Origin of the sequence: Bradyrhizobium sp. 63_E2_N1_3, from assembly GCF_052076005.1 — a bacterium.
Lineage (GTDB): Bacteria > Pseudomonadota > Alphaproteobacteria > Rhizobiales > Xanthobacteraceae > Bradyrhizobium > Bradyrhizobium barranii.
Genome location: NZ_CP197235.1, coordinates 6507066 through 6563131, shown reverse-complemented (window position 1 = coordinate 6563131; position 56066 = coordinate 6507066). Strand labels below are relative to the sequence as shown.

Below are 56066 nucleotides of genomic sequence, written 5' to 3'. Positions count from 1 at the left end.
GCGGCTGCTTCGCAGGATGAAGGCCGAAGCGGCGCTTCTCACTGCGCTGTGCGATATCGGCGGCGTCTGGCCGGTGATGCGGGTGACGGCGGCGCTGACCGATGTCGCGGTATCCTCGGTGCAGGCGGCGCTCCAGTACCAGCTGCGGCAGGAAGCCGCACGTGGGAAGATCCTGCCGCCGAATCCCGAAGCTCCGGAAGAGGGCTGCGGCCTGATCGTGCTCGCGATGGGCAAGATGGGGGCGGGCGAGCTGAACTATTCCAGCGACATCGACCTCATCGTGTTCTTCGATCCCGATGCCACGACGCTCGCACCCGACATCGAGCCGCAGCCGTTCTTCGTGCGGGTGACGCAGGGCGTGGCGCGCATTCTCCAGCAGCGTACCTATGACGGCTACGTCTTCCGCGTCGACCTGCGCCTGCGTCCCGATCCGTCCTCGACGCAAGTGGCGATTTCGCGAGACGCCGCGCTGAACTATTACGAGCGGGAAGGGCGCACCTGGGAGCGTGCTGCGATGATCAAGGCGCGTGCCTGCGCCGGCGATGCCAAAGCGGGCGAGGCGCTGCTCGCCGAAATCGCGCCGTTCGTCTGGCGCAAGCATCTCGACTTCGCCGCGCTTGCCGACGTCCACGACATGAAGCGTCAGATGCAGACCTATCGCGGCCAGAGCGAGATCGCGGTCGAGGGGCACAACGTCAAGGTCGGGCGTGGCGGCATTCGCGAGATCGAATTTTTCGCGCAGACGCAGCAGCTGATCGCCGGCGGTCGCCATCCGGAGTTGCGGGTGCGGCCGACGCTCGCTGCGCTCGATATTCTCGCCACCAGCAACTGGATCACCTTTGCCGCGCGTGACGAGCTGACCATTGCGTATGAATTCCTGCGCCGCGTCGAGCACCGCCTCCAGATGATCGCCGACGAGCAGACCCATGCGTTGCCCGACGACAAGGAGGCGGTCGAGCGCTTTGCGCGCTTCTTTGGCTATCCGGATCGCGAAGCCTTTGCGCGCGACCTGTTGCGGCAGCTCCAGATCGTGCAGGGACATTACGAAAAGCTGTTCGAGGGCGATGACCCGACCGGCACGGCAAAGCTGCCGGCGCTCGACTACAGCGCAGGTCCTGACGATCCGCGCCTGCTGCAATATTTGACGACGCTCGGCTTCAAGAAGCCGGCCGCGCTCGCGCAGACCATACGCGACTGGATCACAGGCGACTACCGCGTGTTCCGCAACGACCAGACGCGAAGCGCTTTCGTCGAATTCGTGCCGGCCCTGATCGACGGCCTCGCGCGGGCCGAGGAGCCGGATCGCGCCGTCGTGGCGTTCGATCAGTTCCTCCAGGCACTCCAGCTTGGCGGGCGGCTGATCACGCTGCTCGGCCAGAACCGCGATCTCGTCGCGCTCGTGGCGCTGGTGCTCGGCGCGGCGCCGCGGCTCGGCGAGATGCTGGCGCGGAAGCCGCAGCTCATGGACGGCCTGATCGATCCCAGATTCTTCGGCGCGATGCCGGACAAGCAGGAATTGTCGGCGCGATTGGCCGCGACGGTGCGCGACGCCGACTCCTATGAGGAATTTCTCGACCGTCTCCGCTTGTTCGGGCAGGAGAGCCTGTTCCTGATCGGCACGCGCATTCTCTCCGGTACTGTCTCGGCGCAGCAGGCCAGCACGGCTTTCGCCGATGTCGCCGAAGGCATCGTCCACACCGTGCACGATCTTGTCGCCGAACGCTTCGCCGCCCAACACGGACGTATCAAGGATCAGGAGACCGCGATCATCGCGATGGGCCGGCTCGGCAGCCGCGAGATGACGGCATCGTCCGATCTCGACCTGATCCTGCTGTACGATTTCGACAGCGACAATCCGGACTCCGACGGGGCCAAATCGCTTCAGGGCGCCCACTACTTCGCGCGCTTCACCCAGCGCCTGATCAGTGCCTTCACCACACGCACCAATTACGGTGTGCTGTACGAGATCGACATGCGGCTGCGCCCGTCGGGACGCGCCGGTCCGGTGGCGTCGAGCCTCGTCTCATTCGCGGACTACCAGGCCAACGAGGCCTGGACCTGGGAGCACATGGCCCTGACCCGCGCCCGCGTGGTATCGGCCTCGGATGAATTCCGTGAGCGGATCGAGCGTATCATCCGCGATGTCCTGACCCGCCGCCGCGATCGGGCGACCATTGCCAACGACGTCGCCGACATGCGGCGCGCCATCGCGCAGGAGAAGGGCGAGAGCGACCATTGGGATCTCAAATACGCTGCAGGCGGCATGGTCGATATCGACTTCATCGCGCAATATCTCCAGCTCGTGCACGCCCATGACAAGCCTGAAATTCTCGACGTCAGCACCCTTCAGGTTCTGGACAACGCCGCCAAGCTCAACGTGCTCCCGCAATCGGAGGCGGAGATCCTTCGCGCGGCGGCGCGGCTCTATCACGACCTGACGCAGATCCTGCGGCTCTGCGTCAGCGACGGCTTCAAGCCCGAGACCGCCGGCACCGACCTTCAGCGCGTGATGGCGCGCGCCGGCGATGCGCCCGACTTCTCGTCGCTGGAGGCGCGCGTGAAGGAAACGCAGAGCGAGGTGAGGCGCGTATTTACGGCGCTGCTGGAAGGGACGTCGTCTGCTTCAGCGAGGTGAGAGCCTCGCGCACGTTCGGCTCCAGGCCTGCGCCGCCCGCGTCGAGATGGGCGAAGATCGCGCGCTTCATCCGGGGATCCCAGAACTTCTTGATGTGGTCGGCGATCCCCGGCACGGCCTTGTCGTGGCCCTGGCTCTTGAAGAAGGTACCGATCTGGTTGGCCATGTAGACGAGGCGGTCAGGCGACGACATCGATAATCTCCTGAGCACGATGAGCCGTAACGCGACTCTGGTGCGTGAATACTTCAAACCCATCGCTGCGGGCAATCGCGATCAACGTGATGCCGGCGGCTTCCGCGGTGCGAACCGCGAGCGCGGTGGGCGCCGAGACGGCGACCAGCACCGGGGCGCCGATTGCGGCCGTCTTCTGCACCATCTCGACCGAGACACGGCTCGTCAGCAGCACCATGCCCACGCTAGCGTCCGTCCGGCTGCGCGCCAGCGAACCTGCGAGCTTGTCTAGCGCGTTATGGCGGCCGACGTCCTCGCGCAGGGCCACAATGCCATTCGATGGCGACCAGAAGGCCGCGGCGTGGACCGCGCGCGTCTGCATGTTGATCGATTGCAGGGGCGCGATCGCCTGTATCGCCGTCATGATCTGTTGCGGCGTGAAGCTGGACCCTGGTGGGACGACGGCCGCAGGCCGCACGGCCTCGGCGATTGAATCGATGCCGCAAATGCCGCAGCCGGTCGGGCCGGCAATGTGCCGCCGCCGCTCGCTGATGCGCGCGGCATCTTCCGACGCCAGCCACATGCGCAGCTCGATGCCGTCGTCGAGGCGGACCACTTCGAGCGACTTGATGTCGTCGACCGACCTGATGATGCCTTCGTCCAGGCTGAAGCCGACCGCAAAATCCTCGAGGTTCTGCGGCGTCCCCATCATGACGGCATAGCTGCCGCCGTTATAGGTCAGCGCCAGCGGCGTCTCCTCCGGGATCAGGCGCGTGCCTTCGGACGCGGCACCGTCGCGCCAGATCTCGCGGTCGATGGCCTGGACCGGCACGTGCATGCCGTTACTCCGCGGCCTCGGCCGGCGCGATGCGGCGGGAGTGCTGCGCCTGCGCGTCATAGGCCTTCTGCCAGTCGGACGGGCCGTTCGACGGCGAGATCTGCACCGCCGTGACCTTGTATTCGGGGCAGTTGGTGGCCCAATCCGAATAGTCGGTGGTGATGACGTTGGCCTGCGTGTCCGGGTGATGGAAGGTGGTGTAGACGACGCCCGGTGAGACGCGGTCGGTGATCTCCGCGCGCAGCGTGGTTTCGCCCGCACGGCTCGCGAGCCGCACCCAGTCGCCGTCGCGTACACCGCGCTGCTCGGCGTCGTGCGGATGAATCTCGAGCCGGTCCTCGGCATGCCAGACCACGTTCTCGGTGCGCCTTGTCTGCGCGCCGACATTGTACTGGCTGAGGATGCGGCCCGTGGTGAGCAGCAGCGGGAAGCGGGGGCCGGTACGCTCGTCGGTCGCGACATATTCCGTGACGATGAACTTGCCCTTGCCGCGGACGAAGCCGCCGATATGCATCACCGGGGTGCCCTCCGGCGCCTTCTCGTTGCAGGGCCATTGCACCGAGCCGAGTTCGTCGAGCTTGGCGTAGGAGACGCCGGTAAACGTCGGCGTCAGTGCCGCGATCTCGTCCATGATCTCGGACGGATGGCTGTAGTTCATCTCGAAGCCCATGGCTTTGGCGAGGGCGATGGTGACCTCCCAGTCGGCCATGCCGTTCTTCGGTGACATCACCTTCCGGACGCGCTGGATGCGGCGCTCGGCATTGGTGAAGGTGCCGTCCTTCTCGAGGAAGCTCGAGCCGGGCAGGAAGACATGGGCGTAGTTTGCGGTCTCGTTCAGGAAGAGGTCGTGAACGATGACGCATTCCATCGACGACAGCGCCGCCACCACGTGCTTGGTGTTGGGATCGGACTGGAGGATGTCCTCGCCCTGCACGTAGATGCCCATGAACGTGCCTTCGATTGCGGCATCGAACATGTTGGGAATGCGCAGGCCCGGCTCCGGGTTGAGCTTGACGTTCCAGAGTGCTTCGAACTGGTCGCGCACGGCGTCGCCCGAGATGTGGCGATAGCCGGGCAGCTCGTGCGGGAACGAGCCCATGTCGCAAGAGCCCTGCACGTTGTTCTGGCCGCGCAGCGGGTTCACGCCGACGCCGGGGCGGCCGATATTGCCGGTCGCCATCGCGAGGTTGGCGATCGCGATCACGGTGGTCGAGCCCTGGCTGTGCTCGGTGACGCCGAGGCCGTAATAGATCGCGCCATTGCCGCCAGTGGCGTAGATGCGCGCGGCTTCACGCAACACCTGCGGATCGACGCCGGTGAGGATCGCGGTGGCTTCCGGGCTGTGTTTCGGCTGGGCGACGAAGGCGGCCCATTCCTCGAACTCGGCCCAGTCGCAGCGCTCGCGCACGAAGGCTTCGTTGGCGAGGCCCTCCGTGACGATGACATGCGCCAGCGCGGTCACGACCGCAACGTTGGTGCCGGGCATCAGCGGCAGGTGCAGCGCCTTCACGTGCGGTGATTCCACCATTTCGGTCCGGCGCGGATCGATTACGATCAGCTTTGCGCCCTGGCGCAGCCGCTTCTTCAGGCGCGACGCGAACACCGGGTGAGCGGAGGCGGGATTTGCACCAATGATGACCGCGACGTCGGTGTCCTCGACCGAGTCGAAGTCCTGCGTGCCGGCCGACGTGCCGAAGGTCTGCGACAGGCCATAGCCGGTCGGCGAGTGGCAGACGCGGGCGCAGGTGTCGACATTGTTGTTGCCGAAGCCGCCGCGGATCAGCTTCTGCACCAGATAGGTTTCTTCGTTGGTGCAGCGGGACGAGGTGATGCCGCCGATGGCGTCACGGCCGTATTTCTTCTGGATGCCGCGCATCTTGGCAGCGGCAAACGAGAACGCCTCATCCCAGGACACTTCGCGCCAGGGATCCTCGATCCGCTCGCGGATCATCGGGTTGAGGATACGCTCCTTGTGGTTGGTGTAGCCCCAGGCGAAGCGGCCCTTGACGCAGGAATGGCCGCGATTGGCCTTGCCGTCCTTGTACGGCACCATGCGCACGACTTCCTCGCCGCGCATCTCGGCCTTGAAGGCGCAGCCGACGCCGCAATAAGCGCAGGTGGTGACGACGGAGTGCTCGGGCTGGCCGATCTCGATCACCGACTTTTCCGTCAGCGTCGCGGTCGGGCAAGCCTGCACGCAGGCGCCGCAGGAGACGCATTCGGAGCCGAGGAAGCTCTCGCTCATGCCGGGCGAAACGCGGCTGTCGAAGCCGCGGCCAGAGATGGTCAGTGCGAAGGTGCCTTGCACTTCCTCGCAGGCGCGGACGCAGCGCGAGCAGACGATGCACTTGGAGGGATCGTAGGTGAAGTAAGGATTGGACTCGTCCTTCGGCATCCAGGCGGCGTTGATCTCGCCATGGGATTTTGCGAAGACGTGGTTCTCGCCCTCGTAGCCGTAGCGCACGTCGCGGAGGCCCACGGCGCCGGCCATGTCCTGCAATTCGCAATCGCCGTTGGCGCCGCAGGTGAGACAGTCAAGCGGATGGTCGGAGATGTAGAGCTCCATCACGCCCTTGCGCAGCTTCTTCAGCCGTTCGCTCTGGGTGTGCACGACGAGGCCGTTCATCACGGGCGTGGTGCAGGAGGCCGGCGTGCCGGCGCGGCCCTCGATCTCGACGACGCAGAGACGGCAGGAGCCGAACGCGTCGACCATGTCGGTCGCGCAGAGCTTTGGGATCTGGTGGCCCGCGTCCATCGCGGCCCGCATGATCGAGGTGCCCTCGGGCACCGTGACCTGGTTCCCGTCGATGGTCAGCGTCACCATCGTCGTCGATTTGGAGCGCGGTGTGCCGTAGTCGATTTCTTCGATCAGAGACATCGTCGTTCTCCTATTCCGCGGCCTGAAGCGTGGTCGGGGCCGGGATGAAATCTTCCCGGAAATGCTTCAATGCACTGAGCACGGGGTAGGGCGTGAAGCCCCCGAGTGCGCAGAGCGAGCCGAATTTCATGGTGTTGCAGAGGTCTTCGACGAGCGCGAGATTTTCGCTCACGCGCTCGCCGCGGATGATCTTTTCGATGGTCTCGACGCCACGGGTCGAGCCGATCCGGCAGGGCGTGCACTTGCCGCAGGATTCGATGGCGCAGAATTCCATGGCGAAGCGCGCCTGCCTGCGCATGTCGACGCTGTCGTCGAACACGACGATGCCGCCATGGCCGATCAGGCCGTCGCGTGCGGCGAAGGCTTCGTAGTCGAACGGGGTGTCGAACAGCGCGCGCGGGAAATAGGCGCCGAGCGGGCCGCCGACTTGCACCGCGCGGACCGGGCGGCCCGTGAACGTGCCACCGCCGATGTCGTCGACGAGCTCGCCAAGCGTCACGCCGAACGCGGTCTCGAACAGCCCGCCATGGCGGATGTTGCCGGCGAGCTGGATCGGCATCGTGCCGCGCGAGCGGCCCATGCCGAAATCGGCATAGGCCTTGGCGCCCTCGGCGAGAATGAAGGGGATCGCGGCGAACGACAGCACGTTGTTGATGACGGTCGGCTTGCCGAACAGGCCGTGATGCGCGGGCAGCGGCGGCTTGGCGCGCACCAGGCCGCGGCGGCCTTCGAGACTTTCCAGCAGCGAGGTCTCTTCGCCGCAAACGTAAGCGCCGGCGCCGACCCGCACTTCGAGATCGAAGCTGTAGGTGGAGCCGCCGATCTTGTCGCCGAGATAGCCGCCGCGCTTTGCTGCCTTGATGGCCGCGTTCATCGCTTCGACTGCGTGCGGGTATTCGCTGCGGATGTAGATGTAGCCCTTGGTCGCGCCGACGGTGATGCCGGCGGTCGTCATGCCCTCGATCACCAGGAAGGGGTCGCCTTCCATGATCATGCGGTCGGCGAAGGTGCCGCTGTCGCCTTCGTCGGCGTTGCAGACGATGAATTTGCGGTCGGCCTTCGCTTGCGCGACGGTCTTCCACTTGATGCCGGTCGGGAAGCCCGCACCGCCGCGGCCACGCAGGCCGGATGCGGTGACCTCGGCGAGGATCGCATCCGAGCCGAGCGACAGCGCGCGCTCGAGGCCCTTATAGCCGTCATGGGCGCGGTAGTCGTCGAGCGAGCGCGGATCGATCACGCCGCAGCGGGCGAAGGTGAGGCGGGTCTGGCGCTTCAGCCAGGGGATCTCCTCGGTTGCGCCCAGCCGCAGCAGATGCGGCGTGTTGCTGGCGAGGGCATCGAGCAGGGAGGGCACATCGGCCTCGGTGACCGGGCCGAACGCGATCCGGCCCTGCGGCGTCGCGACCTCGACCAGCGGCTCCAGCCAGTACATGCCGCGCGAGCCAGTCCTGACGATCTCGACTGCAACGCCGCGCTTGGCCGCATCCTGCTCCAGCGCCAGCGCAACCTCGTCGGCGCCAACCGCAATCGCACCCGCGTCGCGGGAGACGAATAGACGCATGCTCATCGCTGTGCCTCCGCGACCAGTGCATCGAGGCGCTTCTCATCGAGCCGGCCAATGAGGCGGCCGTCGAGCATGGCGGACGGTGCGGTCGCGCACAGCCCGAGGCAGTAGATCGGCTCCAGCGTGACGCGATCATCGGCGGTGGTCTTGCCGAGGGGCACGCCAAGCTTCGCTTCGGCGCGCGCGGCGAGAGCATCGCCCCCCGCAGCCTGACAGGCTTCCGCGCGACAAAGCTTCAGCACATGGCGGCCGGCGGGTTTGTGCCTGAAATCATGGTAGAATGTGAACACGCCATGCACCTCGGCGCGCGACAGATTCAACGCCTGCGCCACCATGGGAATCGCCGCCTCCGGCACATAGCCGAACGCCTCCTGAAGGGCGTGCAGGATGACCAGCGTCGCGCCCTCTTGCTTCGCATGTTCGGCGATGATCTCGGCGCCGCGCGTCTCGTCCCAAGGCTCGTAAACCGCTGTCATTCTTTGTTCTCAGATTGAGCGTCCCTTGATCGCAAACTATTTGGAATCGTTCGAAGATCAATAAAGCTGTCTCATGCTGCGATTGCGAATTCCGATCGATTTGGAAGTGCAATCGGACGATACGGAAATGCAATTAATCGCGTTCCGCTTGCCGGTTTTTCCGTGTTGGTAATGACCCGCCGTGCTAGCTTGCATGCCACGATGGCATCCGAGGGGACGACCGGTTGATCGACAAGCTTGAACTGCTGCTGGCGCTGGCGAAGGAGCGGCATTTCGGACGCGCTGCAGAAGTCTGCGGCGTGACGCAACCGACGATGTCGACCGGGCTCAAGCAGCTCGAGGAGATCCTTGGCGTGATGCTGGTGCAGCGCGGCTCCCGCTTCCAGGGTTTTACCCCCGAGGGCGAGCGGGCGCTGGATTGGGCGCGGCGGATCGTGGGCGATGCCCGCGCCATGCGTGACGAGATCAACGGGCTGAAGCATCAGCTCTCCGGCGAAATCCGCATCGCGGCGATCCCGACCGTGCTCGGCATGGTCGCCCAGCTGACGACGCCGTTCCGCGCCAAGCATCCCGAGGTGCGCTTCCGCATCCAGTCCACCACCTCATCCGAGGTGCTGGGGCTGCTCGAAAATCTCGAGGTCGATGCGGGGCTGACCTATATCGAGAACGAGCCGATCGGCAAGGTGCGCACCATTCCGCTCTACAACGAGAGCTATCGTCTGCTGACCGCGCCGGACGGAATGTTCGGCGATCGCGAGACGGTGACGTGGAAGGAGGTCGGCCAGGTGCCGCTGTGCCTGCTGACGCCCGACATGCAGAACCGCCGCATCATCGATCGCGCGCTCCGCTCGGTCGGCGCGGAGGCGACGCCGACCCTGACCTCGAACTCGCTGCTCGTGCTGTTCACGCATGTGAAGACGGGGCGCTGGGCGAGCGTGATGCCGGCCAAGCTTGCCGAGACGCTCGGCCTGTCCGATACGGTGCGCTCGATCCCGATCACCGATCCTGATGTCAATTACAGCATCGGCATGGTGATCCCGCAGCGCGATCCGATGACGCCGCTGATCGCGGCGCTGGTCAACGTCGCGCGCGAAGTCGCGCCGTCGCTGCAGCTGTAGGGGCCAGAGCGGGAGGGCCCGAGCAAGCGCCTCGTCCTTCGAGATGCCCGCTTCGCGGGCTCCTCAGGATGAGGCTCCGTTGTATCGGCGTTCGTTGAAACAGCTGCCGCGTACTCCGCCCTCATCCTGAGGGCCCGCCGGAGGCGGGCGTCTCGAAGGATGGCCGCAGGCGAGCTTCCCGCCATGCTCTAGGCCGCAGCCGACATCCCGGACGCCGCCTTGATCGCATCGCGCGGCAGGGTCACGCGGACGACGGTGCCCACGTCGATCTTCGAGCGGAGCCGCATCGAGCCGCCGTGGAGCTGCGCCAGCGAGCGCGCGATCGCAAGTCCAAGTCCGGAGCCGTGATAGGTCTTGGTGAGCTGGCTTTCGACCTGCTCGAAGGGGCGGCCGAGCCGTGCCAGCGAATGCGGCGCGATCCCGATGCCGGTGTCGGCGATCAACAGCACGATCTTGTCGTCGAGCTGCCGGCTGCGCACCACGATGCGTCCGCCGTCGGGCGTGAACTTCACCGCATTGGAGAGCAGGTTGACGATGATCTGCTTGGTCGCGCGGCGGTCGGCAACGACCGAGATCGATTTCTCGATCCCGGCGTCGAGCGTCAGATGCTTGTCCTGCGCGCGGCCGGAGACGACACGGAGGGACTCCGCGAGCGTCTGTCCGAGGTCGAGCTCTTCCATGTCGAGCTTCATGCGGCCGGCTTCGATCTTGGACATGTCGAGGATGTCGTTGATGACTTCGAGCAGGTAATGGCCGCTGGTCAGGATGTCCTGGCAGTATTCCTGGTACTTCTCCGAGCCGAGCTCGCCGAACATGCCCGAGCCCATGATCTCGGAGAAGCCGATGATGGCGTTGAGCGGCGTGCGCAGCTCGTGGCTCATATTGGCGAGGAATTTCGACTTGGTCTGGTTGGCTTCCTCGGCGCGGGTCTTCTCGCGCTGATACTTCTCGGCGAGGTCGGCGAGCTCGTTGGTCTGGCGCTCCAGCGCGGCCTGGGAGCGCTTCAGGTCGATGACGGTGGCGCGCAGGCGCAGATCGTTGTCGACCAGCTTCTGCTCGTGCTCCTTGATGCGGGTGATGTCGGTGCCGACCGAGACGTAGCCGCCGTCCTTGGTGCGGCGCTCGCTGATGTGCAGCCAGCTGCCGTCGTCGAGCTGCGCCTCGAAGGTGCGTGCGCCCGGACCCTGGCTGGCCGTCTCGTTGTGGCGGGTGCGCACCTCCGGCATGCGGCCGACTTCGAGCACGGTCTCGTAGGAGGTGCCGGGGATGACGGCGCTGTCGGGCAGCTTGTGCAGGCGCTGGAAGTGCGAGTTGCAGAGCACGAGGCGGTCGCTCGCGTCCCACAGCACGAAGGCCTCCGGAATGGTCTCGATGGCGTCGCGCAGGCGGAGGTCGGCTTCGACGGTGCGTTCAGCGAGGCTCTTCTGCTCGGTGATGTCGACGGCGATCCCGATCAGGTGCACGCTGGAATCGGTCGCCCCGTGCGTCTTCTCGCAGCGGACGCGGAGCCAGATCCAGTGACCGTCGACGTGCTGCATGCGGAAGGTCTGGTCGATATGGTCGATCTTCCCGGAGATGAGCTGGTCGGCGATCTCGAACAGGTCGATGTCGTCGGACTTCACCAGCGCGTTGACCTCGCCGAAGGTGAGGAGCTCGTTGCGACCGTCGAGGCCGAGCATCGAAAACATCGACTGCGACCAGAAGATCCGGCCGCGCGACAGATCCCAGTCCCACAGGCCGCAGCGGCCGCGGTTGAGCGCGGTGTCGATGCGGCCGCGCACGGCGTCGTTGATGAGGTCGCCCTCGCGGGCGCGCGTCGACTGCCAGTGGAAGGCGAAGCCGAGGATCAGGACGACGAAGCCGGTGGTCGCCGACAGCGTCACCGAGAGCGCGGCGTCCGAGCCCCAGATCGGCTCGTTGCGCTCCTGGATCACGGTGACGAGGCCCGGCAGCGACTTGATCTGCCGCGAGGTCGCCATCGCGGCGTTGCCGTTCGGCAGCGTCATGTCGGAGACGTTGTTGTCGCGCGGCGGCGCCGCGACCAGTTGCGCCGTGGTGATCGCATCGAGCAGGCGGTCGTTGCCTGAGGGGTCGCGGTCGATCGGAATGCGGGCGAGGATGCGGCGATCGACGCCGGCCGAGGTGACGACGACGTGGCGGCCGGAGGCCGTGCCCCAGGACGGGATGAGATCGGGCAGCAGCGTCGGCAGGTTCTCGATGTTCTTGAGCCGCTCCTGCCGCGACGAGGTCAGGCGATCGATCCGCTCAGCGAGCAGGTCGGCCAGCGCCGAGATGTCGTGGCGGAGCACCTGCCGCTTCTGGCGCGTCTGATCGACGACCTGCACGAACGCGCCGAGACAGATCGTGACCAGGAAGGCGATGATCAGCGTCGGCACGGCGCGGCGCAGCGCCGGCTCCGCGATCAGGAGCCGATGATAGGCAGGTTTCGCGATCGATTGCGCCAATCCCTTGATTGAATCGGATTGGACGCGCACGTTCGCGGCGTCTGCACGCGACATGCCTTCTGCCCCCTGGAAAACCTGCTTGCAACTTGAGTTCGGAAGCAGCCCCACGTCGCTTCCGAATCATGACCGATTTGAATCCAGTTTTCGCAGGCTGTCGAGAGTCAACGAATCGTTAACGCGAATTTATTCTTATCCAACGCGCAGTTTGCGCATTTTGCGTCCGCAAACTTACGTGCGTGGCGAGTCCGAAACGAGAACGTGTGACTCCCCGCACATTTCGCGTCACGCCCGCGGTGGCTCGGCGTGGCTGATCACGCGCTTCACGCCCGGGAACGCGCGGCGCAGCGCGCGCTCGATCGCGTCGACATGCTCGTGCACCTTGATCACGCTCATCGAGGGCGTGGCACGGCAGTGGAAATTGACGATCTCGCCGGCGTCGGTGTTGCGGACACGCACATTGTGGATGTCGTAGATCTCGCCGCCGGCGGCATATTCCGTCAGGGCGGAGGCGATGGCCCGCACCCGTTCCGGCACGGCATCGACCCCGAACGGCAGTTCCGGTTCCAATGGTTCGATATGGACGTCCACCTCGACGTCGGCGCCGAACTCCTCCTGGATGCTGCGCTCCAGCGTGTTGGCGATGTCATGGGCGGCGTCGAGCTGCATCCCGGCGTCGACCTCGAGGTCGATGCCGACGATCAGCTTGGCGCCTAGGTCGTGCACCGTGACGTGGTGGATGGCGAGGCCGGAATTGTGTGCGATGACCATGATCCGGTCGCGCACGGTCTCGTTGTCGCGCGCGACGGGGACGGCGGTGAAGGTAAGGTCGGCGTCGCCGAATGCCTTGTCGACCGCCGCCTGCGCCTTGCGCTTGATCTCCTCGACGCGGTCGATCGGATAGGTTCGCGGCACCTTCGCGATGGTGTCGATGAACGTGGTCGCGCCCACCATGCGCAGCCGCAGCCGCTCGACGTCGATCACGCCGGGCACGCCAAGGATCGCGGCCGTGGCCTTCTCCTGCGCGCCCTCGGGGGCGCGATCGACCAGCGTCTGCACGGTCGAGCCGGCCATGCGCAGGCCGAGCAGGGCGATCATCACGGCGACGGCGGCGGCCGCCGCGGCGTCGCCCCACCAGAAGCCGAGGGCGGCCAGGATCAGGCCGATGATCACGGCGAACGAGCCGAGTACGTCGGAGGCGAAATGCAGCGCGTCCGCCGCGAGCGCCTGGCTGCGCGTTTCCCGTGCGGCGCGGTGCAGGGCGCGGGCACGCCACAAGTTCACGACGATGTCGATCACCAGCACCACGAACGGTACGGCCGAGATGGTCGGCGGCGGAGTTCCCTCGCGCAGGCGGCTGTAGGATTCGACCAGGATGCCCCCGGCCAGCACGTAGAGCAGGGCGGTGACACCGAGCGCGGAGATGCTCTCCAGCTTGCCGTGGCCGTAATGGTGCTCTTCGTCGGCCGGCTTGTCGGACACCCGCACCACCGCCCAGGTGATGATGGTCGCGACCAGGTCGATCGAGGAATGCAGGGCCTCGGAAATCAGCGCCAGCGAGCCGATCGCGATCCCGACCGCAAACTTGGCCGCTGCCATGCCGCCGCTGGCGAAGATCGAGATTGCGGCGACCGAGGTCTTGTTGTGCTGTGCGCTCATGGCCCGGGATTTAGCAGCCTAGGGCTGAACATCAAGCGACGATCCACAGCTATAGTCGCGAGTGAGTTGCAGGAGCGAAACTATTGCGAATGCTTCCGAATTGAATGCTCGCTTATGCCACCGGCTCAGTCTCGTAGGGTGGGCAAAGGCGCGTAGCGCCGTGCCCACCAACGAGTGTCTCCTGATCAACCGCTGTGGTGGGCACGCTTCGCTTTGCCCACCCTACGAGACCGCGCGCTCGTCGCCCGGCCAGGGATCACAGCGTCACGACGATCTTCCCCAGATGCTTGTTCGCCTCCATGTGCTCGAACGCCTTGTCGATGTCGGCGAAGGCATAGACCTTGTCGATCGGCAGCTGCAGCTTGCGTGACTCGACCGCGCCCCAGATGTCCTTGCGGACCTCGTCGAAGATCTCGCGGACCTCCTCGATGGTGCGGGTGCGGAAGGTGACGCCGACATAGTCGATCCGGCGCGCGGCATGCAGGTCGAAGTTGAAGTCGGCATGGGTGCCGCCGAGCCGGCCGACATTGACGATGCGGCCCTTGACCTTGGTGGCGGCGAGGTTCTGGCTCGCGACCTTGCCCGAGACCTGGTCGACGATGAGGTCGACGCCTTCGCCGTTCGTCGCCTTCAGCACCTCGTCCACCCATTTGGGGTCGGAGGAGTCGACGGCGAGGTCGGCGCCATACTCCCTGAGCCGGCCGCGGCGATAGGGATCGGTCGACGAGCCGATCACGAGCTTGGCACCCTTGAGCCGCGCGATCTGCATCGCCATCAGGCCGACGCCGGAGCTCGCCCCCTGGATCAGCACGGCTTGCCCGGGCTGAACGCCGCCAACGGTGACGACCGCGTTGTGCATGGTCGCGAGCGCGACGGGCAGGGTGGCGGCTTCCTCGAAGTTCATGTTCGAGGGCGCGCGGAACAGCCGGCCGTGATCGGCCAGGGTGTATTCGGCGAACGCCGCGCCGCCCGAGCCCATGATGCGGTCGCCGACCTTCACGCCCTTGGCATCCGGTCCGAGCTCGGCGACCTCGCCGGCCCATTCCATGCCGAGCACGGTGCCGGCACCGCCGGCGGCGCCGTGGGCGTGGCCCTTGCGCATGCCGGTGTCGGCGCGGTTCAGCCCGCAGGCGCGGACGCGGACCAGCACCTGCGTGCCCTTAGGCTTTGGTTGAGCGACGTCGGAAATCTGAGCGCCGTCAGGGCCGTAGACATAAGCCTTCATGAATTACTCTCGCTTCTTGCAGTGATTATTCAGCGGCTTGTGCGCTCGGATGAGCGATCATGCCTTCGAGCCGGCTGCGAATGATGGCTTCGGCCTCGCGCACGATGCGGGAGATCAGCTCGGCGCAGCTCGGGATGTCCTGGATCAGGCCCTGCACCTGGCCCGCCGACCAGATGCCTTCGTCCGAATTGCCGGTCGCATAGACCATCTTACCACGGGCGCCCGCAACCAGCTCGCGGATGTCCTCGAACTTCGCACCTTCCTTCTCCATGGCGACGACCTTGGTCGAGATGTCGTTTTTGGCAACGCGCGAGGTGTTGCGCATGGTGCGGAAGATCAGCTCGGTCTCGCGCTCGTCATTGGCGACGATCTTCTCCTTGATGAGCTGGTGGATCGGGCTTTCCTTGGTAGCCATGAAGCGGGTGCCCATGTTGATGCCCTCGGCGCCGAGCGCCAGGGCGGCGACGAGGCCGCGGGCATCGGCAAAGCCGCCCGAGGCGATCATCGGGATCTTGATCTTGTTGGCGGCGGCCGGGATCAGGATCAGGCCGGGGGTGTCGTCCTCGCCGGGGTGGCCGGCGCATTCGAACCCGTCGATCGAGATGGCGTCGACGCCCATGCGCTCGGCCGAGAGCGCGTGGCGGACGCTGGTGCATTTGTGCACGATCTTGACGCCATGCCTCCTGAACTCGTCGACATGCTCCTGCGGCTTGTTGCCGGCGGTCTCGACCACGGTGATGCCGGCCTCGATGATGGCGGCGCGGTATTCGGCGTAGGGCGGCGGCTTGATCGCGGGCAGGATGGTGAGGTTGACGCCAAAGGGCTTGTCGGTGAGGTCGCGGCAGCGCGCGATCTCCTTGGTCAGGTCTTCCGGGGTCGGCTGGGTCAGCGCCGTGATGAAGCCGAGCGCGCCGGCGTTCGCGACCGCGGCGACCAGCTCGGCGCGTCCGACCCATTGCATGCCGCCCTGGACGATCGGGTGCTCGACGCCGACGAGCTTTGTGAACCGTGTCTGCAGCATGATCTGTTTCCCCCGCCTCGCGTGGCGCTCTGTTATCGGTTGATGGCGGCAGGATGCCGCCGGGGTCGGGAAATGTCTATTGCGCCGCCGTGCGGTGGGGGCGGGGCGATCATGCGAGGCGTGAGGGGATTCCGTGGGGCGGATAATTTTGGTGCGGGGCGCTTGGCGTATTCTCCTGCCGTCGTCCTGACGAAAAGGGGCGACGGCGGAGAGGTAGCAAAGGTGCTGCTCCAAGGGTGCCCGGAAGGCCGAGCGCCAACTGGATCCCGCGTCAACCTTGGCCACGAAGCCGCAGGAGTCGCGATGGAATATACTCGACGTCGATGCTGATGCCGTCTCCGCTCAGAGGGTTCGCGGTGTAGACGACGGAGACAGACAGTTCGAATTGGCTGACAATCGTCAAGATAGCGATGGTGAGCGCGGTGTCTCCGCTCGGGGTCGCGCCCAGCAGCATCTCTGCGATACGGCAGCAATCATCCATCGTCGCCCCCAACGGAGGAAGCTTGATGACCTCTACCTGACGTGCAGCGAACGTGGTCGGATCGGCGACGTCGGGTTCACGCGCAACAACAGCGCCCGAGTTGATCAAGGGCACGACGAACTTCAGAACCGGTGCCGTCACCAGGTTGAGATTTTGAATGTTGACCTCGGTCGCATACACGCCCGGCCGGGCGCCGGCGACACAACAGCAGCTTGCCTCGGATTGCTTGCCGCATACGATCTTCGCGCTGTATGCGAAGAGGCCCTCGGCTGCGGCCGGTATCGCGCCGAGCTTTTCGAGAAATGGATGCTTCAACCGGTCAGCACTTGAGCCCGTCTGATTGTTAGCCATCTCGACCTCCGTGAAGGTTGTGGAACGGATGAGCGGCACCTGGGCGCGTTGCTTATAGTCCTCGGTCTTGCCTCGATTGAGTTTTGATTACGCTACGCCAGACGCTTTCCCGAAGCGCCTGCTCACCACCTACAATAGCACTGTCGAGGAATGCTCGCCAATCATGTCAAAGGCGAATAACGGCTACTCCGCCGACAGCCGCACCATCTGGCGGCCGCCGTTCATTTCCTTGAGGCTGTTGACGAATTTTTCCGGGCGCTGCCAGCGGTAGGGGACCTGCAGGCCCATGAACTCGGCGATGTCGCCGATGAAGCCGGTGCAGTTGGTGGTCTCAGCGTTCCAGACCGGCGAGCTCGCCTGCAATTTCTTGATATAGGCGAAGACGCGCTTGGCGTCGGCTTCGCTCAGATAGACGCGGTAGTTCGCGGTCAGATAGTCCGGATCGAGATCGCCGTAGCTCGCGCCGGTTTCGGCTGGCACCCAGGTGAGGTGACCGAGCACATAAGCCCAGGTGTCGCCGGCGGGCGTGAGGCCCGCGACTTCGACGGCGCGCTCGCTGGTCTTGCCATACCAGACGAACGCATGGCCCCAGCTCGCCGCCGTCCGCGCGCGGAAGTCGACGTAGTAGGGACCTTTCTCTGCGCGCGCGACGGGGCGCCGCGTCGATTGCGGCGCCGGTCGTGATGCGGAGTCGGTCGTAGCAAGCGCATTGGCGTCGGCAACGCGCTTGTTCGCTTCGTGGGCCGAGGCCGAGGGGGTGGTGCAGGCGAGCATCGCCGCGAGAGCGAATCCCGCGAGGATGCAGGATCCCGATCGATCAGATGTGTTCGTCACGTTGTGCCCCTCGACTACCGGCCGCTTACGCAGATTTCTTGCGCGTATTTCCGTTGCGCGTCAGTAGCGCGCAGCGACCGGGCCGGGCGCCTTGCCGATCGGGGCCTTTCCAATCGGGCTCTTGCCAATCGGCATCTTGCCGATCGGCGCCTGCTCCGCAGGATAGACGGGAACGGGCTGGCGACGCGGCAGATCCGCAGCGTTCGCAGCCGTCACCAGAGCAAGCGTCGCACCCAGAGCAATTACAATTTTCTTCACAGTCATACCCCTAGAAGGTTTGGTCCAAACACGGCACGGCCGTGCCCCCAGACACGCCTCATAGAAGGCGGCCGAATGCGTCCAAGTTGCGGCACCCGCGGGACATGTTGGCGGCATTGATCGGGTGTACAGGGATGTGATGTGTCTGGATGTTTCGGGCTGCGCGGCCTGGTCGGTAGGATGGGTAGAGCGCAGCGAAACCCATCGGCCATCTGCGCGGGGAGCGATGATGGGTTTCGCTGCGCTCTACCCATCCTACGCTGCTGCTACGCGTCTCTCACCCGATCCTGTTCAAGCTGTTCCGGATCGTCGAGAAGATGCCGCCGATGTCCTTGCGCAAGGCATCGAGCGCGTTGAAATTGTCAAAGATGCGGGCGAGGCGGTCTTCGACCTCGCGCTTGCTCCTGGCGAGGGCATCGACGCGTGAGGCGAGGGTGACGTCGCCGTTCGCCTCGATCTCGCCGACGGTTTTCGCAAGAAGATCGCGGGTGGTGCCGACCTCCGCGATCAGGGCCTCGATGCCGAACACCGGCGCCTTCAGCGGAACGAGGTCGGCCTGCGACTTCGACAGCTCCGTCTTGAACGCGTTCAGCGTCGCCAGCGTCTCCTGCAACACGCCGAGGCGCTGGCGCGACTGGAGGACGAAATCGTTCAGCGCGTTCTGGCGGTCGACGAGGGTCTTGCCGTCGGGGTCGGTTTCGACGTCGGCGAGCGAGCGTTCGAGCAGGGCCTGGCGCTGGCCGAGCTCCTCGAAATCGAGCCGGATCGCTTTCAGGATGTTGAAGCTGTCGTCGATGCGGGCGAGGCGCTGCGCGATCTCGATCTTGTTCTTCGAGAGCGTCTCGACGCGAGTGTCGAGCGGCGCCTCGCCGCCGGTCTCGAGTTCGTCGATGCTCTTGGCCAGGCGGTCATGGCTGAGGCCGAGCTCGCCGATCAGGGCATTGATGCCGGCGTCCGACGAGCGCAGCGGGACCAGCTCGGCATGGGATTTCGCCAGATCTTCCTTGTACTGGCTGAGGGTCACGAAAGTGTCCTGGACCGCGTTCACCCGTGACAGCAGCGCCGATACGTCGCGCGCAACATCTTTCAGGCGGTCGGCGAGGTTGTTCTTGCGGTCGTCGGTCTCGAGGTCGAGCAGGGAGCGTTCGAGCTGGTTCTGGCGGTCGCGGATCTCGGTGAAAACAGGCTCGACCGCGCGCCGCTGATCGGCGACCTTTCCCACCATCTCTCGCACCCCCTGCTGGCGCCGGCGGATCTCGGCGAGCTGGTCGTGCATGTCGGTGGATTCGTTGCGGCCCTGCTGGAGCAGGGCGCGCTGCTCAGTCTCGCCGAGCTTGTCATGGAGGGCGGAGACGGCCTCGCGGGGATCGCTTTCGATCAGGTGCTGGACGGTGGCGTCGAGGTGGTTTTGCAGGGCGTGGGCGACGACGACATCCTCGCGGGTCTTCTTGAGGCGGTCGCGCAGGGTATTGAGGCGCCGGTCCTGACGCGAGAGCCGCCAGGCGGGGGCGCCGATCAGCGCCAGCCCGAGCGTCACGATCGCGCCGGTTGCGAGACGCTGCGGCATAGGCAGGTCCGCAAACAGGGCGGGCAAGTGCGCGACGTCATAACCAAACGCCTGCTGGGCGAGGATCGCGATGGCGGCTAGCAGGACAAACCAGGCAACCACGAAAAACAGCCACATCGTGACTTCCCCACCCGGGACACATTCTCGCCATAGTTGCTATTGGAGAGCGGAACCGAGATCAAGGGGCGGGCGGGGTTGCCAGATGTTTCCGGTCGCGCGATCCACTGCTGGTTGCGTCAGTCGATTGGCGGAGAGCAGGGTGCCAGGTTTTCCCGGGGAGCGGGGCAAGGCCTGTAAGCCCGGATGGAGCAAAGCGCAATCCGCGGTCTGCGCGCGCAGAAACGCCCGTCCCGGATTAGGCTTCGCTCCATCCGGGCTACGGCACTGCGTGGGCCCCTTTCGGGGAGGCTAGCAGCAGGCGTCGGCGCGAGCCGGCGAGCCTCGGGCTATCATTTCCCGAGGAAGTTCGTGCGCATCTTGTCGGCGAACCAGACCACGAAGATCGCAGCGAACGAGAGAGCGAAGTACAGAGCCGCCCAGAGAAGTGCATTACTGGCATTCGACATGACATCCTCCCTTGCATCAGAAATCGATCTGTTGCCGGGAAGGATAGCGGCAGCCGCGACCGCCGATTTGCGCAGGATCAATTTTTGTCGGGCTGCGGCGCAAATGGCCGGCGAGCCTTCATTCCGGGCCCACGATGGATTTGCGGCCTAGGAATGACGCAGCGAGTTACAGCCGAAACTCGTTGGTGAGCTCGCCGATGCCGTCGATCGCGACGGTCACTGTATTCACCGGCTCCTTCATCACCCCGACGCCGACCGAGGTGCCGACGGCGATGAGGTCGCCGGGAAGCAGGGTCATGTCGTGGGAGATTTTGCTGACCAGCTCCTGCGCGGTGAAGATCATGTCCGAGATCGGATAATTCTGCCGCTCCGCCCCGTTGAGGATGGTGCGCACGGTGAGCTTGGCCGGATCGAGGCCGGTTGCGATGACGGGGCCGAACGGGCCGTAATCATCGATGCCCTTGGCACGGGCCCATTGCGGGAAAGTGGGATCGCTGGTCAGGATGTCGTTGGCGGTGATGTCGTTGACGCAGGTGTAGCCGAAGATGAAACTGTCCGCCTCGGCCGGCGAGACACGGGCGCAGGTCCTGCCGATGACGATGCCAAGCTCGCCCTCATAGGTGGTCTTGCCGTCGTAATAAGAGGGACGGCGGATCACGGCGCCCGGCGTCGTGATGGTGGTGGTCGCCTTCAACAGATAGAGCGGCTCCGGCGGCTCGGGCTGGTTCAGCTTGGCGGCGAGCGCGTGGAAATTATTCCAGAGCGCGACGATCTTGCTGGGTGTGCAAGGCGCGAGCAGCTCGACCTCCGACAGCGCCAGAGTCTTGCCCGTGGCTGCATGGCGGCCGAACATCTCGCCCTCATGCACGCTGATGCCTGATTGCGTCAGGGTGCCGAAACCGGTCGCACCGGCATGGCGGAAGCGCAGCCATTGTTTCATCTCGCCCGCCATCACGCCACCGCCAGTGCACGGGGATCGGCAGGCGCGGAGACGCCGTCATAGAGGCCGGCGATTCGGGCACGCTGGGTCACCATCGCCAGCACCGAGTCGAGCGCGGGCGTGGCGATGCCGGTGAGGCGGCCCATCTCCTGCACCACGGTGACGAGCGGGTCGATCTCCATCGGACGGCCGCGCTCGAGATCCTGCAGCATCGAGGTCTTGTGCGCGCCGACCTTGCGGGCGCCCTCGATGCGGCGCTCGACGTCGACGCGGAATTTGACGCCAAACGTCTCGGCGATGCCTTGCGTCTCCACCATGATCGCGCGCGACAGCGCACGCGTGGAGGGATCGGTGCAGATCACGTCGAGCGTTGCATGGGTCAGTGCGCTGATCGGGTTGAAGCAGACATTGCCCCAGAGTTTCAGCCAGATCTCGTCGCGGATGCGATCAAGCACCGGCGCTTTCAGCCCGGCGGCGACGAAGAGATCGGCGAGGCGCTGCACGTCCGAGGTGATTTCGCCGGAGGGCTCGCCGAGCGGGAAATTGTTGCCGTAGACGTGGCGGATCACGCCGGGCGCTTCGATCTCGGTGGCGGGATAGACGATGCAGCCGATGGCGCGCTCGGCGCCGATCTCGCGCCACTGCCGTCCGCCGGGGTCGATGCTCTCCAGCGTCGAATTCTCGTATTGGCCGCCGTGCTTGTAGAAATACCAATAGGGGATGCCGTTGACGGCGGTGACGATGCGGGTGTGCGGCCCGAGCAGCGGCTGCATCTTCTCGATCACGCCGGTGATCGAATGCGCCTTCAGCGTGATGATGATGTAGTCCTGCACGCCGAGCTCGGCGGGATCGTCGGTGCAGCGCGGATGCACGGTGTGCTTCTCCTCGCCCGCGAGCAGGGTCAGCCCGCGCTCGCGCATCGCGGCAAGGTGGGCGCCGCGCGCGACCAGGCTGACGTCGGCGCCAGCGCGTGCGAGCTGAACCCCGAGATATCCGCCGATCGCGCCGGCGCCGTAGATGCAGATCTTCATGAAATCCTCGCGGGTGTCCGGAATTTTGGGACGAAAGATCCGGTCCGGCTCGGAGAGGTCCGAGCCGGGGCCGGCAGTCGCAGGGGAAGTGTGACGCTTTAAGCTGCTGCTTGCGGCGAGCCGTTGATCGCTTCGTCAACGGCAGCAGCAATGTCGCGCATGCTGATGACGGAGACGAGGCTGTAATCGTCGATGACCGGCAGGTGACGGATGTGATTGCGGTTCATCAGATGCCGGACGTGCTCGATCGTGTCTGAGGAGCTGCAGGACACCAGCTGCTGCACCGACACGAGCTGCGAGACCTTGACGTTAATGGCGTTGGCACCATGCTCGGCGACGGCGCGCACCACGTCACGCTCGGTGAACATGCCGACCGCGGTGTTGCCTTCGGAGCGGACCACGTCCTTGACCACCAGCGCGCTGATATTGTTGGCGCGCATCAGCTTGGCGGCGATACCCACCGTTTCGTTCATTCGCACCGTGACAACGCGCGGTGTCTTCTTGCGCAGAATGTCTCCGACCAGCATTGCAACCTCCCTAGGTGAATGACAGGGGAAGTGTGGTATACATAATGCCAATCGTCAAGCATTCGATTTGGCTGATCCGAAAATTCTTGCGGCAGCAATACTGACGTTTGTCATCGTGCCAAAAAGGAAAAGGGGCGCATCGCTGCGCCCCTTTCGACCGATTGAAAGGCGTGTGGTCGCTACGCTGTCTCGGTCTTGGCGTTGCCGGTCTTGGCGGTGCCGGTCGCAGCGTTGGCGCTCTCGGCTTCCTTGCCGAGGATGAAGGAGCGGCGCAGCGGCTTGATCACGAACAGCGCCGTCAGCGCCGCCGTCGCGTTCAGCGCCACCGCGACCACGAACACGGCCTTCCAGCCGTACGTTGCCGAGATCACGCTGGCGAGCGGGACGAGCAGGGATGCCGTGCCTTTCGCGGTGTAGAGCATGCCGTTGTTGGTGGTTGCGTATTTCGAACCGAAGGTGTCGCCGCAGGTCGCAGGGAACAGCGAGTAGATTTCGCCGAACACGCCGAAGTACACCGCGGTCGCGAGCACGAACACGATCGGTATGTTTCCATAGGCCGACAGCGTCAGCAGCATTACCGCCGCGGTGCCGAACGCGATGAACATGGTGTGCTCGCGGCCGATCGTGTCGGAGACCCAGCCGAAGAAGGGACGTCCGAAACCGTCGAAGATGCGGTCGAGCGAGATCGCGAACGTCAATGCCGCCATCTGGAAGCCCGCGAGCGTCACCGGCGTGTCGGCGATCTTGAAGTCGTGCGCGATCGGGCCGATCTGCGCCGCGGTCATCAGGCCGCCGGAGGCGACCATGACGAAAACGAGATACATCACCCAGAAAATAGGGGTGCGCAGCACCTGCGGCGGGGTGAAGTCGATCTTGGTCTGCGGCAGATTGAGCTGCTTCTTCTTCGGCGGGATCGAGATCCGCGGCGGCTGGATGAAGAAGGCGAGCACGAACACGATCAGGCCCTGGCCGATGCCGAAGGTGAGGAACGCGTGCTGGTAGCCGCTCGTTACGATCATGGTCGCGATCGGCACAATGGTGAGCGCGGCGCCCGCGCCGAAGCCGGCAGCGGTCGCACCGGCGGCGAGACCGCGGCGATCGGGGAACCATTTCAGCGCGTTGCCGACGCAGGTGCCGTACACCGCGCCGGCGCCCATGCCGCCGACGACCGCGGCGGCGTAGAGCAGGGTGAGCGAGTCAGCGTAGGAGTTGAGCACCCAGGACAGCGCGATCATGACGCCGCCGAACATGACGACGATGCGCGGACCGTATTTGTCGACGAACCAGGCCTCGATCGGCACCAGCCAGGTCTCGGTGACGACGAAGATGGTGAAAGCGAGCTGGATCGCCGCGCGGCCCCAATGATACTTGGCGTCAATCGGATCGACGAACAACGTCCAGCCGTATTGCAGATTGGCGATCATCGCCATGCAGACGATGCCCATGGCGAGTTGGAACCAACGGAAACCGGTGCGAAGAGGCGCAGCTGTGACGGCGCCGTCCGTGCTGGAAATCATCAATAACCTCCCAACGCGCCTGATTGAATGCGACCTGGGATTGCAAGATGACCCAGTGTCGCAAATATTGTGGCTTATCGTCGCAAGCGCGGCGGGGACATTGGTATACCATATTCCAGAAGGCAAGCCCAATCTTGTGACGCAGCGCAAGAAAAGTGCACGGTTCCCTTCAGGTCAGCGGTAGCCAGGACGGGTTCTGAAAAAACGAAAACGCCCGGCCGTGAGGCCGGGCGTCGTGCTTGGTTTAGATGTGGTGGCGCGCGTCAGGCGGCGGCGGTCGATTTCGCGACCACGACCTTGCGCCAGGGCTTGAGCACCATGATCGCCAGCAGCGAAGCCAGGATGTTGGCGCCGGCCGCGATGATGAACACGCTGTCCCACGTGCCCGACGATTGCTGCATGTAGTTGGCGATCGGGACAAGCAGCGCGGCGGTACCCTTTGCGGTGTAGAGCAGGCCCGCATTGGTGGTCGCGAACTTGGCGCCGAACGTGTCGGTGCAGGTCGAGGGGAACAGCGAGTAGATCTCACCCCAGGCGAAGAACACGAAGCCCGACAGCAGCACGAACCAGAGCGGGTCGTGTCCCCAGAGATAGAGCATCCAGATGCCGAACCCTTCCATGCCGAAGGCGATGAACATCGTGTTCTCGCGGCCGATCATGTCGGAGATCCAGCCAAAGAACGGACGCGTCAGGCCGTTGAGCACGCGGTCAATCGTGGCTGCGAACGTCACCGCGGTCATCGTCACCGCCATCAGCGTCACCGGAACGCTGTCGACCTTCCAGTCGACTGCGATCGGCTTCAGGTTCGCCGTCACCATCAGGCCGCCGGCGCCGACGATCACGAACATGAAGTACATCAGCCAGAAGATCGGCTGGCGCAGCACTTCGGTCGGCTGATAGTTGCGGCGGGTCTGTTGCAACGCAGCGTTCTGCACAACGGGAGGCACCTGTCCGGCCTTCGGCGCGTAGAGGAAGAAGGCGAGGATGCAGATGATGATGCCCTGGCCGAGCCCGAAATACAGGAAGGTGGTCTGGAATCCGCTGTCCTTGATCATGGCCTGAATCGGCGCAACCGTGAGCGCGGAGCCCGCGCCGAAACCGGCCGCCGTGATGCCGGCAGCAAGACCGCGCTTGTCGGGAAACCATTTCAGCGCATTGCCGACGCAGGTGCCGTAGACGCCGCCGGCGCCGATGCCCGCGATGATCATGCCGAGATAGAAGCCGTTGAGCGTGGTGGCTTGCGCATTGATCGCCCAACCGATGGCGCAGAGCACGCCGCCGACGAGCACGACGATGCGCGGGCCGTATTTGTCGACGAACCATCCTTCGACCGGCACCAGCCATGTCTCGAACAGTACGAAGAGCGTAAAGGCCCATTGGATCGAGGCGCGATCCCAGCCGAACTTTTTCTGGATGTCGGGGACGAAGAACGTCCAGCCGTATTGATAATTGGCGATCATCACCATCGCCGCTACACCGACCGCCAATTGCGCCCAGCGATACGTGTCGCTAACCCGCGCGGCGGTTGGAACCGTTGCCTGCACCATGTCCGTCATAAAGCCTCCCGTGGCGCCTCTAATTTTTCTGCGAGCGCTGGAGAGGCATTCTTGTATTCATTATGCCAAGGTTCAAGCGCTGGTCCGGTCACCGTGCGCAAATGCCGCAGGACCTTCATCGGTTGCGGCTGTGACTCGGGACAACGCAAATAGAAATGGCCCCGTCCTGCGGGGCCATTCATCAAAAGTAGTATGTGGACGGTTCTGAAACCGGCGCGTCGCGCTTGCCGCGCGGGAGGCGCTGCTTACAGGCCGAAGCGGGGCAGGTCGCCGTTGTGATTCGAAATCTCGGCGCTCGCCATCAGGAAGCGATCGACCGCAGCCAGGAAGCGGGTGAACAGCGAGGCGGAGGGGGCGAGCGCGACGGAAGCGGTCTTGGACATCTGAATTCCCTTTCTCGAGACGGTCAGTGATGCTGTCTCATTTCGAAGGGCAATCTACGTATACCAGATGCCAGTGTCCATGCATGCCATTGCATAGCAGCATGCATGCTCCCGCATTGCAGCATAATGATCCGTTAAAGGGACCGAACCGAGCTCAAAATTGCCAGCCGGGCTGCTGGAGTTGCGAGATCGGCCCCAAAAGGCCCCCATTACGGAGGCAAAAGAGCGCGGACAGAGCGGCGCGCGGGTTCCAAATCCAACCGCACCGCAACATTCAAGGTCTTGGCAGGCCCAGCCAAAGCCGTTAGTGGTCTGCCCCCTTTTCCAATCAACTGTCAGAGTGGTTCATGTCGAGCGCCTCGCCCGCCGTCTCGATCGGCATCGATTTTGGGACCAGCAACACGGTCGTCGCGATCGCGGCGGACGATCGCCGGGTCGAGGCCATCCGCTTCGATCACGGCGGCCAGCGCCACAGCGTCTACGTCTCGGCGCTGTGCTTCTGGGAGGATCGGCCGGGCGCCGGCGCCCAGGCCGAAGGCGGTCCATGGGCCATCGAGACGTTCCTCGAAGGCCGCCACGTCTACCGCTTCCTGCAGTCGTTCAAGACGTTTGCGGCGAGCTCCAGCTTCAACACCACGCAAGTGTTTCGGCAGCGCTTCAAGTTCGAGGACATTCTGGCGGCGTTCCTGCGCACGCTGGCGCGCCATGGCGGCGAAAAGTTCGGCTTCGAGACGTCCAACATCACGGTCGGCCGCCCGGTGCGGTTCGCCGGCGGCAATCCCGACGAAGCGCTGGCGATGCAGCGCTATCGGGCCGCGTTCGAACGCCTCGGCGCCGGCCACGCGCGCTATGTCTACGAGCCCGTGGGCGCGGCGTTCTCCTTCGCCCGACGGCTGGAGCGCGATGCCACCGTCCTGGTTGCGGATTTCGGCGGCGGCACCAGCGATTTCTCCGTGATGCGTTTCTCGCGCGTGGGTGGTGCCTTGCGTGCGGAGCCGCTTGGACACGCCGGCATCGGGATTGCGGGCGACACGTTCGATTACCGCATCGTCGACCACGTCGTCTCGCCGCGGCTGGGCAAGGGGTCCAGCTTCCGCTCGTTCGACAAGGTGCTGCCGGTCCCCACCGGCCACTATACCAACCTCGCGCGCTGGCATCAGCTCGCGATGATGAAGAGCAATGGCGATCTGCGCGAGCTCCGGGAGCTTGCGCGCAGCGCGCTGAAGCCGAAGCTCCTTGAAGATTTCATCACCATCGTCGATCTCGACCTCGGCTTTTCGCTCTACCGCGCGGTATCCGACGCCAAGGTCGCGCTGTCGGCGCGGGACGAGGTGGACTTCCGCTTCAAGGGGGGCGGCGTCGACATCGGTGCGACCATCACACGGAAGAATTTTGAATCCTGGATTGCCGACGACATCGCCCGGCTGGCTGCCACCGTCGACAAGGTGCTAAGCGAAGCGGGCATCACCGCGCGCGAGGTGGAGAAGGTGTTCTTGACCGGCGGGACTTCCTTCGTTCCGGCCGTCAGAAAGCTGTTCGCCGACCGGTTCGGCAACGAACGGCTGATGTCGGGCGACCAGTTCGAGTCGATCGCCTACGGCCTCGCGCTGATTGGACACAGTCCCGATCCCGATCGCTGGACCGCAAGCGGTGGGATTACGCCGAAGGCGGGCGCGTAGCCCAGCAACAGCCGCCATTGCTTGGCTGCTCGCAATGACGACGGAGAGCTGTCATCAGTGCCGTAGGGTGGGCAAAGGCGCGGAGCGACGTGCCCACCATCTTTCCGAGGTTGAGAGAGCATCGGTGGGCACGCTGCGCTTTACCCACCCTACGATACTGATTTCGCCGCTACTGATTGATCTCCGGCTCCACGAGCCTTGCGAGGCTTCGCAGCGATTCCTGCCAGCCGAGATAGCAGGCCTCCGGCGGGATGACGTCAGGGATGCCGGCCTGGGTGATGTCGACCTCGGTGCCGACCGAGACCTTCTTCAGCGTCACGGTCACCTGGATTTCGCCGGGCAGATTGGGGTCGTCGAACTTGTCGGTGTAGCGGAGACGTTCGCCCGCGACGAGCTCGAGATATTCGCCGCCGAAGGCGTGGCTGTTGCCCGTCGTGAAATTTCGGAACGACATCTTGAACGTGCCCCCGACCTTGGGCTCGAGGTGATGGACGGTGCAGGTAAAGCCGTTCGGCGGAAGCCATTTCGCCAGCGCATCCGCCTCGAGGAAGGCGCGATAGACTTTCTCCGGACTGGTCGAGAGAACGCGGTGCAGACGTACAGTGCTGGGCATGTTCTTTCATCCTCTTGCATCGATGGGCCCGACCTTGGCGTCTACGGCCCATTCATGTCTCAAGGACGACCGGGACGCCGCCGATCCGACATGGCATTGCAGATAAACGGGGGCCGCCGAAACCGGCGGCCCTTGATGCTGTTTTTGTTCGTCTTGGAACTTATCTTGGACGTTGTTTTGGATCGGTTTGCCGCTCACCGCGTCCAGTCTTCACCCGCGCACAACGTTCCCATGCAGCCCCGGACGTTGAGACTGCCGGATGGCAGCAAGCTGACGGTGCTCGCATAGGTCTTTCCGTCGTCGGCATTATAGATCCTGCCCGACCATTTATTTTCGCCGGCAGCCTGCATGTCGATGAACAGGGAGATGCCGACGATCTTCCGGCCGCGCAATGCAGGATCGGCGTTATGGTCGTCGAGCTGCGCCTTGCCCGTCTTCTTATCGATCGGCTCCTTCAGCCAGACGACCCGGCCGCATAGCGCATTGCCGCAACGGCTCACCTTGATCCTCGCGTCGCCAGACTGTGTCAGCCAGACACCAGCGGGACCGCTGGCCGTTGCGGCTTCAGCGTTTCCAAGCGGGGAGATGGACAACAGCGCTGCGAGCAGGTGCCGGACGAGGGTGGAACGCATGGGGGCTCCATATTGGACCAATTGTCATGAAATATTTCATGATAAACGATCAATATATCGCGCTTAAGGTTGAGTCAATTGTGCGGAACATGCATATTGGGGGAGGGTGGTTGCCTGGAAATTGCGGAGTGCTTGGAGATGGGTGTGGTGGAGATATCGGTACGTGAGGCCCGGCAGAGCTGGTTCCGGCGTCTCGATCTTGCGTTCTGGGCGATCTGGGCGGCACTGCCGGTGGTGGTGTGGCTCGCCTATCTCCGGAGCACGACCGCCTCCGCCTCGATCGCGGCGAGCCTTGGTCCCGACCAGGTGAAATGCGCAGGCCTTGTCGCCAATCCGCTCGAGATGTCGCGCCCGGGACAGCTGTTGTTCTGGACGCTATTTGCGCTTCAGCTCTCGTTCTTCGCCGTGTTGATCGGCATCCTGCACCGTATGGTGCACCGATTCGCACGCGGCCGGATCTTCGCGTCCGAGACGCTTCAGGGTGTGTGGTGGATGGGGATCATTCTGGTGATCTGGCCGTTCATCGACCTGATCACCAGCAACGCGGTGGCTTATGCCTTGCACGAGATCGGCGACGTCAAGTTCTTCCTGCCGTCCTACAACGTCGACATCGGCACGATCGCGGGCGGGATGTTCCTGATGGCGCTGAAATTCGTCATCGAGCACGCCATCCTGCTGCAGTCCGAAAACGAGCTGACGATCTGAGGTGAATGCTTGTGCCGATCGTCGTGAACCTCGATGTCATGCTTGCGAAGCGGAAGCGCCGCCTCGGGGACCTCGCCGACGCAATCGGCATTTCCATCCAGAACCTGTCGGTCCTGAAAACGGGCAAGGCGAGGGCGATGCGCTTCTCGACCCTGGCCGCGATCTGCCGCGAGCTCGATTGTCAGCCCGGAGACATCCTCGAATATGTCGCAGGCGAGGAGGGCCGCGATGAGGATGCAGGCGAGGGGAGCTGAGCTTACACCTGGCGTGCCTTGTCCGCCTTCGTGCTGCACACGAGAACCTGAAACACGTCCTCCATGTGCAACGGTTGGCGCGTTTGCGCGCTCACTTGAATCGAGCTCGCCTGGTGCGAGCTCTACCTCGCGGCCGGCCGGACGACCGATCCGTCAGATCGTTGCCACATCCTGCGGCGTCATCGTGAAGGCGAGCCGGTAGCGGCCGATCGTCGGATTGTCCTGCGCGCCCAGAGCGCCAAGCGCCGCCGGCGAAAGTCGGTCGGCGGTCACCTGCTCGATCGCGTCGGCATCGTAACCCGACAGCAGCATGATCCAGTCGGCGGCGCCGTCCTTGCCGCGGATCTGCTGCTCGGTGGTGGGCGAGCTGGTCCGGGGCGTGTCGGTCAGGAGGAGGTGGGCGCCGGTCAGTCCCGGCATCTGCGCCAATGTGCCGAGCGTCTCCGAGAGATGTGTCTGCAACTCCGCCTCGCGCCCGGCCTCCGGCGAAAGCCGGATGGTGGCGAGCGAGGTCGCGACGCCGCCGCCAAAGCTGGCGGCGACGCGGCACTGGCTGCGGACCATGCCGAGATGGTGCGGCATCATCTTGGTCGACCACGGCGTCGGCGCGTTGAGCCGGTCGAGATATCCCTTCGACGTGAGCACCTCGTACCGCTCCAGCTCGTACAGCACGAAGAAGCCGTCGGTGTCCGTCGTGCTGGTCCAGCGCGATCCGCGCCGGAAGCCGGGAATGCTCATCCGCTCGGGAAAATGTTCGTGGGAATGCCAGTCGCCGAACTCCGCGCGCTGCTCGTGGCGGACGCTCCACCACATCGCGACGGCGGCCTTGCCAAGCAGTGACATGCTGACCTCCCTGTTTTCCAGCACTTTGCCTTGACGCCAACGGAGGAAGCAAGTCGTTCACGCTTCCAATCCGACCCCGTACTGTCAGGTGTGATCTGCTATCCCTTCGCGGCGGAGCCGGCACGTGTGGAGCTTGGCAGTCTTTCGGTGCACACAGTCGATTGGCTGGAGGGAGAGTGGTGCGGGTCTTCCGCGAGCAACTTGCCGGTGGCGTACGGTGTGCGCTCGATAGCGCGGCATCGCATCGACGCTCTCGGGCCAGCACAGTTAGCCGACACCAAATCGCGGCTGCGAACGCGCAACTCACCTTGCCTCAGGCGCCTTTCGGGCCTGAATTCGTAAAGTCCGAATTGTTCCGCCGGAGCCCATGAGGCATTAAATCCCGCCAAGCCTTGCAACTGGCGCCGATGAGGTATACGTTGGTGCTGTTCGTTCAGCCGCTGTGCCTTGTTGAATGCGCCCGCGGGCTCCTTTTCCAGAGACATCGACGAATTGAATCTGGTTCTGCGTGAGTGTCACGCGGAATGTGCGCGTATGCGCTTTGGAGAAGAATAATGACGACAGGTACCGTGAAGTGGTTCAACGGCCAAAAGGGCTTTGGATTCATTCAGCCCGACGACGGCGGCAACGATGTGTTCGTTCACATCAGCGCAGTCGAGCGGGCTGGTCTCTCAGGTCTCGCCGAGGGCCAGAAGGTCAACTTCGAGGCCAAGACCGACAAGATGCGAGGCAAGGTCAGCGCAGAGAATCTATCGCTGGCCTAAGATCCTGCGCCGTTTCACGGATGTACTGAAACGGCCACGCTGCCCGCTCGATCCCAGGGATTGAGCGGGTTTTGTCCGTTGCGGGAGTGGGTGAAGCATGAGCGGCAAGAAGTCGGCTGAACCGTCACCCCAAAGCATTGCGCGTACCAACCGTCAGCGTTTGGCTGCCGAGGAGGGAACGCGGGCAATGGCGGACGTCGAGAGACAGGCCGTCGATGTTCGCAAGAACATGGCGCGGCTTCGCGAACTGCGCGAAGCCAAGGAAGCGGCCGACGCAACTCTTCAAGCATCGCTGCCGGCACCAACCCTGACGAAGCGCAAGAGAAAGCTGACGCGATAGTCGAATTCAACTGCGTCGACGAAAATCTGGAGAGGGCCGGTCACATGCCAAAGAGTGCGGATCGTGCCTAGGATCAAGTCGGACAGCGGTGGTACAATCACCTTCTTTCTCGCGCTTGGCGCAGGCCGGCAGATGTGCCGCCTTGCGACCACGTTTCAGACGCAGAAGCAGGCCTTCAGCTATCTTCAGAAATACCGGACGGAATTCGAGCGCATCGCGCGGAGCCGATTGGCCTCCGGGGAGCTCGAAGACGGGATCGTCGTGCTTTCGATGCTCTAAAGCATGATCCGGACCCGAAGGGCCGCGTTTGCGCAAAGTGCGAAGCGGTTTTCCGAAAAGATCATGCTCAAACAATAACCTAAAGCGCGTTGACGATTCATTCCGATCTCATCGCGCTTTCGGTCAGGCGTCGATTTCGACGCGACGCGCTCAGCGCCAGCCTCCATCGCGCGGATGCAACATCGTGACCCGGCAGGGAACGCGTCCTATTCAGAGCGGTCCTTCGGCTCGGCCTCGCGGGCCAGTCGCTCCGCTTTCAGCCGCTCGCGATTCTCGTTGAAGGAGTGCTGGTCCTTCGCATAGTCATTGATCGGCTTCTGCGTTTTGACAGGCTTGAACGCCTTGTTGGCTTCACGCTTGGCCCGATCCGAGGATTGATCTCTCAACATTTCGACCTCGTTTTGATCAACAAGCTGTGACAGGACAGGTGCTGGCCGACGCCTCCCACCCGCAAACGCTGTGCGTAGGCTTGCTACCTTTCGGGGCGAGAAGAAGGCCAATTCTGCAGCGTTGCGCAGATGCTTTTGCGATGTGTTTCAGTCACTCGCCTTGGCGGCTGCGTTGCTCGTACGTCGGGATAGCACGCCGGCTTAGACAACAATGGCACGCCGCCGCTTTTGTTCCAAGGACCCTGCGGACTGGCGCCAGGTTTGCGATAGTGCGATTGTCCCGCCGCAATGTCAGGAGATGTGTAATGCTCGGTGTGAACGACGGGGAGACAATCCCCGCGAAGGAAAGGCCGCAAAGGCCTCAAAGATGGACCGGTGAAGATGCATGGGCGGCTTACCAGCTTCCCTTCAACGATCTGCTCTTCCGTTCACAATCCGTACATCGGGAGCATTTTGACCCAAATCGCGTGCAGTTGAGCCGGCTGCTGAACATCAAGACAGGTGGTTGTCCGGAAGACTGCGGTTACTGCAGCCAGTCGTCGCATCATGCGACCGCTCTTGCAGCCTCCAAGTTGATGGAGGTCGGGAAGATCGTTGCCGAGGCACGCAAGGCAAAAGACAGCGGCGCGACGCGTTATTGCATGGGGGCGGCCTGGCGCAATCCGAAGCCGCGCGACATGGATGCCATTGTCGAGGTCGTCGGAGCCGTGAAGGAGCTCGGGCTCGAGACCTGCATGACGCTCGGCATGCTCGACCGGGATCAGGCCGACCGGCTGAGTGCTGCCGGGCTTGATTACTACAATCACAATATCGATACCTCGGAGCGCTTCTATCCGAGTGTTACCTCCACCCGCACATTCGCCGATCGTCTCGATACGCTGGAGCATGTCCGCGATGCCGGCATGAAAGTGTGCTGCGGCGGAATTCTCGGCATGGGTGAGAGCGAACAGGACCGCGTCGACATGCTGGTCACGCTCGCCAACCTTCCGGAAGCGCCGGAGAGCGTGCCGATCAACATGCTGATCCCGATTCCGGGAACGCCGATGGCGAAGGCGACGCCGATAGGTCCGGTCGAGTTCGTGCGCATTGTCGCGCTGGCGCGTATCATGATGCCGGCCTCTTTCGTGCGACTCTCGGCGGGGCGGTCGGCGATGAGCGACGAGATGCAGGCGCTGTGCTTCTTTGCCGGCGCAAACTCGATCTTTGTCGGCGACACGCTGCTGACGGCGGGCAATCCCGCAGGACGAAGCCGATCGAAAGTTGTTCCGCCGGCTCGGACTGGAAGCGCTCTGACCTTTTTGCAAGCCGCTGAGCCTCTTTCCCGATCATGCCCTGGCCGTTAGGTCGTTTGTCCGACGAACAACCCCTCGGCCGCTCTTCGCAGGGCAGGATATTGGCTTTGTCGGATCATGGCATAATGCCTCTGTTTTGCCCGACGTGTCAAAAGGCATTTCGTGAAATACGAAATCGTTTATGACCAACAGGTTAGCTACTGTGCATGGGGTTGTTTTTCCATTTTTTAGTCACAGCCGCGACCGCACGGTCTTCTGAAGCAAAGGGCCGCCCCTTCGGGCGGCCCTTTCGTCTCGTTCAACGTGGTGCGGCTTACTCAGCGGCCTGCTTCTGCGGCGGCTCGAGCGCGCCGGACTTGTGGATGTCGGCGACCTGGTGATCGCTGAAGCCGAGCACGCTGCGCAGGATCTCGTCGGTGTGCTCGCCGAGCAGCGGGGAGCGCTCCACCTCGCTCGGGCTATCCGACAGCTTGATCGGATTGCCGACCGAGATGTACTTGCCGCGGGTCGGGTGATCGACCTCGACCACGGTGCCGGTCGCGCGCAGCGACTGGTCCTCGGCGATCTCCTTCATCGACAGGATCGGGCCGCAGGGGATGTCGTCCTTGTTGAGGATCTCCATCGCCTCGAATTTCGTCTTGGTCATCGTCCACTGTTCGATGCGGGCGAAGATCTCGTTGAGGCGCGGCAGGCGGACGGCCGGCTTGGCGTAGTTCGGATCGGTCTTCCAGGTGGGCTCGCCGATCACGTCGCAGATCTTCTCCCAGACCGGGGCCTGGGTGATGAAGTAGATGTAGGCGTTGGGATCGGTCTCCCAGCCCTTGCACTTCAGGATGCGGCCGGGCTGACCACCGCCGGAATCGTTGCCGGCGCGCGGCACGGCGTCGCCGAACGGAATGCCTTCGCCGAACTGGCTGTATTCCTTGAGCGGACCATGCGCGAGGCGCTGCTGGTCGCGCAGCTTGACGCGCGCGAGGTTGAGCACGCCGTCCTGCATCGCGGCGGTGACCTTCTGGCCCTTGCCCGAATGCGTGCGCTGATAGAGCGCGGTGACGATGCCGAGCGCCAGGTGCAGGCCGGTGCCGCTGTCGCCGATCTGCGCGCCGGTGACGAGCGGCAGGCCGTCGCGGAAGCCGGTGGTCGAGGCGGCGCCGCCGGTGCACTGCGCGACGTTCTCATAGACCTTGCAGTCTTCGTACGGTCCGGGGCCAAAGCCCTTGATCGAGGCGACGATCATCTTCGGGTTGATCGCCTGGATCTTCTCCCAGGGGAAGCCCATGCGGTCGAGCACGCCGGGGCCGAAGTTTTCGACCAGCACGTCGCACTTCTTGATCAGCTCGGTGAGGACTTCCTTGCCCTTGGGGTTCTTGGTGTCGAGCGTGATCGAGCGCTTGTTGTGGTTGAGCATGGTGAAATACAGGCTGTCCACGTTCGGGATGTCCTGCAGCTGGCCGCGGGTAATGTCGCCCACGCCCGGACGTTCCACCTTGATCACGTCGGCGCCGAACCATGCCAGCAGCTGCGTGCAGGTCGGTCCGGACTGGACGTGGGTGAAGTCGAGAATGCGAACGCCCTTGAGCGCTTTGGTCATCGTGTTGCTCCGTATACTCTGTCTGCCCCCGCAAACCGCAGGGAATTAAGGGTTGAAGGGGAGGACTTACTTTTTCTTCTGCAGAACGCTCTGCGGATTGAGGTTGCCGATGCGGCCGCTCTCCGAGCCCGCGGCCGGATCGATCACCGCGTTGATGAGCGTCGGCTTGCCCGAGGCCATCGCCTCGTTGACGGCGCGCTTGAGCTCGTCGGGCGAGGTGGCATTCACGCCGACGCCGCCGAAGGCTTCCATCATCTTGTCGTAGCGCGCGCCCTTGACGAACACCGTCGTCGCCGGATCGGCGTTGACGCTGTTGACGTCGGTGCCGCGATAGATGCCGTCATTGTTGAAGATGACGACGCAGATCGGAAGGTTGTAGCGGCAGATGGTCTCGACCTCCATGCCGGAGAAGCCGAAGGCCGAGTCGCCTTCCACCGCCAGCACGGGGTGGCCGGTCTCGAGCGCCGCCGCGATCGCCTGGCCCATGCCGATGCCCATCACGCCCCAGGTGCCGACGTCGAGGCGCTTGCGCGGCCTGTACATGTCGATGACGCCGCGGGCGAGGTCGAGCGTGTTGGCGCCCTCGTTGACGAGGATCGCCTCCGGGTGATCCTTGATCACGTTCTTCAGCACGCCGAGCGCGCCGTGATAATCCATCGGCGACTTGTTGTTCATGAGCTTCGGCGCCATCTTGGCGACGTTCTCGTCACGCTTGGACACGATGGCCTTGGTCCATTCGGCCGGCGGCGCGGTCCAACCCGTGCTGATCGCCTGATTGAAGGCCGATACGACCGAGCCGATGTCGCCGACGACGGGCGCGACGATCTCGACGTTGGAGTCCATCTCGCGCGGCTCGATGTCGACCTGGATGAACTTCTTGGGCGCTTCGCCCCAGCTCTTGCCCTTGCCGTGCGAGAGCAGCCAGTTCAGCCGGGCGCCGATCAGCAGCACGACGTCGGATTCTTTCAGCACCGTGGAGCGCGCGGCTCCAGCGCATTGCGGATGCGTGTCGGGGAGGAGGCCCTTGGCCATGCTCATCGGCAGGAACGGCACGCCGCTCTTCTCGACGAACGACTTGATCTCTTCATCGGCCTGCGCGTAGGCCGCGCCCTTGCCGAGGATGATGAGCGGACGTTTTGCGCTCTTGAGCACGTCGAGCGCGCGCTTGATTGACGCGGGCGAGGGGATCTGCGCGGGCGCGGCATCGATCACCTTGACCAGCGACTTCTGGCCGGCATCGGCGTTCATCACCTGGCCGAACAGCTTTGCCGGCAGGTCGAGATAGACGCCGCCCGGACGGCCCGAGACCGCGGCGCGGATGGCGCGGGCGAGACCGATGCCGATGTCCTGGGCGTGCAGCACGCGATAGGCCGCCTTGCACAGCGGCTTGGCGATCGCGAGCTGGTCCATCTCTTCGTAGTCGCCCTGCTGGAGGTCGACGATCTCGCGCTCGGAGGAGCCCGAGATCAGGATCATCGGGTAGCAGTTGGTGGTGGCGTGCGCGAGCGCGGTGAGACCGTTGAGGAAGCCGGGCGCCGACACCGTGAGGCAGACGCCGGGCTTCTTGGTGAGGTAGCCGGCAATGCCCGCGGCGTAGCCGGCGTTCTGCTCGTGGCGGAAGGAGATCACGCGAATACCTTCGGCCTGCGCCATGCGGCCCAAATCCGTGATCGGGATGCCCGGCACATTATAGATGGTGTTGATGCCGTTCAGCTTGAGCGCGTCGATGACGAGATGAAAGCCATCCGTCAATTCCTGCTCGGTGCCCGGTGCTTCGGACTTGGTCGCGGTATTCAGCATGGGCCTTGTCTCCCTGGTCTCATATGCCGTTTTAGGCTTTGTGGGCGAATGGCTCGCCCTTCTGGTGGACGTTGCTAGGTGAACAGTTCTTGACCGTGCGCTTCGACGTAAGCGGCAAGGCCAAGGGTGTGGTCGCGGGCGCGCTTCTCGGCGAGCTCGGTGTCGCGCGCTTCCAGTGCTTCGATCATGCTGAGATGCTCGGGCAGCGAAGTGGCGGTGCGATCCTTGCGTCCGATGGTGAGCTGGCGGTAGCCGCGCACGTGCAGCAGCAGGTCGTTGGTGAGATCGACCAGCACCGGCGATTCCGACAGCGAGATCAGCGCCTGGTGGAAGGCGATGTTGGCGCGCGAATATTCCTCGACGTGATCCTCGGGCAGGCGGTCCTTGCCGAAGTCCTTGAAGTAGTCGCGCAGCGCCGTGATGTCTTTCTTGCGTGCGGTGGTGGTGATCAGGCGGGCCGCCATGCTCTCCAGCGCCGCCCAGGCGCGGATCATGTCGACGATCTCGCTCTTGGTTCTGCGCACCACCATGATGCCGCGGCGCGGAACCGTCTTCACGAAGCCATCCTGCTCAAGCATCGCGATGGCTTCGCGGATCGGGGTGCGGCTCACACCCAGGCGTTCGGACAACGCGCGCTCGTCGAGCATCACCGGCTCGGGCGTCGAGTAGATGTCCATCTTGAGGATGGCTTCCTTCAAGGCGTCATACGCCTTGTTCTTGAAGCTGCTCTCCGGGGCAATACGAACGATTGCGATATCTGCCTCGGTCATGTTCGGCAACGCCTTGGTTGGTTTCCGCAGTGACACGACGAATCTCCTCCAGTGGGAGTCGTCTTTTACAGGATTATTAACGGGAAAGTTTTTGGCATACCACATGCCAGAATGTCAAGCTGGCTATTTTTTGCGGCGTTCTAAGTCATGCAGCAGCTTGACAAGTTGGCTTCTGGCATACCAAATGCCATCGCCAGCCATTTTTGATCCAAAGCGGCGGAGTAATGTGGGCTTTATGCCACTCCGTTCCGCGACATGGAACAGAGCGCGGCGAATGGCAAGCATCACGGGCAGCCGCTACACGCGCGCGCTTTGAAAGAACGAACTGAGGTCAAGGGAGAAGCCATATGTCCAATTCCAAAGATGCCGTCCGCAAAGTGCTCGACCAGGTCAAGGCGGACAACCGCACCAGCCTGACCGCGCCGGAAGGCAAGCTGGTCTGCGACGCCTACGGCATTCCGGTGCCGAAGGAGGGCGTGGCCAGGTCGGCGGGTGAGGCCGGCAAAATGGCCTCCTCGATGGGCTTCCCGGTGGTGATGAAGATCGTCTCGCCGGACATTCTCCACAAGACCGAAGCTGGCGGCGTCATCGTCGGCCTCAAGACGGCCGAGGATGCCGAGAAGGCCTACGAGACCATTCTCTCCAACGCCAAGAAGCACAAGTCCGATGCCAAGATCGAGGGCGTCCAGGTGCAGCAGATGCTGGCCGGCGGCACCGAAGTCATCGTCGGCTCGATCACCGACGGCTCGTTCGGCAAGCTGGTCGCCTTCGGCCTCGGCGGCGTGCTGGTCGAAGTCTTGAAGGACATCACCTTCCGCCTCGCACCCGCGACCAAGGAAGACGCGCTCTCGATGCTCGACGGCATCCAGGCGCATGAGATTTTGAAGGGCGTTCGCGGCGGCGAGGCGGTGAACCGTACTGCGCTCGCCGATGTCATCGTCAAGGTTTCGCAGCTCGTCACCGATTTCCCTGAAATCGTCGAGCTCGATCTCAACCCGGTGTTCGCGACGGCCAAGGACGCGATCGCCGCCGACGTGCGTATCGTCGTCGACTTCGCCTATGTGCCCAAGCCGAAGCCGCGCCCGACCGAAGAGATCGTCGCGGCCATGAGCCGCATCATGCAGCCGAAGGCGGTCGCCGTGGTCGGCGCCTCCGCCGAGGACGGCAAGATCGGCAACTCCGTGATGAAGAACCTCATCAACGGCGGCTACAAGGGCGACATCTATCCGATCCATCCCAAGGCCGCCGAGATCCTCGGCTACAAGGCCTACAAGAGCGTCAAGGACGTTTCGGGTGTGATCGACACGGCCGTGTTCGCGATCCCCGCGAAGTTCGTGGCGGCGGCGCTCACCGAATGCGGCGAGAAGAAAATCCCGGGTGCGGTGCTGATTCCGTCGGGCTTCGCTGAAGCCGGCGCGCCGGAGCTTCAGGCCGAGATCGTCGAGGTCGGCAAGAAGTACGACATCCGCCTGATGGGGCCGAACATTTACGGCTTCTATTATACGCCGGCCAATCTCTGCGCGACCTTCTGCACGGCTTACGACGTCAAGGGCCACGCGGCGCTGTCGTCGCAGTCGGGCGGCATCGGCATGGCCATCATCGGCTTCTCGCGCTCGGCGAAGATGGGCGTCTCGGCGATCGTCGGCCTCGGCAACAAGTCCGATATCGACGAGGACGATCTGCTCGCCTTTTTCGAGCAGGATCCGAACACGAACCTGATCGCCCAGCACTGCGAAGACCTCAAGGACGGCCGCGCCTTCGCGGAAGCCGCCAAGCGCGTCTCCAAGAAGAAGCCGGTCATCGTGCTCAAGGCCGGCCGCACCTCGGCCGGCGCAAAGGCGGCCTCGTCGCATACCGGCGCGCTCGCCGGTAACGACAAGATCTACGAGGACGTCCTGGCGCAGTCCGGCGTGATCCGGGCCCGCTCGCTGCGGCAGCTGCTCGAATTCGCCCGTGGCGTGCCGGTGCTGCCGACGCCGAAGGGCGAGAACGTACTGATCATCACCGGCGCCGGCGGCTCTGGCGTGCTGCTGTCGGACTCCTGCGTCGACAACGGCCTGTCGCTGATGTCGATGCCGCCGGATCTGGATGCGGCCTTCCGCAAGTTCATCCCGCCGTTCGGTGCGGCCGGAAATCCTGTGGATATCACCGGCGGCGAGCCGCCGATCACCTACGTCAACACGGTGAAGCTTGGCCTGTCGGATGAGCGGATCCATTCGCTGATCCTCGGCTACTGGCACACCATCGTCACGCCGCCGATGGTGTTCGCCCGCAACATGGTCGAGGTGAAGAAGGAGATGGAGGCCAAGGGCTTCGTGAAGCCGATCGTCGCCTCGCTCGCCGGCGACGTCGAGGTCGAGGAAGCGGCCGAATATCTCTACCAGAACGGCATCCCGGCCTACGCCTATTCCACCGAGCTGCCGGTCGAGGTGCTCGGCGCCAAGTACAAGTGGGCGCGCGGGGCAGGGCTGCTCTGAGACGACGAAGACGCTTCGGTATGATCCGGAGCGGGTGGTTATTCACCTCTCCCCGCGCGCGGGGAGAGGTCGAATTGCGAAGCAATTCGGGTGAGGGGACTCTCCCCGAGTCTAACTGTCACCGTCCTTGCGGAGACTCCCCCTCACCCTGACCCTCTCCCCGCAAGCGGGAGAGGGAAATAAGAATAGGGCGAGGGAGAACGGTCAGGTCGCGATGAGCAAGAACGTGATCCGGCGCAAATCGCTCGAGCCTCGATCGCCATCGGAGGCCGACCACGACGCGCGCGATGGTGGCGTGCAGTCCGTCGACCGCGCGCTGTCGATCCTCGAAACGCTGGCCGAAGACGACGAAGGCTACCGCCTCAGCGACCTCGCCGTGCGCACCGGCCTGTCGGCCTCGACCGTGCACCGCCTGCTGGCGACGCTGGAGAGCCGCCGCTTCGTGCAGTTCGACCGCGCCCAGTCCAAATGGCATGTCGGCGTGCGCAGCTTCACGGTCGGCGCGAGCTTTGCCCGGCGGCGTAATTTCTCCACGCAGGCGATTCCTTACTTGCGCAAGCTGCGCGATCTCACCCGCGAGACCGCCAATCTCGCTGTCGTCGACGACGAGTTCATCATCGTGCTGACCCGCATGGAGAGCCGCGAGATCATGCGCTCGCTGACCCAGGTCGGCGGCCGCGTCGCCATGGTGACGTCAGGCGTCGGCAAGGCAGTGCTCGCGACTTATTCGGACGAGGACGTCGGCGCGGTCATCCGCCATCACGGCATGCCTCGCCTGACCGAGAAGTCGATCGTGCGGCCGGGCGATCTGTTCAAGGAGCTCGAGAAGATCCGCAAGCAGGGTTTTGCGCTCGACGATGAAGAAGCTTGTATGGGCCTGCGCTGTATTGCCGCAGTGGTCTACAACGACTGCGCCGAGCCGCTCGCGGCGATTTCCGTCTCGGGCATGACCAGCCGCCTGACCGACGACAGATTGCCGGAAATCGGCCAAATCGTGCGCGAAGTCGCCGGCGAATTGACCGTCGCGCTCGGCGGGGTGATGCCGAAGTCTGGCTAACAAGGAACCGGGCCTGTCGCTGGACAGCATCGGCCGTTTTGGCTGATATGCGACCAAACGACACAATGCGGCAACCGATCAACGACGTCCGCACGAGCCCGGAGAATACCCTCATGTTTCAATTTCCCGCGCGCCTTGTCGGCGCAGCCGTCGCGTTGACCCTTGCGGCAGCTACGCCGGCCTTCGCCCAGCCGCTGGAGCTCAAGCTGATGGCGCCGGCGGCCCCGGGCGGGGGCTGGGACCAGACCGCGCGCTCGATGCAGCAGGCGCTGGTTGCCGCGGGCGTCGCGCGCAGCGTGCAGGTCACCAACGTTCCCGGCGCCGGCGGCAGCATCGGCATCGCGCAGTTCGTCAACGGCGCCAAGGGCGATGGCAACCAGCTGATGGTCAACGGCTTCGTCATGGTGGGCGCGCTCGCCATGAACAAATCGCCTGTCACGCTCGAGCAGGTGACGCCGATCGCACGCCTCACCGAGGAAATCCAGGTGATCGTGGTGCCGGCGAATTCGCCGATCAAGACCGCGCAGGATCTCGCCGCCGCGGTGAAAGCCGATATCGCCAAGGTGACCTTCGCCGGCGGCTCGGCCGGCGGCGTCGACCATGTCATGGCCGCGTTGTTCGCGGGCGCAGTCGGCGCCGACGCGAAGAAGATCAACTACATCCCGTTCTCCGGCGGCGGCGAATCGCTGGCGGCAATCCTCGGCGGCAAGGTCACCGCGGGCATTTCGGGGCTGAGCGAATATGACGGGCAGATCAAGTCCGGCAAGCTGCGCGCGATCGGCGTGACCTCGGAGAAGCGCATCGCGGGCAGCGACATCCCGACCTTTAGGGAGCAAGGCATCGACCTCGTGATCGCCAATTGGCGTTCGGTGGTCGCGCCTCCCGGCATCACGCCGGAGCAGCGCAAGACGCTGAGCGATGCGGTCGAGAAGATGGTGAAGTCGGACGCCTGGAAGGAGATCCTCAAGCAGAAGGGCTGGGAGGATGCCTATCTCGGCGGCGACGCCTTCGCCGACTTCCTGAAGAAGGAAACCGTGCGCGTCACCGACGTGCTGAAATCGGTCGGCCTGGTCAAGTCATGACCTCAGGCGATCCCGCCCAGCCGCGGCGCGTCGATCGCGCCGGCATCGTCATCGCTGTATTGCTCGCAGGTCTCGCCGCGGTGCTGGTCTGGGACGCGCGCGGGCTGCAATCCACTGCGATGTACGGGATGGGACCGGAGGCGATGCCGGTCGTGGTCGCCACCGGCCTTGGGCTGCTCGCGATCGGAAATTTCATCGACGCGCTACGCGGCAATCTGCCGGTGCGCGAGAGCGCCGATCCCGTGCCTGTGATTCTGATCCTGGTTGGCCTTGCGCTCCTCATTGCCATCATCGGCTTCGGCGGCGGCTTCATCCTGGCGACGTCAGCGCTGTTCGTGACGACGTCGGCAGCTTTCGGGCGCCGTGCCATCCTCGTCGACAGCATCATTGCCCTCGTGATGTCGACCCTCATCTATCTCGCGTTCGACCGGCTGTTGACGCTGAGCCTTCCGACCGGCCCGCTGGAGCGACTGCTGTGATGGACACCTTTGCCGCGCTGGCCCACGGCATGGCGGTCGCCGTCCAGCCGATGAACCTGCTCTATGCGCTGATCGGCGTGTTCCTCGGTACGGCCGTCGGCGTGCTACCCGGCATCGGCCCGGCCCTGACGGTCGCGCTGCTGCTGCCGGTGACCTACAAGCTCGACCCCGGCGGCTCGCTGATCATGTTTGCCGGCATCTATTATGGCGGCATGTATGGCGGATCGACCACCGCGATCCTGATCAACACGCCCGGCGAGAGTGCCTCGATGGCGACCGCGCTCGAAGGCAACAAGATGGCCAAGGCCGGCCGCGGCGGGCCGGCGCTTGCGACATCCGCGATCGGCTCCTTCGTCGCCGGCACCATCGCCACCATCGGGCTCGCGTTCCTCGCGCCGTGGCTGGTCGATTTCGCCGTGCGCTTCGGCCCCGAGGACTATTTCGCGCTGATGTGCGTCGCCTTCGTCACTGTGTCGGCGACCTTCGGCGATTCTCCGATCCGCGGCCTGACCAGCTTGTTCATCGGCCTGACGCTCGGCCTCGTCGGCATCGACAAGCTGACGGGGCAGGCGCGGCTTGCCTTCGGCGTCCCCGAGCTGCTCGACGGCGTCGAGGTGACCACGCTTGCGGTCGGTCTGTTCGCGGTGGGCGAGGCGCTCTACGTCGCATCGCGCCGCCACCACACCGAGGAAAAGCTCGAGCCGGTGCGCGGCTCGCTGTGGATGACCAAGGAAGACTGGAGGCGCTCGTGGAAGCCGTGGCTGCGCGGCACCATGTTCGGCTTCCCGATCGGCGCGCTGCCCGCGGGCGGCGCGGAGATTCCGACCTTTCTGTCCTATTCCACCGAGAAGCGGCTCACAAAACATCCGGAAGAATTCGGCAAGGGCGCGATCGAAGGCGTCGCGGGACCGGAGGCCGCCAACAACGCCTCCGCCGCCGGCACGCTGGTGCCGCTGCTCACGCTGGGATTGCCGACCTCGGCGACGGCCGCGATGATGCTGGCGGGGTTCCAGCAGTACGGCCTCAACCCGGGGCCGCTACTGTTTGCCGAGCGGCCTGACCTCGTGTGGGGCCTGATCGCCAGTCTCTTCATCGCCAATTGCATGTTGCTGGTGCTCAATCTGCCGCTGGTCGGACTGTGGGTGCGGTTGCTCGCGATCCCGCAGCCTTGGCTTTATGCCGGCATTCTCGTGTTCGCGACCATGGGCACCATCGCCGCAAAGCCCTCGGTGGTCGAATTGTCGATGCTGGCCGGCTTCGGCGTGCTCGGTTTCCTGATGCGCCGGTTCGACTTTCCGATCGCGCCCGTCGTCGTCGGCCTGATCCTCGGTCCGATCGCCGAGAGCCAGCTGCGCCGTGCGCTCGCGATCAGCCTCGGCGATCCCATGACGTTGCTCCAGAGCCCGATCTCGGCGACGCTGCTCGGCATCGCGCTGGTTGCGCTGCTGGCCCCGTTCGTGCTGAAGGGGATGGGGCGCTTCAAGGCGAACGAGGACTAGCCGTCCCGGCGCGAGCGTCCTCTAATGCTGCGTCCAGCTCGTTGAGGAAACGCCATGCCGTCGGAACTTCGCTCGCCCCGTCTCGCCGTCCTGATCGATGCCGACAACGCCTCTGCGAAGATCGCGGATGGGCTGTTCGAGGAGATTGCCAAGATCGGCGAGGCCAGCGTCCGCCGCATCTATGGCGACTTCTCCAATGCACGGTCCAGGGGCTGGGCCGACATTCTGTCGAAGCACGCCATCATCCCGCAGCAGCAATTCGCCTATACGACGGGAAAGAATGCCTCCGACATAACCCTGGTGATCGACGCCATGGACCTGCTTCACAGCGGCCGGTTCGACGGCTTCTGCCTGGTCTCCTCCGACAGCGACTTTACCCGTCTGGCCGCCCGCATCCGTGAGCAGGGCGTCGACGTGTTCGGGTTCGGCGAGCAGAAGACGCCGGAGAGCTTCAGGCAGGCCTGCCGAAGGTTCGTCTACACCGAGAACCTGGTCTCCGTCCCGGCGACCACCCAGGATGCCGCCTCAAGATCGACGTCGCTTCAGCCGCCCGATGCAGCCACGCCCATCATCAAGAAGGTCATCACCCAGATGGAGAGCGAAGACGGCTGGGTCGCGCTCGGCGAAGTCGGCCGGCAGCTCGCCAATCTGGCGTCCGATTTCGATCCGAGAACGTTCGGGTTCCGCAAGCTGAGTGACCTCGTACGCAAGACGAATTCGTTTGAGATCGATGAGCCAAAGGGCCGGTCGATGCGAATTCGCGTGAAGCCCGCTGCCGCCGCACCGCCGAGAAGGCGGAACCCGCGCAGGCCCGCAAGGGCGGGGACGACGGGCAGTTCGGCGCCTAAGGCGTAAGCAGGGTCTGCCGTTATATTTGCGCTTGCCCGCTATAGCGCAGGGCGTAACCATCGCTGGGCCGTAACGCCACGCGAGGGTCCCGATGACCAGACTTACCCGCTTCGCCGTCGCACCGCTGCATTCGATGACCCGGTGTCTGGCCGATGTCGCCTCCGCGCGCGTCGCACCGGATCTCGTGGTCACGGGGGCCCGGGTGCTTTCGACCTATTCCGAGCGCATCCATCCCGGTCGGGAGGTCTGGATCACCGGTGGCCGCGTCGCAGCGGTGAAACCGGCCGGGGCGGCGAAGAAGGTCTGGGGCGGGGTGCCACTTTACGACGCCGCCGGCGGCATCATCGCGCCGGGGCTGGTCGATCCGCACATCCACATCGAATCCTCCATGGTGACGGCCTGCGCCTATGCCGAGGCTGCGCTCCTCAACGGCACCACCACGATCTTCTGCGACAGCCACGAGATCGGCAACGTCATGGATGTCGCCGGTGTCGAGGCGATGCTGGAGGACGCGCGCGAGGCGCCGCTCTCGATCTTTTTGACGGTGCCGAGCACGGTGCCGGCCACGTCGGCGGAACTGGAGACCGCGGGCGGCGACCTCACGCCGGACAAGATCGCCGGCCTGTTCGACCGCTGGCCCGAAGCGGTCGCGCTCGGCGAGAAGATGGATTTCGTGCCTGTCACGATGGGCGACGAGCGCAGTCATGCCATCCTTGCCGCTGCCTTGAAGCGGGGACGGCCGGTGTCCGGACACGTTTACGGCCGTGAATTCGTCGCGGCCTATGCGGCGTCCGGCGTCACCGACACCCATGAGGCGATCGATCGCGACATCGCCGACGATCTGCTCGACGCCGGCGTCTGGGTTTTTCTGCGCGGCGGTCCGCCGACCACGCCCTGGCACTCGCTGCCGCAGGCGATCCGCACCATCACCGAGCTCGGTGCGTCGCACAAGCGTACGGCCGTGTGCACCGACGACCGTGATGCCGACGATCTTCTGCTGTTCGGTCTCGACTGGGTGGTGCGCGAGGCCGTAAAGGCCGGCATGTCGCCCGAACAGGCCTGGTCGATGGGCTCGCTGCATGGCGCCACACGCTTCGGCATGGAGGGCGATATCGGCGGGCTCGGCGGCGGCCGCCGCGCCGATCTCGTGCTGATGGACGATCAGCTCAGACCGCAATGCACCTGGTATGGCGGCGAGCTGGTGGTCGAGCACGGCAAGATTACGCCGCGGCTCGATCAGGCGCTGTCGCAACGCTATCAATATCCGAAGGCGGCCTATGCGACCGTAAAGCTTCCGGAGAAGGTCAAGCTGACGCCGGAATTGCCGGCGAAGGCGTGTACCGTCAATGCCATCAAGACCGCGCTGCCGGGCATTACGCTGATCCATGAGAAGGTCGCGATCGAGCCGACAAAGGATTGGCCGTCGCTGTTTGAGCGCTACGGCCTGTGCTTCGTCACGGTGGTCGAGCGCCACGGCAAGTCGGCCGGCAATGTCGCTTACGGCGTGCTGAAGGATTTCGGCCTGAAGCGCGGGGCGGTCGCCTCCAGCGTCGGGCACGACAGCCACAACATCATCGTCGCCGGCACCAACGAGGGCGACATGCAGGCGGCGATATCAGCCATCAAGGCGGAGCAGGGCGGTGTTTGCGTCGTCGCCGACGGCAAGGTGAGGGCGCTGGTTCCGCTGCCGATCGCCGGCCTGCTCTCCGACAGACGGGTCACCGAGGTCGCCGAAGCGGTCAAGGTGCTGAAGAAGGAATGGGCGGAAGCCGGCTGCACCATCCCCTACATGGGCTTCAATTTGATTCCGCTATCGGTCATTCCGGAAATTCGCATCACCGACAAGGGTCTCGTGCTGGTGCCGCAGATGGAGCTGGCGCCGCTGTTCGAGTGAGCGGCTTTCACGCCGATGTCGATCTAACCGTTTGAGACCGCCACGGTTTTTCCGCGGCTGCCGCATCGTGGAAAATAAAATCGATCTCGTTGAGATCGCATCTTGCACGCCTGATGATCGCACTCGCTGACGCAACTCAAGCGAGGTCCGATATGGCGAAGATGCGAGCCGTCGATGCTGCCGTGCGAATTCTGGAAAAGGAAGGCATCTCGACTGCCTTCGGCGTTCCCGGGGCCGCGATCAATCCGCTGTACTCGGCGCTGAAGAAGCGCGGGTCGATCCGCCACATTCTCGCGCGCCATGTCGAGGGCGCCTCGCATATGGCCGAGGGCTATACGCGGGCGAAGGCCGGCAATATCGGCGTCTGCATCGGCACGTCGGGTCCGGCCGGCACCGACATGATTACCGGGCTATATTCGGCGATCGCCGATTCCATTCCGATCCTCTGTATCACCGGGCAGGCGCCGCGCGCACGGCTCTACAAGGAGGACTTCCAGGCCGTCGACATCGAGTCGATTGCAAAGCCCGTGACCAAATGGGCTGTGACCGTGCGCGAGCCGGCGCTGGTGCCGCGTGTGTTCAGCCAGGCCTTTCACATCATGCGCTCGGGCCGGCCGGGTCCGGTGCTGATCGACATGCCGCTCGACGTGCAGGTCGCCGAGATCGAGTTCGACGACGAGACCTATGAGCCGCTGTCGGTCTACAAGCCCACCGCGACGCGCAAGCAGGTCGAGAAGGCGCTGGAGATGCTCAATGCCGCCGAGCGCCCGCTGATCGTCGCCGGTGGCGGTATCATCAACGCCGACGCCTCGGACCTGCTGGTGGAATTCGCCGAGATCGCCAACGTGCCGGTCGTGCCGACGCTGATGGCGTGGGGTGCGATCCCCGACGACCACGTGCTGATGGCCGGCATGGTCGGCCTTCAGACCAGCCACCGCTATGGCAATGCGACCATGCTGGAATCCGACTTCGTACTCGGCATCGGCAACCGCTGGGCCAACCGTCACACCGGCTCGGTCGAGACCTACACCAAGGGCCGCACCTTCGTGCATGTCGACATCGAGCCGACCCAGATCGGGCGCGTTTTCAATCCCGATCTCGGCATCGTCTCGGACGCCAAGGCCGCGCTCGAGCTCTTCGTCACCGTCGCCAGGGAGTGGCGTCGGTCAGGCAGGCTCCGCGAGCGCCAGGCGTGGCCCGCGGCCTGCCGCGATCGCAAGAAGACGATGCTGCGCAAGAGCCATTTCGACAACGTCCCGATCAAGCCGCAGCGCGTCTATGAGGAGATGAACAAGGCCTTCGGCCGCGACACCACCTATGTCACCGTGATCGGCTTGTCGCAGATCGCAGGCGCGCAGTTCTTGGGCGTCTACAAGCCGCGCAACTGGATCAATGCCGGGCAAGCCGGCCCGCTCGGCTGGACGCTGCCTGCCGCGCTCGGGGTGCGTGCGGCATGCCCGGATCGCGAGATCGTCGCGCTGTCCGGCGATTACGACTTCCAGTTCCTGATCGAGGAGCTCGCGGTCGGCGCGCAGTTCAATCTGCCCTACATCCACGTCGTCGTGAACAATTCCTATCTCGGCCTGATCCGCCAGGCCCAGCGCGGCTTCGACATGGATTATCACGTCCAGCTCTCCTTCGAGAACGTCAACGCACCGGAGCTCGGTGGCTACGGCGTCGACCATGTCGCGGTCGCCGAAGGCCTCGGCTGCAAGGCGATCCGCGTCACCGATCCCAAGGATACGCAGGCGGCGTTTGCGACCGCGCGTGAACTGATGGCGAAGCACCGCGTGCCCGTCGTGGTCGAGTTCATTCTCGAACGCGTCACCAACATCGCGATGGGCACGGAGATCGACAACATCGTCGAGTTCGAGGAGGTGCTGGATCTGCCGCTCGACGAGGTCGAGACCAAGCGGCCCGGCGTGCTGCAGCCGGCGGAATAGGGGAGAGCATCATGCCGAAATTTGCCGCCAACCTCACCATGCTCTTCAACGAGATGCCGTTTCCCGACCGCTTTGCCGCGGCGAAAGCGGCGGGCTTCTCCGGGGTCGAGTATCTCTTCCCGTACGATTTCGACAAGGCGCTGCTGCGCGAGCAGCTCGAAGCTCACGGGCTGACGCAGGTGCTGCACAACCTTCCAGCGGGCAACTGGGCAGCGGGCGAGCGCGGCATCGCGATCCTGCCCGATCGCGTCAGTGAATTTCGCGACGGCGTGTTCCGGGCCATCGACTACGCCAAGGCGCTCGATTGCGAGCAGCTCAACTGCCTCGTCGGCATCGCGCCTGCCGATGCCGACCCGCGCGAGCTCAACGAAACGCTGGTTGGCAACCTTCGCTTTGCCGCCTCGACGCTGGCGCGCGAGAACATCAAGCTCCTGGTCGAGCCGATCAACACGCTCGACATTCCCGGCTTCTACCTCAACGGCACCGAGCAGGCGGTTCAGCTGATCTCCGAGGTGCGGTCGAACAATCTGTTCATCCAGTACGACATCTACCACATGCAGATCATGGAGGGCGATCTCGCCCGGACCATGCAGGAATATCTCCCGCAGATCGCCCATATCCAGCTCGCCGACAATCCCGGTCGCCATGAGCCCGGCACCGGTGAGATCAACTACCCCTTCCTGTTCCGCCACCTCGACGCGATCGGCTATCGCGGCTGGATCGGCTGCGAATACAAGCCGCGCACCACGACGCTGGAAGGCCTGTCCTGGCACGCCGCGCAGACATTTGAGACCTGAGGAAACGTAGACATGATCGACATCGGCTTCATCGGACTTGGCACCATGGGACGGCCGATGGCCGGCCACCTTCTGGCCGCGGGCCATCGCGTGCTCCTGCATGACGTCGCGCCGGTCGCGCCTGAGCTGATTTCCGCGGGCGGCATCGCCTGCAAATCGGCGAAGGAAGTCGCGGAGGAGGCGGATGCGGTCATCATCATGGTGCCCGACACCCCGCACGTGGAGGCGGTGCTGTTCGGCAAGGACGGCGTCGCGAGCGGCATCTCCAAGGGCAAGATCGTCGTCGACATGAGCTCGATCTCGCCGCTGGCGACCAAGGAGTTCGCGAAGAAGATCGAGGCGCTCGGCGCGGACTATCTCGACGCGCCGGTGTCGGGCGGGGAGGTCGGGGCGAAAGCAGCGAGCCTCACCATCATGGTCGGCGGCCCGGAGCGGGCCTTTGGCACCATGAAGGCGATCTTCGACAAGATGGGCAAGAACGTCACGCATGTCGGCGCCAATGGCGATGGCCAGACGACGAAGGTCGCCAACCAGATCATCGTCGCACTGACGATTGAGGCGGTGAGCGAAGCGCTGCTGTTCGCATCCAAGGCGGGGGCCAATCCCGTTCTCGTGCGCAAGGCGTTGATGGGCGGTTTTGCATCGTCGCGGATTCTCGAAGTGCATGGCGAGCGCATGGTGAAGCGCAATTTCGAGCCGGGTTTCCGCATCGAGCTGCACCAGAAGGATCTCAACCTCGCGCTGGAAGGTGCGCGCGCGCTCGGCCTGTCGCTGCCGAGCACGGCATTGGCGCAGCAATTGTTCTCGTCCTGCGCCGCGCATGGCGGCAAGGCCTGGGATCATTCCGCGATGGTGCGGGCACTGGAACTGATGGCGGGACACGAGATCGCCGCAGCGTAAGTGTTACGCAGTAACACTCTCCAGATTTGGCCTGTCTTTCGTCGTGCGGGAACCGGAACAATGGTCCGACCCGCGGTTGAAGGCGCAGAACAATCACTGGAGAGTGTGGACATGAAGACCCGTCTTGCGATTTCGCTGGCTGCCGTGTCGCTGCTGGCGTCGAGTGCAGCCTTGGCCCAGTCGACGACCGAACAGGGCGCTAGGGACGGCGCGCGTGCGGGTGGCGACATCGGCGGACCGATCGGCGCGATGGTCGGCGGCACCGTCGGTGCGGCCGTCGGCGCCGGTCTCGAAATTCCGAATGCCGTGCTCGGCGGAATCCCGCGCGACGATTCCGTCGTGATCCACGAGCGCGTCATCGTCGGCGAGCCGCTGCCCCCGACCGTGGTGCTGCGCCCCGTGCCGAACTACACCGAGTATCGCTACGCGGTCGTGAACGATCGCCGCGTCATCGTCGAACCGCGCACGCGCCGCGTCGTCAAGATCATCGACTGATCGATCAGAGCGTGAAGGCTTTGAAGAGCCGGGCCCTGCGGAGCGTCACTCCGCGGGGCCCTAGTTCGTCAGGGCCGAATTGGCGCGGAAGCGCGCCATGATCCAATCGGTGACGGCGGCGAGCGCAAAGCCGATGCAGGCGGTGCCGGCATCGACAAGAAAATCGTCCAGCCGTGCATGCCGTCCCGGTGCCCAGAACTGCATCAGCTCGAGCACGCCGATCAGGACCACCGCGACGGCCGCGACAGCCCAGCGGCGATTCCGGTAGGCGAGGCCGAAGGCCAGTCCGACCAGGATGAAGGCGAGGGCGTGCTCGCCGTCCTGGCCGAGATCGGAATGGGGCCGCAGGCCGGGCGGGCCGAGGGTTGCGAAAGTGACGGCGGCCGCGAGCAGCCAGGCAAAAAAGCGAATAAAAATGGGCATCCGGTGCCGATAGCACGGATTTGCAACGGCCTGTTGCGGGGCAGGGATCAGATCGCCGTGTAGTTAATGACGAAACGTTAAAGTGGCTCGCGCACGCCGAGGCCGTGCATGAAGCGTTCCCGGATCTGAACGGGATCCCTGCGGGTGGTACCCACGCCCGGCTTGTCGTCGATGCGGACCGCGATCAGGCTCGGCTCGGAGGCGGACAGGGCCTCGTCGACCAGCCGCTCGAAATCCTCCTCGTCCGCGGCCCAGGCGCTGTTGGCAAGTCCCGAGCCGGAGGCGATCGCGACGATGTCAGCCACACTCGCGGCCGGCGTCGGCTGCGCACCGGTGATCTGGTAGATGCCGTTGTCCATCACGATCATGATGAGGTTCTTCGGCCTCAACGCCGCAATCGTCGCGAGCGCGCCGAGCTGCATCAGCAGCGAGCCGTCGCCTTCGAGCGCGAAGACTCGGCGATCGGGCTGGGCCAGCGCGACGCCTAATGCGATCGGGAAAGCCAGCCCCATGCTGCCGAGCATGTAGAAGTTCTGCGGGCGATGGCCGGCGGCCCAGAGATCGAAATTGGTGTTGCCGATGCCGCCGATCACCGCTTCCTCGTGCTTGAGCCTGGCGATCAGGCGCGAGGTGACATCGAAGCGGTTCATGACCTTGGTGTTGCGGTTGTCCAAATCTGTGCTCATTCTGGCCGGCCTCACTTGTCGAAAACCTTGCCGCCGGTGAGCAGCGGGTTGAGGATCAGCGCCACCGGCGCCTGCGTGGTCACGGCCTGCTTGATCGAGCGGTCGGCGATGAATTCGAGCTCGTCGAGCCGGGTGATGGTGTGGTGCTCCAGCGCGAGTGAATCCAGCACCGGGCGCATGGTCCGGCAGACCAGCGATTGCCCGTAATTGAACTCGCCAAGCGTGCCGCGCTCGGAGACGAACATGATCAGCGGGATCTGGTAGGGCACCGCGAGCGAGGCCAGCACGTTGGCGAGCGTGGCGAAGCCGGAGGTCTGCATCAGCACCGCGCCGCGCCGTCCGCCCATCCAGGCGCCGGAGACGATGCCGACGGCCTCTTCCTCGCGGGCGGTGGCAAAGGTGGTGAAGAAGGGGTCGGCGTGCAGGTTCTTGATCAGCGGCGTCAGCACGCGGTCGGGCACGTAAGGGATCAGGCTGATCTCGTTCCGCTTCAGGGTCTGCAGGACGATGCCGTGCCAGCTCCTGTCGCTGGCGCCTTGTGCCGCCTGGGGCGAGGTCTGCTGTTCCGCAAGCGCCATTGCGTTCTCCCTTGAGCCGCGCATGCTTCTTGGTTCTGGTCGTCGCGGCGGTCTGCCGAACTTGACGCAGGCAGCGGGATTGTCAACATGTCCGGGCCAGCACCGTGATCTGCGCCAGACGGCCTGCCGTGGCCGGCACCGCCATGTCATAAGCGGCGATAATGCAAAAACGGGAGGAACGCATGGACGGAGCGCGGGGTGCGCTGGCCTTGCGGGTCTCCTTGAGAGAGCCGGAAGGGTCCTGATGTCCGTCAATAGCAAGCGCGTCTTCTACGTCAAATACCTGGCCAATCCGATCTATATCGACATCCTGAAGGCGCGGTCCGACGTCCGGCTCGATCGCATCGAGAACGAGAGCCCCGAAGATTTCTACGCCCCGATCCTGAACGCGGCGCATGTTTACCAGATCGGCGCCGCCCGCGACGAGCTTGCTCCGCATTTCCATGTCGATGCCGCCTTCCTGAAGCGCACGCCGAACCTGTTGCTGGTCTCCAGCAATGGCGCGGGCTTCGACCCTGTCGACGTCGAGGCCTGCACCGATGCGGGCGTGCTGGTCGTCAACCAGTCCGGTGGCAACGCGCATTCCGTCGCCGAGCATGCGCTGGCGATGATGCTGACGCTGTCCAAGCGCATCATCCAGTCCGACCGCAAGCTCCGCAGGGAGGCCAACGTCAACCGCAACGAGCTCGTCGGCAACGAGGTCGAGCACAAGACCGTGGGCATCATCGGCCTCGGCAATGTCGGCCGCCGCATTGCCGCGCTGTGCAAGGGCCTGCTCGGCATGACGGTGCTGGCCTATGACCCGTATTTGTCGGCCGAGGTGATGGCCGAGCGGGGCGGGGAGAAGGTCGAGCTCGACGAGCTGCTGCGCCGCGCCGATTTCGTCTCGATCTCCTGTCCGCTCGACAAGAAAAGCCGCAACATGATCAGCACGCGCGAATTCGCGCTGATGCAGCCGCACGCCTATTTCATCACCACGGCGCGCGGCTTCATCCACGACGAGGATGCGCTGCTCCAGGCGCTCCGCGACAAGCGCATTGCCGGTGCCGGCCTCGACGTCTGGTCGAAGGAGCCGCCGCCGCCCGAGCATCCGCTGCTCCAGTTCGACAACGTGCTGGCGAGCCCGCACACCGCAGGCGTGACGATCGAGGCGCGCCAGAACATGGGCCGCATCGCCGCCGAGCAGGTGCTGGACACGCTCGACGGCAAACGCCCGCCGCGCATCATCAATCCCGAGGTCTGGCCGCGCTACGCCGAGCGCTTCAAGCAGGCGTTCGGCGTGACGCCGGGGTAGGAACGTGCGAACCCCGATCGCGCTCCGATCGTTGGTTACGAGGATGCAAATAGAAAGCTGCGGATTTTACTGATGGCGTGAATGAACGCGTATCACTTGTCCTGTAGTTGAAAGTCCATGAGCATATTTTCGATTGCGACATCAGGACTTTCCGCGGCGAGTTTGCGTGTGAACGTGGCCGCGAGCAACATCGCCAATGTGCGCACGACCGGCCCGCTACCCGCTTCAAGCGGATCGAGCACATCGGCCGGTGCGGGCGGCTCGAGCATTGGCCCGACATTTCCAGCGGCCTATGTGCCGTTGCGCGTCGATCAGGTCTCCCAATCGAGCGGCTCGACGCCAGGCGGTACGGTCGCGACCGTGTCGACGGTTTCGCCGAGCTATGCCGCACAATCCGACCCCAGCGCTCCCTTCGCAAACGAGGACGGCCTGGTCGCCGCGCCGAACGTCGATCTCGCCAGCGAGTTCGTTCAAATGGCGGCCGCCAAGTACAGCTTCATCGCCAATGCGAAGGTCATTCAAGCCTACGCCGAGACAGAACAGACCCTCCTCGATATCAAGACGTGATCGCTGACGGATTGTATCGACGCCTGCGTTGGCGACGGGAACCGTCACCGATCTTGATCCGCGTCAAAATCTCCTTTCCCGGTTCAGGCTAAATGGGATTAAAGTGCCGCCGGGGCACGCTGGCGCAGGCAGGAGGTCCCATGTCAACTTATGTCGTCAGGTTCATGAAGGACGTGCTCGGCCAGTACGGCCGGCAGATCGAGGTTTGCCAGGGCACGCTCGAAATCGACGCCACCGACGAGGACGAAGCAAGGGAGCGGGCGAAGGCGCGGTTTTGCAAGGACCAGGCGCTGCATCACTGGTCGCTGCATGCCGACCGGATCCAGGTCAAGCCGGCTGACTTTCCCTCGTAAGGTTTAACGGCCCGGTGCCGGTAGCGTCGGCGGAGCGGTGACGCCCGCGCCGAGCGATCGCTGCACCATGACGGTGTCCGACCAGCGGCCGTGGCGATAGGCGACGCCGCAGAGCAGGCCGGCGCGCGCGAAGCCGAATTTTTCGTGCAGCGCCAGCGAGGGCGCGTTGTCGGCATCGATATAGCCGATCATCTGGCGGAAGCCGGCCGCCGCGCACGCATCGATCATTCCCTGGAGCAGCAGCCGTCCGACGCCGCGACCAAGATGCTCGTGGTGGACGTAGATCGAGTGCTTGGCGGTGTAGCGGTAGGCCGGGCGCTTGCGGAACAGCACGGCATAGGCATAGCCGACCACCTCGCCGCGATAGGTCGCGACCAGATGCGGCAGGCGGGTCTGCTTCAGGTTCTTGCGGCGGTCGCGCAGATCGTCCGGTTCGGGCGCGCCGGTTCCCTCGACATCGCGCGGCACCCCATTGCGGACGTGATGGCGGTAGATCGCCAGCATCGCCTCGACATCGCTCTCCCGTGAGGGGCGGACCAGAACCGGTTCGTCATCTGTACGCGCAATCGCTGTTTCGTTCATCGGCACCTACTCGGCAACGACGTAAGTATAGAGGCCGATGCGGCCCTGTGCATCGATCTCCTTGTAGACGCCTTGGATTTCCACATCGAACCCCGGGAACG

Annotated in this window: 52 protein-coding genes and 2 pseudogenes (2 of these 54 cut by a window edge); 23 read left to right on the top strand and 31 right to left on the bottom strand. The window is 64.4% G+C overall.

What is annotated here, in order from left to right; all coding sequences use genetic code 11:
- Positions 1-2635 carry the 3' portion of a bifunctional [glutamine synthetase] adenylyltransferase/[glutamine synthetase]-adenylyl-L-tyrosine phosphorylase gene (locus AB7531_RS31325; RefSeq protein WP_063984541.1) on the top strand. Its footprint begins 353 nt before the window's first position, so the window shows 2635 of its 2988 coding nt (coding positions 354-2988); the start codon falls outside the window, past its left edge; it ends in the stop codon at positions 2633-2635.
- On the opposite strand, the gene AB7531_RS31320 is transcribed toward AB7531_RS31325, so the two are convergent.
- The 5 genes from AB7531_RS31320 to AB7531_RS31300 are packed head-to-tail and all read right to left on the bottom strand — an operon-like array spanning position 2592 to position 8563.
- Positions 2592-2828 carry a formate dehydrogenase subunit delta gene (locus tag AB7531_RS31320; RefSeq protein ID WP_028151503.1) on the bottom strand — a complete coding sequence of 79 codons (237 nt, stop codon included), beginning with the start codon at positions 2826-2828 and terminating at the stop codon, positions 2592-2594. The genes AB7531_RS31325 and AB7531_RS31320 overlap by 44 nt on opposite strands.
- Positions 2815-3645: a formate dehydrogenase accessory sulfurtransferase FdhD gene (gene fdhD / locus AB7531_RS31315; RefSeq protein ID WP_063984540.1), complete on the bottom strand. Its 831-nt coding sequence runs from the start codon at positions 3643-3645 to the stop codon at positions 2815-2817. The genes AB7531_RS31320 and fdhD overlap by 14 nt, the downstream gene beginning before the upstream one ends.
- Positions 3646-3649: 4 nt before the next feature.
- The gene (gene fdhF / locus AB7531_RS31310; protein WP_063984539.1) at positions 3650-6523 is read right to left on the bottom strand and encodes a formate dehydrogenase subunit alpha; all 2874 of its coding nucleotides are present in this window, start codon (positions 6521-6523) and stop codon (positions 3650-3652) included.
- A 10-nt stretch (positions 6524-6533) separates the two neighbouring features.
- Positions 6534-8090 carry a formate dehydrogenase beta subunit gene (locus AB7531_RS31305; protein WP_063984538.1) on the bottom strand — a complete coding sequence of 519 codons (1557 nt, stop codon included), beginning with the start codon at positions 8088-8090 and terminating at the stop codon, positions 6534-6536.
- The gene (locus AB7531_RS31300; protein WP_014496685.1) at positions 8087-8563 is read right to left on the bottom strand and encodes a formate dehydrogenase subunit gamma; all 477 of its coding nucleotides are present in this window, start codon (positions 8561-8563) and stop codon (positions 8087-8089) included. The genes AB7531_RS31305 and AB7531_RS31300 overlap by 4 nt, the downstream gene beginning before the upstream one ends.
- Positions 8564-8787: 224 nt before the next feature.
- Between AB7531_RS31300 and AB7531_RS31295 the strand changes: the two genes are divergently transcribed.
- Entirely contained in the window at positions 8788-9681 is an 894-nt protein-coding gene (locus AB7531_RS31295; RefSeq protein ID WP_014496684.1) for a LysR family transcriptional regulator, read from the top strand.
- Positions 9682-9869: 188 nt separating this feature from the next.
- On the opposite strand, the gene AB7531_RS31290 is transcribed toward AB7531_RS31295, so the two are convergent.
- The 14 genes from AB7531_RS31290 to AB7531_RS31225 all read right to left on the bottom strand — a co-directional run bounded on the left by AB7531_RS31290 (position 9870) and on the right by AB7531_RS31225 (position 26059).
- On the bottom strand, positions 9870-12200 hold the full coding sequence (locus AB7531_RS31290; RefSeq protein WP_063984537.1) for a PAS domain-containing sensor histidine kinase: 2331 nt from the start codon (positions 12198-12200) through the stop codon (positions 9870-9872).
- A gap of 228 nt (positions 12201-12428) precedes the next feature.
- Entirely contained in the window at positions 12429-13802 is a 1374-nt protein-coding gene (locus AB7531_RS31285; RefSeq protein ID WP_063984536.1) for a cation-efflux pump, read from the bottom strand.
- 256 nt (positions 13803-14058) lie between these two features.
- A complete protein-coding gene (locus tag AB7531_RS31280; RefSeq protein WP_063984535.1) occupies positions 14059-15027 on the bottom strand; it encodes a quinone oxidoreductase family protein in 969 nt (322 codons plus the stop codon).
- 25 nt (positions 15028-15052) lie between these two features.
- The gene (locus tag AB7531_RS31275) at positions 15053-16048 is read right to left on the bottom strand and encodes an NAD(P)H-dependent flavin oxidoreductase (RefSeq protein WP_063984534.1); all 996 of its coding nucleotides are present in this window, start codon (positions 16046-16048) and stop codon (positions 15053-15055) included.
- Between the two features lie 271 nt (positions 16049-16319).
- Complete coding sequence (locus AB7531_RS31270) at positions 16320-16880, bottom strand: hypothetical protein (protein ID WP_187387764.1); 561 nt, start codon at positions 16878-16880, stop codon at positions 16320-16322.
- A gap of 183 nt (positions 16881-17063) precedes the next feature.
- On the bottom strand, positions 17064-17714 hold the full coding sequence (locus tag AB7531_RS31265; protein WP_063984532.1) for a hypothetical protein: 651 nt from the start codon (positions 17712-17714) through the stop codon (positions 17064-17066).
- Positions 17715-17774: 60 nt separating this feature from the next.
- Positions 17775-17978 carry a hypothetical protein gene (locus tag AB7531_RS31260; RefSeq protein ID WP_063984531.1) on the bottom strand — a complete coding sequence of 68 codons (204 nt, stop codon included), beginning with the start codon at positions 17976-17978 and terminating at the stop codon, positions 17775-17777.
- Positions 17979-18249: 271 nt separating this feature from the next.
- Positions 18250-19656: a hypothetical protein gene (locus AB7531_RS31255; protein ID WP_231144476.1), complete on the bottom strand. Its 1407-nt coding sequence runs from the start codon at positions 19654-19656 to the stop codon at positions 18250-18252.
- A 615-nt stretch (positions 19657-20271) separates the two neighbouring features.
- Positions 20272-21045, bottom strand: coding sequence for a fumarylacetoacetate hydrolase family protein (locus AB7531_RS31250; protein WP_063986546.1), 774 nt, complete (start codon positions 21043-21045; stop codon positions 20272-20274).
- A gap of 11 nt (positions 21046-21056) precedes the next feature.
- Entirely contained in the window at positions 21057-22076 is a 1020-nt protein-coding gene (locus tag AB7531_RS31245) for a 2-dehydropantoate 2-reductase (protein WP_063984530.1), read from the bottom strand.
- A 98-nt stretch (positions 22077-22174) separates the two neighbouring features.
- The gene (locus tag AB7531_RS31240) at positions 22175-22603 is read right to left on the bottom strand and encodes a CBS domain-containing protein (protein WP_063984529.1); all 429 of its coding nucleotides are present in this window, start codon (positions 22601-22603) and stop codon (positions 22175-22177) included.
- A 179-nt stretch (positions 22604-22782) separates the two neighbouring features.
- Positions 22783-24120, bottom strand: coding sequence for an oxalate/formate MFS antiporter (gene oxlT / locus AB7531_RS31235; protein ID WP_063984528.1), 1338 nt, complete (start codon positions 24118-24120; stop codon positions 22783-22785).
- A gap of 263 nt (positions 24121-24383) precedes the next feature.
- Positions 24384-25676 carry an oxalate/formate MFS antiporter gene (gene oxlT, locus AB7531_RS31230; protein WP_063984527.1) on the bottom strand — a complete coding sequence of 431 codons (1293 nt, stop codon included), beginning with the start codon at positions 25674-25676 and terminating at the stop codon, positions 24384-24386.
- A 245-nt stretch (positions 25677-25921) separates the two neighbouring features.
- Complete coding sequence (locus tag AB7531_RS31225) at positions 25922-26059, bottom strand: hypothetical protein (RefSeq protein WP_166098301.1); 138 nt, start codon at positions 26057-26059, stop codon at positions 25922-25924.
- Between the two features lie 347 nt (positions 26060-26406).
- On the opposite strand from AB7531_RS31225, the gene AB7531_RS31220 reads away from it, so the two are divergent.
- Positions 26407-27738: an Hsp70 family protein gene (locus AB7531_RS31220; protein ID WP_063984526.1), complete on the top strand. Its 1332-nt coding sequence runs from the start codon at positions 26407-26409 to the stop codon at positions 27736-27738.
- Between the two features lie 169 nt (positions 27739-27907).
- On the opposite strand, the gene AB7531_RS31215 is transcribed toward AB7531_RS31220, so the two are convergent.
- Both AB7531_RS31215 and AB7531_RS31210 read right to left on the bottom strand, forming a co-directional pair.
- The gene (locus AB7531_RS31215) at positions 27908-28351 is read right to left on the bottom strand and encodes an SRPBCC family protein (RefSeq protein WP_063984525.1); all 444 of its coding nucleotides are present in this window, start codon (positions 28349-28351) and stop codon (positions 27908-27910) included.
- Positions 28352-28545: 194 nt separating this feature from the next.
- Positions 28546-28983, bottom strand: a complete 438-nt coding sequence (locus AB7531_RS31210) for a DUF2147 domain-containing protein (protein ID WP_084795231.1) — start codon at positions 28981-28983, stop codon at positions 28546-28548.
- Between the two features lie 138 nt (positions 28984-29121).
- Between AB7531_RS31210 and AB7531_RS31205 the strand changes: the two genes are divergently transcribed.
- Both AB7531_RS31205 and AB7531_RS31200 read left to right on the top strand, forming a co-directional pair.
- Positions 29122-29688 carry a DUF2975 domain-containing protein gene (locus AB7531_RS31205; RefSeq protein WP_063984524.1) on the top strand — a complete coding sequence of 189 codons (567 nt, stop codon included), beginning with the start codon at positions 29122-29124 and terminating at the stop codon, positions 29686-29688.
- Positions 29689-29699: 11 nt separating this feature from the next.
- Positions 29700-29942, top strand: a complete 243-nt coding sequence (locus AB7531_RS31200; RefSeq protein ID WP_063986544.1) for a helix-turn-helix domain-containing protein — start codon at positions 29700-29702, stop codon at positions 29940-29942.
- Between the two features lie 153 nt (positions 29943-30095).
- Here AB7531_RS31200 and AB7531_RS31195 read toward each other — a convergent pair whose 3' ends face one another.
- On the bottom strand, positions 30096-30785 hold the full coding sequence (locus AB7531_RS31195; protein ID WP_063986543.1) for a hypothetical protein: 690 nt from the start codon (positions 30783-30785) through the stop codon (positions 30096-30098).
- 554 nt (positions 30786-31339) lie between these two features.
- Here AB7531_RS31195 and AB7531_RS31190 point away from each other — a divergent pair.
- From AB7531_RS31190 to AB7531_RS31180, 3 genes are all read left to right on the top strand, one after another.
- Positions 31340-31549 (top strand): cold-shock protein, encoded by a 210-nt coding sequence (locus AB7531_RS31190; RefSeq protein ID WP_028151479.1) that lies wholly within the window; start codon positions 31340-31342, stop codon positions 31547-31549.
- A gap of 97 nt (positions 31550-31646) precedes the next feature.
- The gene (locus AB7531_RS31185) at positions 31647-31889 is read left to right on the top strand and encodes a hypothetical protein (RefSeq protein ID WP_063984523.1); all 243 of its coding nucleotides are present in this window, start codon (positions 31647-31649) and stop codon (positions 31887-31889) included.
- 54 nt (positions 31890-31943) lie between these two features.
- On the top strand, positions 31944-32168 hold the full coding sequence (locus tag AB7531_RS31180) for a hypothetical protein (protein ID WP_028151477.1): 225 nt from the start codon (positions 31944-31946) through the stop codon (positions 32166-32168).
- Positions 32169-32374: 206 nt separating this feature from the next.
- Here the strand turns inward: AB7531_RS31180 and AB7531_RS31175 are convergent, their stop codons facing one another.
- The gene (locus AB7531_RS31175; RefSeq protein WP_063984522.1) at positions 32375-32557 is read right to left on the bottom strand and encodes a hypothetical protein; all 183 of its coding nucleotides are present in this window, start codon (positions 32555-32557) and stop codon (positions 32375-32377) included.
- A 305-nt stretch (positions 32558-32862) separates the two neighbouring features.
- Here AB7531_RS31175 and bioB point away from each other — a divergent pair.
- A pseudogene (gene bioB / locus AB7531_RS31170) lies at positions 32863-33850 on the top strand (biotin synthase BioB).
- Positions 33851-34162: 312 nt separating this feature from the next.
- Here the strand turns inward: bioB and frc are convergent.
- The 3 genes from frc to AB7531_RS31155 form a co-directional block, all read right to left on the bottom strand.
- Entirely contained in the window at positions 34163-35440 is a 1278-nt protein-coding gene (frc, locus tag AB7531_RS31165) for a formyl-CoA transferase (RefSeq protein WP_063984521.1), read from the bottom strand.
- 66 nt (positions 35441-35506) lie between these two features.
- A complete protein-coding gene (gene oxc, locus AB7531_RS31160) occupies positions 35507-37240 on the bottom strand; it encodes an oxalyl-CoA decarboxylase (RefSeq protein ID WP_063984520.1) in 1734 nt (577 codons plus the stop codon).
- 74 nt (positions 37241-37314) lie between these two features.
- Positions 37315-38010: a GntR family transcriptional regulator gene (locus AB7531_RS31155; protein ID WP_166105920.1), complete on the bottom strand. Its 696-nt coding sequence runs from the start codon at positions 38008-38010 to the stop codon at positions 37315-37317.
- Between the two features lie 347 nt (positions 38011-38357).
- Here AB7531_RS31155 and AB7531_RS31150 point away from each other — a divergent pair, with 347 nt between their 5' ends.
- From AB7531_RS31150 to AB7531_RS31100, 11 genes are all read left to right on the top strand, one after another.
- Positions 38358-40487, top strand: coding sequence for an acetate--CoA ligase family protein (locus tag AB7531_RS31150; RefSeq protein WP_063984518.1), 2130 nt, complete (start codon positions 38358-38360; stop codon positions 40485-40487).
- Between the two features lie 214 nt (positions 40488-40701).
- Positions 40702-41544, top strand: coding sequence for an IclR family transcriptional regulator (locus tag AB7531_RS31145; protein WP_063984517.1), 843 nt, complete (start codon positions 40702-40704; stop codon positions 41542-41544).
- Between the two features lie 113 nt (positions 41545-41657).
- The gene (locus AB7531_RS31140; RefSeq protein ID WP_063986542.1) at positions 41658-42626 is read left to right on the top strand and encodes a Bug family tripartite tricarboxylate transporter substrate binding protein; all 969 of its coding nucleotides are present in this window, start codon (positions 41658-41660) and stop codon (positions 42624-42626) included.
- On the top strand, positions 42623-43105 hold the full coding sequence (locus AB7531_RS31135) for a tripartite tricarboxylate transporter TctB family protein (protein ID WP_063984516.1): 483 nt from the start codon (positions 42623-42625) through the stop codon (positions 43103-43105). The genes AB7531_RS31140 and AB7531_RS31135 overlap by 4 nt, the downstream gene beginning before the upstream one ends.
- Entirely contained in the window at positions 43105-44604 is a 1500-nt protein-coding gene (locus AB7531_RS31130; RefSeq protein WP_063984515.1) for a tripartite tricarboxylate transporter permease, read from the top strand. The genes AB7531_RS31135 and AB7531_RS31130 overlap by 1 nt, the downstream gene beginning before the upstream one ends.
- Before the next feature lie 54 nt (positions 44605-44658).
- Positions 44659-45459, top strand: a complete 801-nt coding sequence (locus tag AB7531_RS31125; RefSeq protein WP_028150272.1) for an NYN domain-containing protein — start codon at positions 44659-44661, stop codon at positions 45457-45459.
- Positions 45460-45544: 85 nt separating this feature from the next.
- Positions 45545-47347 (top strand): adenine deaminase C-terminal domain-containing protein, encoded by a 1803-nt coding sequence (locus AB7531_RS31120; RefSeq protein WP_063984514.1) that lies wholly within the window; start codon positions 45545-45547, stop codon positions 47345-47347.
- Between the two features lie 152 nt (positions 47348-47499).
- On the top strand, positions 47500-49290 hold the full coding sequence (gene gcl, locus AB7531_RS31115; protein WP_063984513.1) for a glyoxylate carboligase: 1791 nt from the start codon (positions 47500-47502) through the stop codon (positions 49288-49290).
- A gap of 11 nt (positions 49291-49301) precedes the next feature.
- The gene (gene hyi / locus AB7531_RS31110) at positions 49302-50087 is read left to right on the top strand and encodes a hydroxypyruvate isomerase (protein WP_063984512.1); all 786 of its coding nucleotides are present in this window, start codon (positions 49302-49304) and stop codon (positions 50085-50087) included.
- A gap of 12 nt (positions 50088-50099) precedes the next feature.
- Entirely contained in the window at positions 50100-50987 is an 888-nt protein-coding gene (locus tag AB7531_RS31105) for a 2-hydroxy-3-oxopropionate reductase (protein WP_063984511.1), read from the top strand.
- Positions 50988-51098: 111 nt separating this feature from the next.
- Positions 51099-51482: a DUF1236 domain-containing protein gene (locus tag AB7531_RS31100; RefSeq protein ID WP_063984510.1), complete on the top strand. Its 384-nt coding sequence runs from the start codon at positions 51099-51101 to the stop codon at positions 51480-51482.
- 60 nt (positions 51483-51542) lie between these two features.
- Here AB7531_RS31100 and AB7531_RS31095 read toward each other — a convergent pair whose 3' ends face one another.
- The 3 genes from AB7531_RS31095 to AB7531_RS31085 all read right to left on the bottom strand — a co-directional run bounded on the left by AB7531_RS31095 (position 51543) and on the right by AB7531_RS31085 (position 53169).
- On the bottom strand, positions 51543-51905 hold the full coding sequence (locus AB7531_RS31095; protein ID WP_063984509.1) for a VanZ family protein: 363 nt from the start codon (positions 51903-51905) through the stop codon (positions 51543-51545).
- A 77-nt stretch (positions 51906-51982) separates the two neighbouring features.
- Positions 51983-52591, bottom strand: coding sequence for a thiamine pyrophosphate-dependent enzyme (locus tag AB7531_RS31090; protein WP_063984508.1), 609 nt, complete (start codon positions 52589-52591; stop codon positions 51983-51985).
- Between the two features lie 11 nt (positions 52592-52602).
- A complete protein-coding gene (locus AB7531_RS31085; protein ID WP_014496644.1) occupies positions 52603-53169 on the bottom strand; it encodes a thiamine pyrophosphate-binding protein in 567 nt (188 codons plus the stop codon).
- 244 nt (positions 53170-53413) lie between these two features.
- On the opposite strand from AB7531_RS31085, the gene AB7531_RS31080 reads away from it, so the two are divergent.
- The 3 genes from AB7531_RS31080 to AB7531_RS31070 all read left to right on the top strand — a co-directional run bounded on the left by AB7531_RS31080 (position 53414) and on the right by AB7531_RS31070 (position 55383).
- Positions 53414-54463, top strand: coding sequence for a hydroxyacid dehydrogenase (locus tag AB7531_RS31080; protein WP_063984507.1), 1050 nt, complete (start codon positions 53414-53416; stop codon positions 54461-54463).
- Positions 54464-54580: 117 nt separating this feature from the next.
- Positions 54581-55030, top strand: a complete 450-nt coding sequence (locus AB7531_RS31075) for a flagellar basal body rod protein FlgC (protein ID WP_063984506.1) — start codon at positions 54581-54583, stop codon at positions 55028-55030.
- A gap of 140 nt (positions 55031-55170) precedes the next feature.
- Positions 55171-55383 (top strand): hypothetical protein, encoded by a 213-nt coding sequence (locus AB7531_RS31070; protein ID WP_028150282.1) that lies wholly within the window; start codon positions 55171-55173, stop codon positions 55381-55383.
- Between the two features lie 3 nt (positions 55384-55386).
- On the opposite strand, the gene AB7531_RS31065 is transcribed toward AB7531_RS31070, so the two are convergent.
- Both AB7531_RS31065 and AB7531_RS31060 read right to left on the bottom strand, forming a co-directional pair.
- Positions 55387-55965, bottom strand: coding sequence for a GNAT family N-acetyltransferase (locus AB7531_RS31065; RefSeq protein ID WP_014496638.1), 579 nt, complete (start codon positions 55963-55965; stop codon positions 55387-55389).
- Between the two features lie 6 nt (positions 55966-55971).
- Positions 55972-56066 (bottom strand): annotated as a pseudogene (locus AB7531_RS31060) (Orn/Lys/Arg decarboxylase N-terminal domain-containing protein); it runs 2264 nt beyond the window's last position.

Coding starts and splice junctions, on each gene's coding strand:
- AB7531_RS31320 (WP_028151503.1), bottom strand. CDS start 2,828: ATGTCGTCGCCTGACCGCCTCGTCTACATGGCCAACCAGATCGGTACC.
- fdhD (WP_063984540.1), bottom strand. CDS start 3,645: ATGCACGTGCCGGTCCAGGCCATCGACCGCGAGATCTGGCGCGACGGT.
- fdhF (WP_063984539.1), bottom strand. CDS start 6,523: ATGTCTCTGATCGAAGAAATCGACTACGGCACACCGCGCTCCAAATCG.
- AB7531_RS31305 (WP_063984538.1), bottom strand. CDS start 8,090: ATGAGCATGCGTCTATTCGTCTCCCGCGACGCGGGTGCGATTGCGGTT.
- AB7531_RS31300 (WP_014496685.1), bottom strand. CDS start 8,563: ATGACAGCGGTTTACGAGCCTTGGGACGAGACGCGCGGCGCCGAGATC.
- AB7531_RS31290 (WP_063984537.1), bottom strand. CDS start 12,200: ATGTCGCGTGCAGACGCCGCGAACGTGCGCGTCCAATCCGATTCAATC.
- AB7531_RS31285 (WP_063984536.1), bottom strand. CDS start 13,802: ATGAGCGCACAGCACAACAAGACCTCGGTCGCCGCAATCTCGATCTTC.
- AB7531_RS31280 (WP_063984535.1), bottom strand. CDS start 15,027: ATGAAGGCTTATGTCTACGGCCCTGACGGCGCTCAGATTTCCGACGTC.
- AB7531_RS31275 (WP_063984534.1), bottom strand. CDS start 16,048: ATGCTGCAGACACGGTTCACAAAGCTCGTCGGCGTCGAGCACCCGATC.
- AB7531_RS31270 (WP_187387764.1), bottom strand. CDS start 16,880: ATGGCTAACAATCAGACGGGCTCAAGTGCTGACCGGTTGAAGCATCCA.
- AB7531_RS31260 (WP_063984531.1), bottom strand. CDS start 17,978: ATGACTGTGAAGAAAATTGTAATTGCTCTGGGTGCGACGCTTGCTCTG.
- AB7531_RS31255 (WP_231144476.1), bottom strand. CDS start 19,656: ATGTGGCTGTTTTTCGTGGTTGCCTGGTTTGTCCTGCTAGCCGCCATC.
- AB7531_RS31250 (WP_063986546.1), bottom strand. CDS start 21,045: ATGAAACAATGGCTGCGCTTCCGCCATGCCGGTGCGACCGGTTTCGGC.
- AB7531_RS31245 (WP_063984530.1), bottom strand. CDS start 22,076: ATGAAGATCTGCATCTACGGCGCCGGCGCGATCGGCGGATATCTCGGG.
- AB7531_RS31240 (WP_063984529.1), bottom strand. CDS start 22,603: ATGCTGGTCGGAGACATTCTGCGCAAGAAGACACCGCGCGTTGTCACG.
- oxlT (WP_063984528.1), bottom strand. CDS start 24,120: ATGATTTCCAGCACGGACGGCGCCGTCACAGCTGCGCCTCTTCGCACC.
- oxlT (WP_063984527.1), bottom strand. CDS start 25,676: ATGACGGACATGGTGCAGGCAACGGTTCCAACCGCCGCGCGGGTTAGC.
- AB7531_RS31225 (WP_166098301.1), bottom strand. CDS start 26,059: ATGTCCAAGACCGCTTCCGTCGCGCTCGCCCCCTCCGCCTCGCTGTTC.
- AB7531_RS31220 (WP_063984526.1), top strand. CDS start 26,407: ATGTCGAGCGCCTCGCCCGCCGTCTCGATCGGCATCGATTTTGGGACC.
- AB7531_RS31215 (WP_063984525.1), bottom strand. CDS start 28,351: ATGCCCAGCACTGTACGTCTGCACCGCGTTCTCTCGACCAGTCCGGAG.
- AB7531_RS31210 (WP_084795231.1), bottom strand. CDS start 28,983: ATGCGTTCCACCCTCGTCCGGCACCTGCTCGCAGCGCTGTTGTCCATC.
- AB7531_RS31205 (WP_063984524.1), top strand. CDS start 29,122: ATGGGTGTGGTGGAGATATCGGTACGTGAGGCCCGGCAGAGCTGGTTC.
- AB7531_RS31195 (WP_063986543.1), bottom strand. CDS start 30,785: ATGTCACTGCTTGGCAAGGCCGCCGTCGCGATGTGGTGGAGCGTCCGC.
- AB7531_RS31190 (WP_028151479.1), top strand. CDS start 31,340: ATGACGACAGGTACCGTGAAGTGGTTCAACGGCCAAAAGGGCTTTGGA.
- AB7531_RS31185 (WP_063984523.1), top strand. CDS start 31,647: ATGAGCGGCAAGAAGTCGGCTGAACCGTCACCCCAAAGCATTGCGCGT.
- AB7531_RS31175 (WP_063984522.1), bottom strand. CDS start 32,557: ATGTTGAGAGATCAATCCTCGGATCGGGCCAAGCGTGAAGCCAACAAG.
- frc (WP_063984521.1), bottom strand. CDS start 35,440: ATGACCAAAGCGCTCAAGGGCGTTCGCATTCTCGACTTCACCCACGTC.
- oxc (WP_063984520.1), bottom strand. CDS start 37,240: ATGCTGAATACCGCGACCAAGTCCGAAGCACCGGGCACCGAGCAGGAA.
- AB7531_RS31155 (WP_166105920.1), bottom strand. CDS start 38,010: ATGACCGAGGCAGATATCGCAATCGTTCGTATTGCCCCGGAGAGCAGC.
- AB7531_RS31150 (WP_063984518.1), top strand. CDS start 38,358: ATGTCCAATTCCAAAGATGCCGTCCGCAAAGTGCTCGACCAGGTCAAG.
- AB7531_RS31145 (WP_063984517.1), top strand. CDS start 40,702: ATGAGCAAGAACGTGATCCGGCGCAAATCGCTCGAGCCTCGATCGCCA.
- AB7531_RS31140 (WP_063986542.1), top strand. CDS start 41,658: ATGTTTCAATTTCCCGCGCGCCTTGTCGGCGCAGCCGTCGCGTTGACC.
- AB7531_RS31135 (WP_063984516.1), top strand. CDS start 42,623: ATGACCTCAGGCGATCCCGCCCAGCCGCGGCGCGTCGATCGCGCCGGC.
- AB7531_RS31130 (WP_063984515.1), top strand. CDS start 43,105: ATGGACACCTTTGCCGCGCTGGCCCACGGCATGGCGGTCGCCGTCCAG.
- AB7531_RS31125 (WP_028150272.1), top strand. CDS start 44,659: ATGCCGTCGGAACTTCGCTCGCCCCGTCTCGCCGTCCTGATCGATGCC.
- AB7531_RS31120 (WP_063984514.1), top strand. CDS start 45,545: ATGACCAGACTTACCCGCTTCGCCGTCGCACCGCTGCATTCGATGACC.
- gcl (WP_063984513.1), top strand. CDS start 47,500: ATGGCGAAGATGCGAGCCGTCGATGCTGCCGTGCGAATTCTGGAAAAG.
- hyi (WP_063984512.1), top strand. CDS start 49,302: ATGCCGAAATTTGCCGCCAACCTCACCATGCTCTTCAACGAGATGCCG.
- AB7531_RS31105 (WP_063984511.1), top strand. CDS start 50,100: ATGATCGACATCGGCTTCATCGGACTTGGCACCATGGGACGGCCGATG.
- AB7531_RS31100 (WP_063984510.1), top strand. CDS start 51,099: ATGAAGACCCGTCTTGCGATTTCGCTGGCTGCCGTGTCGCTGCTGGCG.
- AB7531_RS31095 (WP_063984509.1), bottom strand. CDS start 51,905: ATGCCCATTTTTATTCGCTTTTTTGCCTGGCTGCTCGCGGCCGCCGTC.
- AB7531_RS31090 (WP_063984508.1), bottom strand. CDS start 52,591: ATGAGCACAGATTTGGACAACCGCAACACCAAGGTCATGAACCGCTTC.
- AB7531_RS31085 (WP_014496644.1), bottom strand. CDS start 53,169: ATGGCGCTTGCGGAACAGCAGACCTCGCCCCAGGCGGCACAAGGCGCC.
- AB7531_RS31080 (WP_063984507.1), top strand. CDS start 53,414: ATGTCCGTCAATAGCAAGCGCGTCTTCTACGTCAAATACCTGGCCAAT.
- AB7531_RS31075 (WP_063984506.1), top strand. CDS start 54,581: ATGAGCATATTTTCGATTGCGACATCAGGACTTTCCGCGGCGAGTTTG.
- AB7531_RS31070 (WP_028150282.1), top strand. CDS start 55,171: ATGTCAACTTATGTCGTCAGGTTCATGAAGGACGTGCTCGGCCAGTAC.
- AB7531_RS31065 (WP_014496638.1), bottom strand. CDS start 55,965: ATGAACGAAACAGCGATTGCGCGTACAGATGACGAACCGGTTCTGGTC.